We start from the raw sequence: 44,763 nt of genomic DNA, 5'->3' as shown, positions 1-44,763 counted from the left end.
AACGCTTGCCCCCTACGTATTACCGCGGCTGCTGGCACGTAGTTAGCCGGGGCTTTCTTCTCAGGTACCGTCACTCTTGGAGCAGTTACTCTCCAAGCCGTTCTTCCCTGGCAACAGAGCTTTACGACCCGAAGGCCTTCATCACTCACGCGGCGTTGCTCCGTCAGACTTGCGTCCATTGCGGAAGATTCCCTACTGCTGCCTCCCGTAGGAGTCTGGGCCGTGTCTCAGTCCCAGTGTGGCCGATCACCCTCTCAGGTCGGCTACGCATCGTCGCCTTGGTGAGCCGTTACCTCACCAACTAGCTAATGCGCCGTAGGTCCATCTGTAAGTGGCAGATTGCTCCGCCTTTCTCGAATCCCCCATGCGGGAGTCTCGCCTATCCGGTATTAGCTCACGTTTCCGTGGGTTATCCCAGTCTTACAGGCAGGTTACCTACGTATTACTCACCCGTCCGCCGCTAACCTTCAGGAGTGCAAGCACTCCATCAAGTTCGCTCGACTTGCATGTATTAGGCACGCCGCCAGCGTTCGTCCTGAGCCAGGATCAAACTCTCCATAAAAGTGTTTGACTTGCTCATTTGTATTGCTGACGAGAATGTTAATTCTCATTTATTGTGCTTCGTCATTTGTTCAGTTTTCAAGGAACTTTGTTGCTACTGTGATTCGACATATCGTGTCGAACAGTTATTTACTTTACCAGAACCAGTCTGGCTTGTCAACTCTTTTTTTGAAAACTTATTTCGAAGTTATTCAGCTCGAATCAACAAAAATAACTATACCATACAGGATGCATAAAAAGCAATGTTATAGTTTTTCCCATCTTCCCATATAGATATTATCTTCATAACGCGCGAATAAGACCTGCTGTTCTATAAGTGTGCGATGTCGAAATTTATTCACCGCGTCCATGCGATATTGCGTAAGGCAGGATTCGACATTGCCGCAAAATTAATATGATTAAAGCTGATCTAGGCCACATCTTCCGAACATCAATGACAGCAAACGCACTCTGTCACTCAGACGCTTGGTCATTTTCATAAAGAAAGTTCCAATGAGAGATCAAGTGAGCCGTTGCATCATATGCTGCTTGGACATTATCGTTGTCTACACTCACAGCCTCGAAGACGTTAAGGAGGAAAGGCAAGGCTTGATTATATATGTAGGAAAATGCAGAGAAACAAAGAAACCCTGCAGTCAGATGTACCGATCTAGGATCGGAGTCAGATTGCAGGGCTTCGTATTATTAAAACATGCTCATTGCTACGCCAATAAAGTAAGGGATGAGCCATATTCCCCAGACAACTAAACTGAATCGATGGAAGCTTTGTTTCGATTGCTCACTGCCTTTCCAATAAACAAACGCCGCCCATACTGCATGCAGCAACATAAGAACGAGCGCTGCTCCACCGGTTATAGCGTGCACGATGTTATTGGTCCCTTGAGCCGCAAGAGCGCTCATTAAAGACGTACCTACTGTATCACATATCAAACCTAGGCCAAAGAAGCTCAGATGCACTCCGTTAATTGTACCTTTGCGTTTCTCTCCCCATACTCCAATGGTGTAAAACACTAATGCTAAGTTGATAAAAATAACCGCTGTTGCTAGCATCGATAACCACTCCTCTGATGTAGTATTCTATAATGTTCGCTGCTTGATGAGGAATATTTCGCATTCCTTTGTGGAATGTTTGTTATTTATTTCACCAGCATCTTTATTGTAGAACGCTTGTATGAACGGAATATGAACGGCTGATTACATTGGGGAAATAAGATGGGCGTGACAGGATAGTTATAAATGGTGGGTATGGGATAGGATGGATCGAACAGGCATAAGCTGGGCTCGGGTTTACTAGAGCAGCTGAACTTTATCGATACTACGGAGTTGGATTGTGTAATCCCCTCTGAACTATGTTTGGGTATTCTCCCCTTCGCTCAGAAGACTGGGGAGGCTCAAGATGGAGTGCAGCCCGTAAAGGGGTATGGATGACGAGGATGAAGCAAGGGCTGGTTGATCTGGAGAATGCCAGAGGACAACCCCTGACTCGATGGGATAATGGTCAGATGCTATTAGCGCAGCACTCTAGCCGCCGCAACTTGCGCAGGCAGCAAAAAAACCTCTGTGAACACATAGCAGCGCCGCATTTGCGGCATGCTGCTCGATTCAACAGAGGTTTTTTATTAGTTACCTAGCGCCTCATTCAGCAGGCGGATCAGCTCGTTCTCGTCGGTGATGACAGGGATGCCCAGCTGCTCGGCCTTAGCGAGCTTGCTGCCCGCCTTCTCGCCAGCAACGACGAGGTCGGTTTTTTTCGAGACGCTGCCGGTCACTTTGGCACCAGCGGCCTCGAGCATGGCGGTGGCGTCATCGCGAGTAAGCTGATGCAGGGTGCCGGTCAGGACGACGACCTTGCCGAAGAAGAAGGAGTCCGTGTTCACCGGTACCTGCGCAGCCTCGATGTGCGGTGAGACACCTAGAGCAAGCATCCGTGAGATGCTGTCCTGGATGAGCGGATCCTGGAAGAAGGAAACGATAGACTCTGCTACGATTCCGCCGATATCCGGGAGTCCGATCAGCTCTTCAGCAGACGCGTTCATAATAGCGTCCAGGCTGCGGTAGTGTTCGGCAAGCGAGCGTGTTGTCGTCTTGCCGGTATTTGGGATGCCGAGCGCGAATAAGAACGCCGCGAGATCGCGCGTCTTGCTCTTCTCCAGCGCTTCGAGCAGATTGCTCGCCTTCTTCTCGCCGAAGCGGTTCAGCGTCACGAGCTGCTCGAAGGTGAGCGCGAACAGATCCGCTGGATCGCGAACCTCCAGCTCATCATACAGCTGCTCCGCCGTCATGACGCTGAACGTCTCGATATCCATCGCATCGCGCGAGGCGAAATGCGCGAGACGCGCCACGATCTGCGGCTTACAGCCGAGCTTATTGTTGCAGAACAGGTGCGCGCCGCGCATTTCGAGCTCAGAGCCGCAGGATGGGCAAGCCGTCGGATAGACGATCTCTTCGCCATCCGGTTCCTCCGGCACTTTGCCGAGGATCTCTGGGATGACATCATTGGAACGGCGAATGAATACTTGTGAGCCCAGCGCAAACTTGAGGTTCTTGCGCTCGATGTCGCCGATGTTGTTCAGGGTGCAATTCTGAACGGTAACACCTGCTAATTCCACGGCTTCCACGCGAGCAACAGGCGTAATCTTGCCCGTACGCCCTACTTCCCAGCTGACGGATTCGAGCACGGTCGTCGTTTCCTCCGCCTCGAACTTGAAGGCAACTGCCCAGCGAGGGAATTTGTCGGTATAGCCCAATACCTCGCGCGTGCGCATGTCCGTCACCTTAATGACGGCTCCATCGATCAAGAAGTCCAGCGAATTGCGCTTCTCCACTACATGCTGCAGCTCTGCTATGACTTCATCTATCGTCTTGTGGTAGGTGACGTATGGATTCACTTTGAAATGATTATCACGCAAAAACTGCATCATGTCCTCGTGATTGTTGAAATCCAATTGATCGGCATATCCAACATTATAGAAAAAGGCGTTCAGCTTTCTCGTGGCAGTTACCTTCGGATTCAGGTTCCGCAGGGCGCCTGCCGCGGCGTTGCGGGCATTTTTGAGCGGCTCCGAGGCAGTCTCATTGTATTTTTCCAGGACAGATAGGTTCATGATGCCTTCGCCCTGCACTTCGATCGTTCCCTCTGCAAATGGAATCGTCAGCGGCACGGAGCGGATCGTCTTCACCTGCGGCAATATGCCCTCGCCAATAACCCCATTCCCCCGAGTCGATGCCTGCACGAGCACTCCGTTGGTGTAAGTCAGGTTCAGCGTCAAGCCGTCAAACTTAAGCTCCACGACAAATGCCGGCTCAGGCAGCGGCTGCCCCCCCGGATTCTTGGCGTTGTAGTCATTCACGAGCTTTACGACGCGCTGGTGCCAGGCTTGAAGGTCTTCGACATTTTGCGCTTTATCCAAGCTCCATAAGCGGGCCAGGTGGCGGTGCGGTTCAAAGCCGTTCAGCAGTTCGCCGCCTACGCGTTGAGTCGGGGAATCATGCAGCAGGATTCCTGTCGTCTGCTCCAGCGCAACGAGCTCGTCGTAGAGTACGTCATACTCCTTGTCGCTTAGAAGCGGATTATCGAGTGTGTAGTAATAATGATTGTAGCGGTTCAGTTCCTTCACAAGCTCCAGCATGCGAGCCGGAGCTTGTGCGGATGGAGTCGGTTGATCTGCCATACGGCGGTCGGCCCCTTTCAAATGGATATCAATGGCTTGCAAAGTGTTGCGATGACGAGGATGTCGAGAATGTCGGTGATGTTAATGATGTTAATAATGTCAAATGCAACGTAGGTAACATCTGTGACGTATTCGACATCCGCGTCGAGGGTGACGAAGGCAATGTTATACCTTCGTCACCGGCGCGAATGCAGCGAGCAGTCGCTTCAGCCCGACCGGTGCCGGGAAAGCGATCTGCAGCTCCGTGTCCGTGCCTGTGCCTTTCACGGACACGATGACGCCGACGCCCCATTTGGCATGGGACACTTTGTCCCCTGCCTTGAAGGAGGCGTCTGCGGCGCCGGCCTGGCGCGCCTGGTCGAGCGGCGAGCTCACGCTGACGCGAGCCGCTCCGCCAGCAGGCTGGCCTGGGCGCGCGGCGGCTGTGCCGCCAGGGCCGCGGCCGCCGGGCATCGGGCCGCCGGGCTGAATCGAGCCCGGCGCTACGCCGCCCGCGCCGGCGTTGCCGAGGCCGCGTCCGCCGTATGAGGCGGACGACGCTTGGCGGCCGTAGCGGTCGTAGCCGCCGCCACCGTAGCGCGCAGCCCCGCCAGCTCGGCTCGGCGAGACGTCTTCCTTCAGCTCGTCAGGAATCTCGCTGAGGAAGCGTGAAGGCGGGTTCGCGCTCGTCCGGCCGAACAAGGTTCGCGTCCGCGCGCACGAGAGGAACAATTGCTGCTCCGCGCGCGTAATGCCCACATACGCGAGGCGCCGCTCCTCTTCCAGTTCCTCGTTGTCTTGGAAAGTGCGGCTGTGCGGGAACACGCCTTCTTCCATCCCGATAATGAAGACAACGGGGAACTCCAAGCCTTTCGCGCTGTGCATCGTCATGAGCACGACGGCGTCCTGCTGCTCTTCATCGTTCTTGTCCATCGAATCGATGTCAGCGATCAGCGCCAGATCGGTCAGGAACGAGACGAGCGTCTTATCATCATTGCGCTTCTCGAATTCCTGCGTTACCGACAGGAACTCGTCGATATTCTCGAGGCGAGCCTTGGATTCAAGCGTCGCTTCACGCTGCAGTTCCAGTTTGTACTCGGACAGCTCCAGCAGCTTCTCCGTCAATTCGGTGACAGAGAGATACTCCTGCATCCGATTCAGATTGTCCATCATCGCATGGAATTCCCGCAGCGTCGATTTCGTCTTAGGCGAGATGTCGAGCAGATCCATATCGGCAATAACCTTCATAATAGATATACCGCGTTCTGTTCCCGCTTCCGCTAGCTTCGCGATCGTCGTCGCCCCAATACCTCGCTTCGGCACGTTGACGATGCGCTCCAAACTGATGTCATCGTCCGGGTTGGAGATCAGGCGCAAATACGCAAGTACATCCTTAATCTCTTTGCGATCATAGAACTTCACGCCGCCGACGATCTGATATGGGATCTCGGACTTGATCAGAATTTCCTCGATTACCCGCGACTGGGCATTGGTCCGATATAGAATGGCATGATTGCTGTACGATTTGCCGCTCATCTGATTCTTCTTAATTTCTGTCGTGACGAAATATCCTTCATCATGCTCGGTATCTGCTTGAAATACCTTAATTGGATTACCTTCACCGCTGTCCGTCCACAGTTTCTTAGGCTTACGTCCTGTGTTCAGCTTGATTACCTCATTGGCAGCGTTCAAGATATTCGCAGTCGAACGATAGTTCTGCTCCAGCAGAATCGTCGTCGCATCTGGATAATCCTCTTCGAAGTTGAGAATATTCGTAATATCCGCACCGCGCCAACGGTAGATGGACTGATCACTATCACCGACGACACAGATGTTCTTGTGCTGGTCCGCCAGCATGTTGCACAGCATATACTGCGCACGGTTCGTATCCTGGTACTCGTCGACGTGAATATATTTGAATTTCTTCTGATAGAAGTCCAATACTTCCGGCACTTGCTTGAACAGTTCGATCGTTGTCATGATCAGATCGTCAAAATCGAGCGCGTTATTCGTTCTGAGGCGCTTCTGGTAAGCCTTATAAACCTTAGCTACCAGCCCTTCAAAATGGTCTCCAACCTTCTGCTCATAGCGCTGCGGGGAAACCAGTTCATTCTTGGCTGTACTAATTGTTGCTTGAATTGCCTTGGGCTCGAATTTCTTCGTATCAATGTTCAGATCCTTCATGCATCCGCGGATAACAGACAACTGATCGCTCGAATCGAGGATCGTGAAGTTGGAAGAGAAACCGATTCGTTCGATGTCACGACGCAATATACGCACGCACATGGAGTGGAAGGTGGATACCCATATCTCCTCCCCTTCAGGACCAACCAGCTTCGACACCCGCTCACGCATCTCACGTGAGGCTTTATTCGTAAAGGTGATCGCCAGGATGCTCCATGGCGCCGCCTTGCGGTTGGCAATAATGTACGCAATGCGATGCGTCAGCACGCGCGTCTTGCCGGAGCCTGCTCCGGCCATAATGAGCAGCGGTCCATCTGTCGCTTCCACCGCACGTCTCTGCTCGGGGTTAAGCCGCTTAATCGCCTCTTGTATATCAGGACCCGTCCATGTACGCACCTCTTTTTTATCCGCAGATTCTAAAAATTCAAACATTGCCGCAGCTCCCTTCTCCTCTATTTTATCCATGATCAAAATGATTCATATCTTATATTCAGCTTCGTCATCTATATTAGTTCGCTTGAATGTCCTTAACCGCTTGGACGGTCTCTAATGCCGCCTGTAAATCGCTATACACGACATTGCCTATCACGATGGTATCCGCTACCTGCGCCGCTGCTCGCGCTTGCTCCACGGTACATATGCCGCCGCCATAAAGCAGCCGCCCTTGCTGTACTGCCTCCCGAATCTGACGCACTACCTGCATATCTCCAAATGTACCGCTGTATTCCGTATATATAATAGGAAGTCGCATCAGCTTGTCCGCAAGCTCCGCGTACGCGGCCGCTTCCTTCGCTGTCAGCTCGGTATGTGCCTCGCTTACCTTGGCAGCAGTCGCTTCAGGATTCAAGATGATGTACCCTTCCGGGATCAACAGTTCCCATGGAATCATGTATCCATATTGGGCAATCGCCCGCATGTGCTGACCGACCAACCACTCAGTGCTCGTCGAATTCAGTACCATCGGAATGAGATACGCGTCGAATCCCGGCACCACTGCATCCAGATCCGACACTTCTTGCACGACGGATAGTTCATACCGCCGAATCCTCGACATCAAGTCCACCGTATTGCCATATGTGACACCGCTCGACCCGCCCACCATAATCGCATCTGTCCCTGACATACATACTGCTTCTAATGCTTCATCTGATATTTCTTTATCCGGATCTAATTTAAATACGTGCTGCCATTCACGCAGACGTATATCATGAATTGCTCCTGTTTCCTGTGCGGAAGCCGTCACTTCAGTTCCTCCACTCTTGTTCTCAAGGTGTTTGCGTATCCTGTATCGTAGTATTCAGCATCAATCTTCGACCTGTTTATTTCCCAAAAAAGGCCTAACATATTAAGTCTAAGTCAGCGAATGTGGGGTGTCAATGTGAGTTGGTTGGAATGCGAAGCAGATGATTGAATAGAATGTATGTTCTTGTTTTATTGTACTGGAAAAGGGATAAAAAAACATCCCCTCTCATGCATTAAGAGGAGATGTAAAACTGGAGTGCCCGTCGTTATAATATCCTTCTATTTACAGTTATCTCCTTGATTGATTGCAATACAAAAGGAGTTATGCTTCAGTAGACATTCTACTAATGGACAACTCCCCATCACTTGTTACTGAAATGGCATATCTATATTTTCTTACTATTAATCGGTAAGTATACTCATATCTCGCTACTATTCCATAGTTAATCATAGTATTCATCAACAATATAAATCGGCCTATTCCTAGATTCGTCCAATATTCTCCATAAATATTCACCGATAATGCCCAACATAATCATTATCATCCCTAGGAGAAATGTAACAATTGCAATTATTGAAGACCAACCAGGCGTTGATATGTTCCCCGTCAATGCACTCGAGATTACATATATCCCATAAATAAAACTAATAAATGCGACTACAAATCCTAATATTGACATGAATCTAATAGGTGAATATGAAAAACTTACAAACGAGTCGACAAATAATTTAATTTTTTTAGACAATGTCCATCGCGATTTTCCTATTTCTCTCTTTTGTCTAACATATGCAATTCTATCTTGGTCGTGCCCAAGCCAAAAGATCAAACTCATTAAATTTGTATTTTTTTCTTTAATATGATTGATTTCAGTTACAATCTGTTTATCCATGAATACAAAGTCAAAACCACCACTCGGATAGTCTTTTATTGCGTACTTTCTCATTAGCGAATAGTATGAGTTAGAAAACATTTTCTGCAGAAATGATTCATCTCGATCTGATCTTGTTGCCATTACAATTTTCTTGCCTTTTTTCCATTTTTCTTGCATTTCAACAAATAACTCAGGTGGATCCTGTAGATCTGAAGAGATAATTCCCACAGCGTCACCAGTAGCATATTTTAAGCCAGCTTGTGTTGCAGCTACGGATCCGAAATTTTTACTTAATTTCAAAACCTTAATTCTCTCGTCTTTCTCTTTTTCTTGCAATAATAATGATAAGGTATTATCCTTTGAGCCATCATCTACAAAAATGTATTCAAACTCATACTCAGGCAATAAGGTCGATAAGTTTTTCAACCTCGGTATTGTATAAGGAATATTCTCTTCATTAAAATAGAAACATACAACTATTGATATCTTCTGCCTTAAAATGTCCATATTAAACTACCCTCTTATCTACTTCTCTGCTATAAATGCAATTCATAAAACTCATATACTGCTCCCCCTGCACCAAACAAGCATTTAAATTTATAGAGGCTTTCATTCAAATATTTTCCTTGATTTTCATTGTTAGTACCAAAATCAAAATACCTTTTACCCGTACTTACTGCTCTCTTTATAGACTCATCTATTACTAAATCTAATGCGCCGAGTTCATTCCCCTTTTCCGACGAGGATATGTATTGAGCATGTGATAATGTATTCATATCGAATAAAATAATTCCTGCTACGACTTTATTATCATGTAATCCTATACAACAATTTATGTTATCTGGAAATAGCTCTATTAACTTTTCCATCTCTTCCAAGGTATGTACGGGCTGGGTATTATATTTATTTAATAACCCCTCCTCTAATACAGACCAAAATTCTTTAATATACTTATATCCAAAGTGAATTTCAACATTATTTCTAATAGCTTTTTTCAAGCTTGATTTTCTCCCTTTAACTAGGGGGGGTCTATTTTCTAAATCAATGGTAGCAGCTAAGTCGCATCTATATCTTTTTGCTCCTAAACGAAATAATGCATATAAATCATCAGATGATGGAATTTTATGATATATATTCGGAACCGCTTTATAAAGTATTTTATTGTACCCTTCACTTTTGTATACTTTCATAATTTCTTGTACTGCCTCTATCATCTTTTCGCCTTTTATTTTCCCACATTGAACAATGCCACCGTATGTAGAGCCTGGATGACTAACAATTTCAGTTTGCTCGGATGGATTTATAGCAGCTGGAAATAGGCCAATAATTTTTCCTTCCTCTTCTATTACTAAAGATCGATCAATAAATTTATCACTATGATATGAAAGAAATTTTCTGCTATGAAGAAAGGTAGCATTTGTTGATTGTTCTATAAAGTTATCCCATAACTCTTGATCTTCAGTTTGATATGCCCTGACTAACATTTTCCACCTCTTTTAACAAGTTCCCACTCTTCGTATGTTAACGCATATATCATATGATCTTCCCACACTCCGTTTATTTCCAAATATTTAAGTGCAAGACCTTCATATCTAAATTTGTTTTTAGTTATTAGAGTTTTTGAAGCTTCATTTGATGGCATTATTGCGGCTTGTAAACGGTGCAAATTACAAGTGGTAAATGCAAAATCAATAACCTGCTTCACAGCTTCTCCTGCCAATCCTTTTCCACTATGACTCTGGTCAATAAAGTATCCAAGATTTGCATTTTTCCACGATCCTAAAACAATATTTGTCAATGTTACTTTTCCAATAAGCAACTTTGAGTCATTTCCAAACACTCCAAAACTATAGATCAGATTATTATTCATACAATTTCTTTCATATTCAATAATGTTTCGTTGTGTGTCTACTGAGTAATAATCTAACGCTCTAACAGGTTCTACTGCTCGTAAAAATAATTTGTTCTTTACTCTTAAATTTAATAGTTCCAAAGCATCTGACTCTTCTAATGGTCGTAAAAAAATCCTCTCTGATTCTAAGTACATATTAATTTAACCTCACTTGTTATTAGACAAGATATATTTACTTAGTATATAAGTGAAAGGTACTGTAATTATAGTTGCAATAAGCGGTGCAATTTTCTCGTTGATTGACATCAGGTCTACAAAAAGAAATAATAATGAGATATTTACAGCAAATTGCACAACATAAACCACAGGGAATTTCAAGAATTTACTAATGGATAAATTAGATTTAAATACAATAATCGAGTTAAGTAGATATGAAACAATAATACCCATAATATAAGAAATAACAAATGAAATAGTGTATGAGAAAAACAATAAGAAAAATAAATATACTAAATAAGTAAATAGAGTATTAATTCCACCAATTATTAAAAAACCAATAAACTTTTTGTTAAATACCTTAGATAATTTTGATTTCATTTCAATCCTTTTCATCCTTCATAGCGGTTTAGAGCACTCACTACAATTTCAACTTCTTCTTGAGTCATTACTGGACTTATAGGAATACTTAATATCTCATTGTGGATCTTCTCAGAAATTTCAAACACTTCATCACTCCATTCCCTGTACGCTTCTTGTTTATGCGGAGGGATAGGGTAATGAATTAATGATTCAATACCTTGATCTTTTAGATGTCGTTGAAGATTCGAACGATTATAAGTCCTTACTACAAATAGATGCCATACATGTGATTCATCGCAATGTTCGATTGTCGGCAACTGAATGTACTTATTGCTAACATTTTGAATGTAGTATTCGGCAATTCTTCTTCTTCTAGTGTTTTCGGCGTCAAGATACTCCAACTTAACTTCTAATAACATCGCTTGAAGCTCATCTAAGCGACTATTCACGCCTTTATACAAATTTTTATACTTTTCGAATGACCCATAATTTCTCAGTGCGAATATCATCTGTGCTAATTTTTCGTCATTAGTTGTAATCGCACCTGCATCACCTAAGGCACCTAAATTCTTACCCGGATAAAAACTAAAAGCCGCGGCGTCGCCTAGATTTCCCGTCTTTTTACCTTCATATTCAGCACCATGAGCCTGGGCGCAATCCTCGATTATCTTTAGATTGTATTTCTTCGCTATGTAACTAATTTCTTTCATATTACAAACTTGTCCGTATAGATGTACTACCATAATTGCCTTTGTGTTCTTGGTAATCTTTTCTTCGATTTTGCTTGGATCAATATTATATGATAGTAAATCTGGCTCAACCAAAACTGGTATAGCACCTGCATTTGAAATTGATAAGATCGAAGCAATATACGTATTAGATGGGACTATGATTTCCGCCCCTTCTTCAAACCCATATGCTCTAATAATTAGTGTCAATGCATCTAAACCATTAGCAACACCTATACAAAACTTAGTACCACAGTATCCTGCAAATTTTTCTTCAAAACTTTCTACACCCTTACCTAGCATATATCTGCCTGACTCTAGAAACTCTTTGAATACTGATAAGAACTTCTCTTCATACTGCAAATTTATCTTTTTTAAATCTAAAAAAGAAATCATCTATTCCACCTACTTAACTATGAGTATATTTTCTTAAACTCAGCATAATCTCTTATATAATCTTGTTCATCATAGTAATGTGATGCAAGAACCAACAGAACACAGTCATCAGTGAAATCATACATTTCATGCCAATCATTTGGCTCTAATATCAGCATCTCGGAAGGACTATTAAGCTCAACGATCTTCTTTCTTTTCAAATTATCTAGAGTAACCTTACATTCTCCAGAAACAGCAATAAGGGCTTGCTTAGTCTTAAAATGAGCGTGTCCCCCTCTGCGTACTTCTTCTCTTGTTCCAAAGATGTAAAATACCCGTTTTATCTCAAAAGGAATCTGGTTATTTGCCTCAATAACAGCTAAATGACCTCTTTCCGGGTCGGAATGAAGATGAATATCAACTAATTTACTTCCCATGTAAACTCCCTTTCCTTTTATACATATTTACATACCACTCAACTGTTTTCTTGATCCCTGTTTCGAAGTTTTCATCAGCCTTCCATCCAAGTTCTGATTCAATTTTAGTAGCATCAATGGCATATCTGCGATCATGTCCAGGTCGGTCATTTACAAAATGTATTAATTCTTTATAACTCATATATCGATTTTCTTTATACTCTGGTGAGATTTCATCAAGTAGCTCACAAATAATATTTGCAATATATAAATTTTCTCTTTCATTTCGCCCACCAATATTATATGTTTCACCAACATTTCCATAATGATAAACGAGGTCAATTCCCTTACAGTGATCTATTACATACAACCAATCCCTAACGTTCTTCCCATCACCATAAATCGGTATGTGCTTTAGGTTAAGTGCACTACTAATAATAGTAGGTATCAATTTTTCTTGGTGTTGCTTAGGACCATAATTATTCGAGCAGTTTGTCGTCACCACATTTAAGCCGAACGTATGATAATAACTCCTTACTATCATATCCGAACTAGCCTTACTTGCGCTATACGGTGAGTTTGGAGCGTATGGAGTAACTTCCGAAAAAAGACCTGTATCACCAAGAGACCCGTAAACTTCATCTGTTGAAACATGATGAAAGCGAGAATCTGTGAATTCTGATTTCTTATTAAAAGGTCCATCCATCCAATGTCTATAGGCAGCATCTAACAGTATAAATGTACCTTTAATATTAGTCTCTACAAATGATTCTGGCGAATGAATTGAGTTGTCCACATGTGATTCTGCTGCAAAATGAATTACACCTTTTATATTGTATTGTATAAACAACTCATTAACCAACTTTTTATTACATATATCTCCTTCTACAAATTGATATCTCTCATGTTTATTTACATTTTCAAGATTATCATTGTTACCTGCATAAGTTAACTTATCTAAATTGACCACGTAATAGTCTGGGTGGTTTTGTAAGAACAGCGGAATAAAATTCGAACCAATAAAACCAGAACCACCAGTAATTAGTATTGCTTTATGATTACTAATGTCCATACAAACTTAACTCCCTTTCTCTTTGAATAGCAAGATTGCTATCATATTGATTTGCTAGATCAATTAAGTACTGCCCATACTCATTTTTCAATAAACCTCGACCTAACTCCCTTAATTGTTCCCTTGTAATATATCCTTTAAGAAATGCGATTTCCTCAATACAAGCTACTTTAAAACCTTGTCTCTTTTCTACTGTTTCAATAAAATGTGAAGCTTGCATTAAAGAATCATGCGTACCAGTGTCTAACCAAGCGAATCCACGTCCTAGTAACTCTACATTTAATTTTCCGAGTGCAAGATACTCTTTATTTATATCCGTTATTTCCAATTCTCCTCTAGAAGATGGGCGCACTTGCTTCGCGATATCTACTACTGAATTATCATAAAAATACAACCCAGTAACTGCAAATTGCGATTTTGGTTTTTCAGGTTTTTCTTCAATAGAAACAACCTTTAAGCTTGAGTCAAACTCTACAACACCAAATCGTTTTGGATCTTTGACTTTATATCCAAAAACAGTCGCACCTTCTTTTTGCATTGCAGCTTTCATTAATAGTTCTGAGAAGCCCTGACCATAATAAATATTGTCCCCTAGAATCAATGCGACCTTGTCGCCACCTATAAATTCTTCTCCAATGATAAAGGCTTGAGCTAATCCATCTGGAGACTTTTGAACGGCGTAACTTATGTTTAGACCTAGACTATTACCATTTCCGAATAGCTGATCAAATCTTGGCGTGTCTTCAGGTGTAGATATAATAAGAATATCCTTTATTCCCGCTAGCATTAATACAGATAGCGGATAATAAATCATCGGCTTATCATAAATAGGAAGTAATTGCTTGGAGATTGTTTTTGTTAATGGATAGAGTCTAGTACCACTACCGCCTGCTAATATTATTCCTTTCATGACGACCTCCATTTTCTTGGACTCCAACAATATACGATCGAGTACAAAATAGTAAGTATGATAAGAATTAATCCCAACATTAACCCCTTACCCTTATACTTAAACTCAATTTCATGTTCACCCTGCGGAACTTCTATACCTTGAACAATTCCATTAACGGTGTAATTATCTACTTCTTTCCCGTCTATATATGCCTTCCAACCAGGATAAGTGCTTTCAGAGAAAACGATAAAACTTTGTCCTTCAGAAGTAATAGTAGCTTTAACTTCTCCATTTTTGTATCGAATATCGCTTATTATTGCTTTGCTATAAGTTTTTGGAGAAATGTCAGTTACATAGGCTTGGTTAGTGTAATCAATATCATTTCTAATTTGATCTTCTTGAGAAACTACTTCATTTATTGAATACAACTTTTCTAAAGTATTCACATTTTCGTATAGAGTACTATATTCCCCTTTAAAGACTGGATTGTATTTAGCATCACGTATTGACTCATCAAATGCAACCTCTTCAATTAAGCTATACTCTACAGTGATAGGCAATTTATTAAAAGAAAACACTCTTAGAGATACATCACTTGGTACATTTTGTCCGGAATAAATATATTTTTCATAATAATCCCCCCCAAGATGCTGTATGGACATTTGCTGTTCGTTACTATCATAATTTTCACCATAGAGATCAACATATACAGGATCATTTAAGCGCTCTTTGGTTTTTAAAGTTAGCTTATAGATTTTGCCCGGTTGAATCGCTGCATTCGCGTGAACTAACGAAGGCTGATCACCATTCATTTCCAAGGTTGCAGACTCTATAGAGGCCACAGGAACTAAATTGTTAATATCTGACTTATTTATAACCTCTATCTCTTCTGATTTAGCGTTAGAAATTAAAATATATCGTGTGTTTAGAGAAGATATCAGATCATTTCTTACTAATAAATCAAAATAATTATTGTTAAATCCACGCTCATCAAAACCAAGTAATTCTTTGAAACTATTATTCATAAAAGTGGCATAACCATTAAGCGTTCCGACTTCCATTTCGAAATTAGTATTCGGTACTAATTCCATACTTGAAAGATCAGATGAAGAAGTAATTATTGGCCACACTCTGTCATCATTACCTTGCTCTGATAGGTATTTTGAAATTGGACCACTGGTTTCACTAACAACGATTTTTTCGTGGAACAAAGAAAAAGAACCTAAATCAAGTAATAAAAGCAGAGTAAGTAAAGCATAGCCTACTTTGTTCAAACCTTTTCTTCCGATGAAGTATAAGAGAGCAATACTTAATATCATTAAGAATATAGGAATCAAGACAGCATTATTATTGAAGCTGAATATTTCTGTATACTGATCAATATTCCTTCCCCGCAAATAAACTGAAGATTTAATGTCAGGATAATTTATCAATAAATAATTACTGAGTTTGGTTAGTATCAGGTGCAATGAGAAAATCAAACCTGATGAGATAAACAGAACCCATGCTAACGTCTTCTTAATCATTCTAATTTCCAACTTGTTATTCGATTCAAACCAACTATTGATTTGCACTGCGAATAATATGGCAATACTTAAATCAAAAAGGAATAAAGATCGTGTTGGAACTCTAAACATATTTAACAATGGTATATGATAAGTTATTTTGCTAATCATCGGTATAGATGACCCTAAAGCAAAAATAAAAGCAATCAGACCAATAATAGCCCAAACTCTAACTGTCCTATCGGATCTTATTTTTTTAAATGCAAAGAGTGCTATCACTAATGGCAAAACACCAATATACAAAGCATATTCAGTTAAATTTCCTTGACCGAAATATCCTTGATTGTATACATTAAATGGTTCTCCTGGTAAATGAACCCCTAAAATATTTGGGAATAAAAGTGTGAATAAATTTTCCAACGGCAAAGAGTAACTGGTAAAGTAATCATATGTAATTTCAGTTCTTCCTACTGAAGAGGATATCAACAATGTAGGATATAACTGAATAAATGTAAATCCTATTGTTATCAGTGAAAAATTAATGTTTGCAAGCAACCATTTTTTCCATGAACTAAATTTATTCAATGAAAATAACATATATATTAACAAGGCGAATGCAGTATATACTGAGATTTGGATAAAACCAGATAATATCTGCATTGAAAAAGCTAATGCCATAAAAACTATATATTTCCTTTTATCCAAAGCGATATAGCGGTCATAAAAATAAAAAATTAACGGCGTCCAAACAATGGCATTCTGAACTGTCACATGACCTAGTTTCGCATTAATAGTACCGCAAAACATGAAAACTAATCCACCTAAAAAAGCAGCCTTCCAATTCACACCTCTTTGCTCAAGATATAAGTATAAGAAGAAGCCTGCTAAAGTTAAATGAAACAGAAACATATAGTTATATGCAAAATTAAATGGTAATAATGCGAAAAACAGTATGTTCGGTAAATAAAATATGGAGTTTTGAATATCTGAATGAAATGGGATCCCTAAATTAATATATGAATTCCATAATGGAAACTCAAAATTAGAAATTGATTGTTCTAACAAGTGCCTAGTTGGAACATATGAAGCCAAACCATCACCGGGAGCCCATAGTCCATTTTGAAAGAAAAGTGGAAAATAAAAAATGAAAGGCAATATTAAGTAAAGTAAGAAAGTATATAAATTCCGATGTTTATTCTTTGCAATATTCACTTTAATCCATCTCACTTCCTTAAAAATAGATAAACATTGAATACATTTAATTAAATAGATTTCATGACAATTTTCTTTTCACTACTTTTCTGCAACTGATAAATTGATTACTAATCAAGTTCTAAACTCTTTAGTTAGTCAAACAATTTCTACACAAATAATTTAAATATGTTTTTTATAGTAGGATACTTGTATTTCATTAAGGTCATCCATATTATTACTTATTATTCTCCCTAGAATCTCCTCATCCCTGATGCCCGTTTTTTGGAATTCCCGAATGTAATTATCCATATAATTTTTAAGAACAATACCGACATTGACCTCTTCCCCACTAATTACTTTGGATATGAAATCAAATGACATTTTCGATAAGTTTTCTAAACTATGTGAACTCGTTACGTAATTCAAACATTCTAAGTTATCAAAGTCAGATTCTTTATTCCTTATCTTAATAATACTTTCCACAATATCGTCTACTTCAGTTTCACCATATCCAATCTTCATAACAAACTCATCTGGGAACTCACTAAATGTTCCAATATCAGTTGCAACAACCGGTTTACCTCTACCTAAGATCTTTACAAGACTTGCAGAATTCTCACCTTGTGTTGGATATCTAAGATTGAAACACATGTCCGAAGCAATAATATATTTGTCAAAGTCAGATAGCTCAACATATCCCGTACAAACTACATTTTCACAAAGGTTATTTTTCTCTACCATTTCCATTATGGAATAGGATTTAGATATTTCCCCCACAATATAATAGCGAAAATTATCTAATACTGATGGGAATTTAATCTTAATTTTTGCTAACGCTGTGATGACTTTATCAATTCTTTTGGTTTGATTAGCAAATCCCAAAGAGCTGATAACAAATAAGTCTTCCGGTATTTCTAGTTCTTTACGAGCTTGGTGCTGCTCATTTTGCAAACTATCCCCTTCTGATATATTTGGTGTTGGTATTGGAATAACTTCTACAGGAACATCAGGGGCTATCTCGCGTATTTTCTCCATAGAAAATTGTGAGTGGACTATTATTGCCGCTGCGGAATCCAGTATTTTTTGATTCATTGGATATTCCATAGATTTCGATTCCCAAGGCGGTCCTGATTCCCGACTAAGAAAGCTGTCAACCAACTTTATTCCTTCGTATCCATGCGCGTATAACATTTCATTTTTATATGAATCGACATCACCACGGCCGATTGTTTTTTCCGCATAAAAATGATGCAGAGAGTAATCGTGCAACACGACAACTCCTGGATAGCGTATCATAATCTCATATATATCTTTATGGCCCTCATAGTTGTTGCCCATCTGGTATAAGATCGAATCATATGTCATGGAATCATAGTTGGCTTCGAATTTTGAATATGGAAATATGTTGAATTGCTCAACTATTTCATGATTTGATGGCTTAAATCCATCCATTACATATACATCTATCTCAAAATATCTTGATAAATGCGGTAATAAATCCTCACTATAATCCGATATACCGGACTTTATCGGATTTAGAGGAGAGAAAAACGCTATTTTTTTCATAATACTCTCCTCTATCTAATAGTTTCCGTTAAGCGGTCAATTACATTGTCCCAAGTTATGTCAGCGACTTTTTGTCTTCCATTAAACCCTTGTTCTTCAGCTAATTTCTTATTGTTATAGAGCAGAGATATTTTTTGTCCAGCTGCATTAGAATTATCTACTATATAACCGTTTTCTCCTTCACTCACGAATTCTAGTACGCCGCCAGAATCAGACATCGTAATTACAGGCTTGGACGATAAGAATGCCTCTAAAGTAATATATCCGTAGTCTTCATCATAAGGTGCATAGAAGACAGCAAGACTATTGGCATAAAGCTTTAACAGCTCGTCATCTTCAACAAAACCTTTAAAAAAGACTCTATCATTCAGATTATATCTATCAACTAATGATCTTAGTTTAGCATCCTCTGGACCTTTCCCAACAATAACACACTTTACATTTTTTTCAGTATACTTCATCGACTCAATAACGACTTCATTTCGCTTTAAAGCATCTAATCTACCTACAGAAAGTATATAATCACCATACTCTTCGTTATAATATGAACCTACTAGCTTTGGAGGGTGATATAGCGCTTCTGAGTCAATTCCATTATACTTCTTAAGTCGATTTGCAGTATTTTTAGCATTTGTAAATATTTTCTTAGATTCCAACAAACATTGATTGTCATAACGATAAATAAATTCTCGAACAGCATGGTCCTCTGGCCTAGTTGTAAAATTACTATATGGCGTACCATAAAGATCGTAAACTTGTCTAAATTGATGTATCAACCATGTGACTTTATTAGGATGTTGAACACCGTAAGATGGAAATTTAGTTCCGATAACTAGATCAATTTTCTCCCCATTACTCTCGCTTAGATCGATAAATCTCCAATTCATCATACTTTGTATCAAACTATCATGAGGATACCATTTGTATGGAAGAGCAATTATATCAACATCATAATCTCTAGCTTTCAATTCACGATAAAGTGAATTAATATGAAGTTCCGCACCACCTTGAACAAATGGTACTTGTGCATGACAAATGGCGATTTTTTTTCTCATCATTTCACACCTTTTTAAATGCAACTACTCTTGAAAGAGGTAGTTCAATATTTTTAACCTTATCGCTAGCTAGAAGATATTCTCCAATATCTATTGAATGCAATAAACTAAAATCATTATCGGCTAGTTCTTCTACAATATCCTGTTCAGTCCAGAATACATCATAGATATTAAATTTATGCCAATCATTATGTCTTAATTGTGATTCCATCGTCTTATCCGGGAAGTCAGCAATAAAGATCCCATCGTCACTTAATAAACGATGTATCTTTTCATATATTTTCTTTCTGTCACAATAATTAAAGTGTCGAATAAAGCGAAAAGCAGTTACAACATCGAATTGTGAATCTGAATCGAATGCAAAAAAATTATCATTAACGTAAGTAACTCGGTTGCGTGACTTCATCTTTTTCGCTGAAACAGATATCATAAAAAGGGAGTTTTCTACAGCTGTAACATCACCATAATTAGCAAGTTCTCTTAATATCCTTCCATCACCCGATGCAATATCCAATAATTTTGAGTCATTCTGAATAGAACCAAAAGAATTAATATGCATCTTTATAGCTTCTCTCTCTAATATGTCAAACATTTTCATTGGATGTTCTGTAAACCTTGTGTCATCATACTCAGTAGCAATACGAACATCATCATAATATTCTTGCATACTAGAGATACCTGAAACTAGATACAATCCATTATTACCTAGCATGCCTGTCCAATCTTTTAGTGTTGGACTTATCATCTTGTTTTTCAGATCCGTATATACTTTTAAGTAACTATTCTTATCCTCTTCAAATCCGAATAGCTCTTCGCCTTTTTCAAGTACGTTTCTTTGATATGATTGGTAATTGTCATGTATCTCTGCTATTCCTTTAACGATATCATTTAGAGTTGGAGCAACTACAACACCAAATCCTTGATTGGTAATGACATCCGATAACCCAGAATAGCTGGTTACTATAGCGGGTATACCTAGTATAATTGCTTCTATTATTGAAAACGGAGTAGAATGATTGTTTTCACTAGAAGTAAAGGGCGCTATCATAGCATCTACATCACTATAGAATTCATACATATCCAGGTTTCCATTTAAGATCTGTATGTTACTGAGCTTCCTAGCGATAACTTCTTGATTTATTTCACTGATATCGCTGTCTCTCCAAGCTAACTTAAAATTAAAATGAGGTAGCTTACTTGCCACATCTAGCAGCATATAAACCCCTCTATTTTTCCATTCCTCAATTAGAAATGGCGCTGAAGCAAATCCAATTGTGAACTTATCGTCTAACTTTTTGGTAAAGTTTCTTCTCTCAAGTTGAATTTTCGGAAGAATTAGATGGCAAAACAAGCCTTTGTTTTCCAGTAATTTCTTAGTTGTTGATGAATGAACAAATAAAGTGAGATTGCCCACATCAATTGCATGTTGTAAATGAACAAAATATCCTTCATCGTAAATATTGATTGAAGGAATTCCAGTTAGGGTCAGAATAACATTTGCAGAACACTCACTCAAATTCTGTTCCAATAAATAGAATCCATCTAAACTATCACAAAATAAATGAATCGTATTGGGATTCAATTGAGAGAGAAGATTCTTGATATTTTCCCCACAATAATATACATCATTTTCTTTATCATAGTCACAATCAGTATCTCCCTCTAACTCAATTGAGGAAAATTGGACATTTAATTTAGTTTTGTTTCTAAAAAATTCAAAGTGATTCCTTGCTTCCTGTGTAATAGCATCCATACTCTTTCTGGATTTATATCCAATGCACATGATTAAGACATCTACTTCATTATTTAACAGCTTGTCGCACATACGCCTTTGCTTCAGCTCCCATATTAAAATTTGCAACACCTAAACATGGAACATCTGAGAGAATCCGTATAAATGTAACATCAACCATTCTATCTACTGTAATTGTCTCACCGCCGTATTGATCAGAAAGACCAATACTTACAAAGTAATTTCCTTCATTAAGATGCAAAGGAATCAGCATTTCACAAGAAATAGTTTCATTGTTTGATACGCTCTCTATATCACAATTTAAAAGCTTTGAATTCGTTCCAAATACCTCTACACCGTTAATTGTTTTGAATATTACACCGATAACAGGTAGTTTCACTGTATCAATCACATCAATTTCAACAGTTATTTTAATTGTTGAACTAGTCTTAAATACTACACTTTCTTCGTCACTTTCTGAATTTTTCAGACTATATTGAGTTATATGCGCGTTTCCATTGCCATAACGCATCTTATTATCATCTTGTTTTTTATGTGCTTGCATTTCCAGATTAGCAGTCAAGGCCATTTTCTGGTAGTAGTTTGCAACATCATTTGAGTTGCCTTCAAAAATTTTATTACCATCATAAATGATACAAACACGATCACAAAGTGTTCTGACAGCATTTAAATCATGAGTAACCAAAATTATAGTTTTCCCTTGCGCTTTAAAATCTTCGAATTTTGCATAACATTTTCGCTGAAACACTTCATCACCGACAGCTAAAGCTTCATCGATAATTAAAACATCTGGATCCACATGTATGGCGAGCGCAAATGCTAATCTGACATACATTCCACTAGAATAATTTTTCACTGGTTTTTCAAAAAAAGCACCAATACCAGCGAAATCCTGAATACTATCCATCTTTTTTTGTATTTCATTACTAGACATACCATACATGTGACTGTTGTATATTATATTTTCTCTACCTGTTAATTCAGGGTGAAATCCTGCACCAAGCTCTAGCAAAGCAGCAATTCTGCCTTTCACCTCGAATCCTCCTATAGTAGGATGTTTGGTTTGGGCAAGAATGCTAAGTAAAGTACTTTTACCAGATCCATTAAAGCCAATTATCCCAAAGGTTTCTCCCTTTTTTACATTAAAAGATATATCCTTTAATGCCCAATGTTCTGTATGCCTACTTACAGTTCCCATACTCGCAACTTCAATGAATTTATGCATCTGAGTAGGATATGACTTAAACTTTTTTGAGATGTTAACACACCTAACAGCAACATCAGAATCCATTTGATATTTTGGAACAGAAAATCGCAATAAAGCCAGATCTAGTTCAAGTGGAGAAGATCCATAATCTTTAAACCACGAAATCTGCTCATGGACCAAATCAAATATTAAATGAGTATATCGATTGACTTTTCGTGAATCGAAGTTAGCTTTTATCACTACACTCTCACCTGGTAAGATGTTGTATGGAAACTTCGTTCGAAAACCTTCTATTTTATCTCCGTCCTCTTGAACATATAAGCAGCCTAAAGTAACTGGATTGATCGTATCGAAAGCATTCCAGGTCTCTGAACCACAATTTTTTAATAATAATTCTATTGAATTTATACTGTCTTCAAAAAAAATGACATCTTGTTTTAACACTGTGATCTCTGCATTATATTGCTTCATGATCATTATTCCCATTTCTATTAACTAATTTAAATACATCCACTGTTCTTTCCTCTAGTTTTTCATCTATAGAAGAATTTCCGAGGGCCTTTAAATATAAGTAGTAACTTTTTTCATAGTTACCCCGAGAAAATTCAAATTCCCCTATATTCTCATAAATTCTAGATAAGTGAGTTGAATAATCCATCTTAATATTGTCCATAAGTGAATACAGCTCATTCGTTTTGTTTTGAAGTATGTCTCGCATTTCTTGCAGACTCCTTCTCTCTTCCTCCAGTTCAAGTCTGATAGAATCTAGTTCAGAACGTTCGATTTGTATTCTTTGATCTAATTCCTTAATGCTATAAACCTCATATATAGTCTCAGTAATTTGATCAATCATCTTTCGTTGAGAATCTTCGAGAACATTATATATCTTATGAACTTCCCTTACCGTATTCGTATTAAAATCATTTTGTTTGTTAAGTATCGGAGATAAGAGTTTGCGAAGCAGTCTTTTAACTGCGACTATATATTTCCCGAACACTTTCCTGTTCGAGAAAAACACAACATCGGTAATATTGGAGTTATACTCCATGTCATGTAGGGACTGTCCACTTACTTGGATGTCATTCAACTCTTGTGAAACACCGTAGAGAATACGTTCTTTAATTCTTTGTTTAACCAACTCACTATTGATCTGATTCATATTGCCCACCTTCCTTCTTTAGAGTAGATCAGCCAAGTCACGGCTTGATACTCTATAGAATAATACCCCAGCAATTAATGCTATAGAAGAAATCAATAAAATTGGAGTGAAATTCACAATGGTTTGGTCAAGTACATTTATCTGTAACGCTGTAGTAAAGTAGTATACTGGGTTGAATTGTATTATAGATGCGAATGATGGAGGAAGAATATCCACTACATAGACTACTGGGGTCATCCAAAACCACATTGTTATAAATATTGAAAAGAACTGGGTTAGATCTCTAAAGTAAACCGTCATTACTGAGAGAATCAGGCCTATACCTAAGCACAAACACTGCAGCATAAATAGCACATATACTAAGTATAAGTAACTCCAGTCTAGTGGTTTTCCAACAACTAGCATTATAATGATGAAGATAATATAATTAATAAATATTTCGATTAGCGATGATAATGCAATTGAGATTGGAACGAATATTTTCGGGAACTTGATTTTTTTTACAATATTTGAGTTCTCAAGAAATGAATTCTGTAACCTTATTAGGGTATTACTAAAAACAGTCCACGCTAGTATCCCGGCGCTCAAATAAATACTATAATCAAACTCCCCACTATAATCAGGAAGCCTTCCAGCCATAATCTGCGAGAATACTAAAGTGTAGATCAAAATAAACGCAAAAGGTGTCAAGAGATTCCACAAGAAACCTAAACTGGATCCCGCATATTTGTTTTTAAAATCTCTCTTCACCATATCCCACAATATAAACGAAATGTTCAATGTCTTACACCAACTTTTTGTATTTTTCCCTTTGTTCATCCAATACGAGCTTTAAACTCTCTTCAAGTGAATGATTAATGCTCCATGATACTGTATTAATAAGTTTTGTATTATCACCGTAATAAATTGGAATATCAATAGGCCTCATTCTTTCAGGGTCAATTGACACCTCAATCATAGCGCTTGACATTGAGATAAGCGATGTCAACACTGCATGAATTGAAATGGCTTGAGAAGAACATACGTTGTAGATTTCCCCTGATTTACCCTCTAGCATGAGTTTCTCATAAGCATTAATTACATCTCGAACATCAATGAAGTCACGTCGTGCTTCCAAATTACCAACTTTAATAATTGGTTCCATCATATTCAATTCTATTTTTGCAATTTGAGATGAAAAATCAGGTACTACAAACCCTTCTTTTTGACCAATACCTATATGATTAAACGGTCTTGCATGAATAATATCCATATCATATGCCTTATAATATTGTTTCGCTAGATATGAAACATTTAGTTTTGATAGTCCATATGGATTAAGTGGATTCGTTAGAGAATCTTCATTTATTGGAAATGACATATTTGGGTGATAGCCATATTCTTCTGATGATCCTATTGTAATTACACGTGCTTTAATATGACTATCCTTTACAGCATTCAAAAGGTTAATTGTACCTAACACATTCGACTCGAAAGCTTTATGTGGGTTTTCCCAAGATCTCTTCACATTACTCTCTGCAGCAAGATGAAATATAAAGTTAGGCTTTACTATAGTTAATACTGCGATTATTTCATCATAGTCATTCAAGTTAACTAGTTTCATCTCATCTGAAAATTGAGAGTAATCCATACTGATCTCAGTTCTCGAAGTACCTGTTACATAATAACCCTTAGTCTTCAAATATCGACCTAACTGTTTACCTACAAATCCCGTTATACCTGTGATTAGCACCGAACGCAATAAAGCCCACCTACTCTTTTTGTAAACATTTCAGATCATGATCAACCATCATCTTGACTAATTCCTCGAACCCTACTTCCAGTTCCCAGCCAAGCTTCTCTTTCGCTTTAGTACAATCACCAAGCAGCAAATCCACCTCTGCTGGACGCACAAATTTCGGATCGATGACTACATGATCTTCCCAATTCAATCCAACATGACTAAATGCAATTTCAACTAGTTCCTGGACTGTATGTGTCTCTCCAGTAGAGATAACATAATCATCAGGAGTATCTTGCTGAAGCATTAACCACATTGCTTTTACATAGTCACCTGCAAAGCCCCAATCACGTTTGGAATCCAGATTACCCATGCGAAGCTCAGATTGTAGACCAAGCTTGATACGTGCTACTGCATCAGTTACTTTACGAGTTACGAATTCAATGCCGCGACGTGGAGATTCATGATTAAACAGAATTCCAGAACAAGCAAACATATTGAAGCTTTCACGGTAGTTAACTGTAATCCAATGACCATATACTTTAGCTACACCATACGGGCTACGTGGATAGAAGGGAGTCGTCTCCTTCTGTGGAGTCTCTACTACTTTACCGAACATCTCGCTGCTAGAAGCTTGATAGAATCGTGCTTCAGGCTTCACAATACGAACAGCCTCCAACATATTTGTTACGCCTAATGCTGTAACCTGACCAGTCAGTGCAGGTTGCACCCAAGATGTCCCGACAAATGACTGCGCCGCCAAGTTATATACTTCATCTGGATTAGTAATCGTAACAGCCTGAATCAAAGAACTTAGATCATTCAAATCACCATCGATGAATTCAATCTGGTCTTTAATGTGTTCAATGTTCTCCATAATAGGTACACTCGTTCTTCTTTTAAGACCGAATACCTTATATCCTTTTCCTAACAATAGCTCTGCCAAATATGATCCATCTTGTCCTGTAATACCGGTAATCAGCGCGCGTTTTTCCACTTTATATTTCTCCTTCAAAATAAACTTATTATAGATAATGCTCTAATTTCTGAATGCGAAGTTCTTTAATAAGTGATTTTACTTCTTGGGCTTTGTCCTTTGTACATATTAATGTGACGTCATCCGTCTCAACTATGATAAGATTCTCAACGCCAAGTGTCGCGATTAATTTGCCGTTGCTTTCGATGATACAGCCTTTAGTATCGATGTTAAGTGTGTTCCCGTTTACAGCATTGCCATTCTCATCAAGCTCATTAATCCGTTCTAGAGCTGTCCAGCTTCCAACGTCATCCCATCCGAACAAACAAGGAATAACATAGATATCTTGTACTTTCTCCATAATTCCATAATCGATAGACTGATCCGGCATCTTAGGGAACTCCCGACGAATAACTTCATTTCTATCTTCGTCTTGGAAAGCGACTTTCATCGTTTCTAATAGATCATGAACCCGGGGCATATGTTCTTGAATATACCCTCTTATAACATCAGTTCTCCATACAAAGATACCGCTGTTCCAATAATAATTACCTGCTTCTAGATAAGAAGTTGCTGTATCAAGATCTGGCTTTTCGACAAATTTATCTACTTTGTGAACCTGGAGACCATTTACTGGTGTTATAATATTGGTACTTTCAATATAACCGTAACCTGTCTCAGGATATGTAGGCTCAATGCCCAGTGTGACCAGATTCTTGCCTTCCTGGCTCACTTCTGAAGCAGTTTCAAGTATGTTAAGGAATTCATCCTCATTCTTAATGATATGATCTGATGGCAGGACAACCATGGTGCTATCAGGATAACGATCCTCGATAATAATAGATGCAAGCCCAATACAAGGGGCTGTATTCCGTCCCACTGGTTCAATTATGATATTCTCAACTGGCAACGACGGAATTTGAGCTTTTATTAACTCGGCATATGATTCATTCGTTACTACAAATACCTGTTTAATAGGTATAAACTTTTGCAGGCGGCTGACACATTGCTGTATCATCGATTTGCTGCCTGAGATATTTAAAAACTGTTTGGGCAAGTTCGTCCGACTCTTCGGCCAAAAACGTTCTCCCTTACCACCAGCCATAATGACTGCCGTAATCGTCATATTAAAATACCTCCGTTGTTTAATATCCCAAATATCTATTATAATTTACTATATTTTCAATATACAATGTAACATTCGCCATATGATACCTAATTCCTACAAAAAGAGTTATAATTAATGAAGCTCGACACATATATCTATCATCGTAACAATAAATCATGCAAAATTCTACATATATATATTTGCAATAGTACTGTAATAAACACTAACATATGGAGGAAGCTGCAGTGGAATATATGTACGCTAAGGAACGAAAGCAGGATACCTTCTTACCTTCCATTGAATTGAATAAAAAAATAGAGAGCAAGCGAATGACTATTAATCTATTGTCCATCTTATTCGTAGCTCTTGAAGGTCTAGCACTCACCCTTATCTACTTTCTGTATTATGCTTGGCGGATTCACTTGGAGTTTAACGTGCCGCTCGAGCTTTTTGAGTTGGCTAATCCTCGTTTCTCCAATTATTTATACTTCTATTTAATCTTTACTGTGATTTATGGGTTCCTGACGTATAAATATCGATTGCACACCTTTATCGCAACTTCCGGTCTAATTGATGAGATCCTCAAATCTACCCGGGCTTTATCTTATGCTATTGTTCTAGCAGTTGGATTGGGCTTCTTGTTTAAGCTATCCGACTTGTCACGAATCGTCATTATCCTGTTCTGGTTCTCAGCGATTGGAACAAATGTGATCTTACGTTTCCTTAAACGTCAACTTTATCTGAGCTTGAATCAAAGTGGTATTCTTTCCCGCTCCGTAGTTATCATTGGCGCTGGAAAGGTAGGCACTTCCCTGATTGAAGAATTTCAGCAGCACAAGTGGCTTGGCTATCATGTTGTTGGATACATAGACGATTCTGTCGAAGAATCAATCGCTGGTGTTCCCTGTCTCGGGCCAACAGGAAAGGTTCGTGAAATATTCAACAGTAATCTAATGGCTGATGAAATTATAATCACCATTCCATCCGAAAGACCGCTAGTACAATCTATTATTGCTGACTTCCGCAAATCGCCGATTGAGATCAAAGTAATCCCAGATATGTTTAATCTAGTATTGGGGACGGTACAGGTCGGCAATATTAATTCACTGCCTACCGTATCACTTGTGCGTACACCGATGCGCGGATATGGCTTATGGTTAAAGCGATTGGTTGATTATACGCTAACGACAATTGCCTTTGTTCTAACACTGCCAATCACGTTAATTACAGCTATCTGTATCAAATGTGAATCAAAGGGGCCTATATTCTATAAACAAACGCGAGTGGGGAAGAATGGAAAGCTGTTCCACATGTACAAGTTCCGCTCAATGGTGCAAAATGCAGATCAGATGATTTCAAAGATGGCTCAGGAGAATGAGGTTGAAGGAATAGCATTCAAGATGAAGAATGACCCTCGCATCACAAGAGTAGGTCGCTTTATCCGCAAGTATTCAATCGATGAGCTCCCTCAGCTGCTCAACGTCCTTAAGGGGGATATGAGCCTTATTGGTCCGAGACCGCCGCTTGAGATGGAAGTTGAACATTACAGTGACTGGGAATGGCGACGGCTAGAGGTACTCCCTGGTATAACAGGCTTATGGCAGGTTAGCGGTCGCAGTGATCTATCCTTCCAGCAGTGGATGAATCTTGACGTGTATTATATCGAAAATTGGAGTTTAGCACTCGACATCAAGATCCTTTTAAAAACGGTACCTGTTGTGCTTAAGGGAGAAGGAGCTTATTAATGAACATTTGCATTGATGGCCAGCCTCTTGTTGGACCTTTAACAGGGATAGGCCGCTACACAGCTAAATTAATTGAGCACCTTCCACAACACTTGAACGTAACAGTAGGTCTGAATCAGATTGCCAAGAAGCGTGAAGTGTATCCAATCTCACGTGATCATTTCTGCATGTATAATAGTCGTTATCCATATAAGGTGATCAGGCGTCTGATGAGACCGAACATGTTGTACAGTCTCCCTTATGACTTTCAATCTTCGTCACCTTTTGACATCTTTCATGGAACAAACTTTACCTATATGCCGATAAAGCATAAGCGCCATATCATTAACATTCACGACTTAGCCTTTATGCGGTATCCTGAAACAACAAGTCAAAAAATTTACAATCACCATATGAAATGGGTACCCTATTGCGCAAAGAATGCTGATCATATCTTAGCTATATCTGAAGCTACAAAGTCGGATATTATGGAATTATTGAACATAGAATCCGATCGAATAACCGTTACACCTTTGGCGGCTGATGATCAATTCCAACCTTTAGAGAATGAATCTATCGATAAGGTTATTAAGAAACACGGGCTCCCAGATCGGTATATACTATACGTCGGTACAATAGAAGCCCGTAAGAATCTATTAACACTAGCTAGAGCCTTTCATATAATGCAGCAGCGTTATCATACTGATTATAAGCTTGTCATCGTTGGGGCAAAAGGCTGGCGGACATCTTCGTTATACGAATATATTGAGCAACACCATCTGAATGACGATATTCATTTTACAGGTTATATACCAGACGGGGATCTTCCTGCTATCTATAACAAGGCTGCTCTTCTGGCTATGCCTTCTTGGTACGAAGGATTCGGATTACCATTAGTAGAAGCGATGAAATGTGGAACACCTGTTATCGGATCTAATGTGTCCTCTATTCCTGAAATTATCGGGACACCTGATCTCTTATGCAGTCCTCACGAGCCTGATCAATGGGCGGATAAGATATTTGAGATTATTCACCATGAATCCTTGTATCAGAAGAGACAACAACAAGCTCTTGACAGAGCCTGCTTATATAGTTGGAATCATACTGCTGAGATTACAGCTGCTGTATATCAACAAGTGATGGATTCCAGAAAATAATATGTAGGAGTTATGACATGAACCTAGCCATAGTCCATGATTATATCAATCAGCACGGTGGTGCTGAGCGAGTATTGGAAGCGTTTATGGAGCGCTATCCAGAGTCACCAATCTATACGTTGATCTCCAATCTGGACAAGATGCCAGAATCGTTTAAGCATGCCGACATCCGAAACTCATTTGTGCAAAAGCTGCCGCTAGCCCAGAAACATTATAAGAAAATGCTATCACTGTTACCACTAGCAGTTGAGCAGTTTGATCTGCGTGAGTATGAGGTTGTCTTATCCACCTCAAGCGCATTTGCCAAAGGAGTAATAACGAATACATCCCAGACTCACGTCTGCTACTGCCATACCCCAATGCGATATGTTTGGGATCTGTACCATCAGTACATGGCAGAGCTTCGCAACCCAATATTTAAGTTTGTGCTGCCGCGAGTGCTGCACAAGATTCGGTTGTGGGATCAAGCAACAGCGCAGCGGGTGGATTATTTTATCGCTAATTCTAACAATGTCGCCAAACGGATCCACAAATATTACGGACGAGAATCGGTTGTCATTCACCCTCCGGTTTCTACAGAACAATTTACACGGTCCGATCAAATAGAGGATTACTTCTTAATCGTATCCCGTCTTATTCCATATAAGCGAATCGATCTGATCATTGAGGCATTCAATCAGTTAAAGTGGCCGCTAGTTATCATCGGAGATGGTTATGATCGTAAGCGTCTAGAAAGCTTGGCAGGCTCAACTATTACTTTTATGGGTTATCAATCCGATGAAGTAATTGCTCAATACTACTCACGCTGCCGCGCCTTCATTTTAGGAGGAGAAGAGGACTTTGGAATAACTCCTCTTGAAGCTCAAGCATCTGGCAGACCTGTTCTAGCATACGGTAAAGGCGGCGCGCTCGAAACTGTAATTCAAGGTGAAACTGGACTGTTCTTCGAAGAACCCACTGTCACATCTGTTGTACAACGCGTGCAAGATATCTCGAGTATCGAATTTGACTCTGTTCATATACAGCAACATGCGCACACCTTTAATAAGCAGCAATTTATTGAGCGTATAAACGAATTTGTGTTAAATGCACATCAGAAGAGGAGTGTAACATAAACATGTCACAGTATGGTTATAGCAGCAAGGCAAGTAAATCTGCTAAAAATTCTAAGAGTAGTACGCCGCAGCCCTTGGAAAGCAAGATTCTAGTCTGGATGATTGGTCTATTTCTAGTGTGGGCTCCCTACCAAGTCGCCTTATTTAATGGACTGGCGTGGAATTTTGATAAGCCTATTTTTATCGCGGTATTGATGACATCCGTAATCGCACTGGTATCTATTCCTTTCCTTAGGGAAGCATTCAAAGAAGTTAATACAAAGACAATTCTAGTCGCATTAAGCGTATTGATACCCGGAAGCTACTTACTGTCTTTAATAACTGCTGTCTCTAGTTCTTCAGCTACCAATATGTTATTAATCACATGTACGTACTTTATCTTCTATACGATTTCGGCATACTTGTTTGAAGATAAACGAGTAAATACAATTATGCAATGGATTATCATAGGTACAGCCTACAGCATCGTAGCATTTGGTCTGCTGCATTGGCTAAATAGCACGAAATGGCTTAGTGTCATACTGGGCTGGTTCATTCCATTTGGCCCGGATGGTAAGTTTAACGAAGCTGTATTACCTACAGTCGATGGCCAGCGTCTCACTTCTGTGTTCCAGTACGCAAATACATACGCAGCTTACTTAATGGCATTCTTGTTCACTGCCCTATTCATGACAGGTGTCGCGCGTAGATGGTGGGAGAAGGCTCTACATAGCTTTATGCTCGTTCCGATCATTTTATCTATATTCTTAACTCTATCACGCAGCGGTTTAGTGCTTCTGCCAGTTGTTTTCGTTATACTGCTCGTACTCTTAAAGCCGCATCGTCAGTTGATGTGGATCCTTCATCTAGCTGTAAGTGGAATGGTTACGCTGATAATTATGAATCCTGTTACAGAGCTCGGACTGGCTGTACAGGAAACATTCAGCTACTCACAATCCTTAAAGGGCTGGGCATTCATTCTAATTGGTTCCGCCATATCAGCGGCGATCTCATATGCATTGGAACGCTGGGTATCGCCATGGTTGGAAGCCAAGTTCAGTGGTCTAACTTCTAAGAACTGGGGTAGTTTCCTTTTTCCAATAGGTGGAATGATCTTAGGAGGATTGCTGCTGTTTGTATTCACGGGAACAAGTGCTAAGAATGTGCTTCCTGATAGCATCCAAGCTCGTCTTGAAACGATTAATCTTAACCAGCACAGTGTATTGGAACGGGTCACATTCTACAAGGATTCAGCCAAAGTTGTCGCTGATTACCCGCTGATTGGTGCTGGCGGCGGTGCATGGGCAGCTATGTACGAAGAGTATCAGAACAACCCTTATACTTCAAGACAAGCTCACAGCTTTTACATGCAGTATCTGGTTGAAGTCGGTATCATTGGATTCCTTATCTTTGCCATTTTCTTATTTACTATTTTTTATCAGTATATACGTACCTTTATACGAGCTACACAAGAGGAACGCGATAGCTACTTCCCATATTTCATCATAGCTGTGTCTATTCTTGTTCATAGTGTGATGGACTTTAATATGAGTTTTGTATATATAGCTATATTAGTATTTATATGCTTAGGCGCAATGACTGCATCTATTGATCATAAGCCTCTGAAGAAGATAAAGTGGCAGCCAAAGACACTCCGAACATCGCTTAGTGTTTTCATCGGTCTTCTAGCTGTTGTATTGCTGATCACATCCATAACGTTTATATCTGCTACTAATGGATACAAGCAAGCAACCGTCAATCTTCAAACTAGCAACGATTATAATGTGATTACAGCACCGCTTGATAAAGCACTAAGCATAAGACCGCATCACCCGGATTATGTAAGTTTAAAAGCTAACTTGCTGACCCAAATTTATAAGCAGACACAAGATGAATCCTACTATGATGCATCTTATAACTTACTGCAGGAAGCGCTGAAGTATGAACCGAACAGTATGAACCTGTACGTTCAACTAATCAATCTATACTCCACTAAAAATATTGAGAAAGAAATCTTAAGCGTCTACGAGCAGAACTTGAACCGTTATCCTTGGAACATCAAGTGGATTGAAGGTTACATGCGTTCAGCTTCACGTCTAGCCTACATGTCAGTTGGTGATCAAGCGGAAGTTGATAAGTATTCCAACGTCGTGATGGACTTGCTGAAATATATTGAAGATGGCATGGAGTACCTCAAGACTCTTCCAGAGGGGCAGCTGCAAGGTCGAGCATTTGAAATCACACCGAAAGTTGCTCTACATGTTGGACAGATCTACTACTTGAACGGTAAGACGCAAGAAGCGTACGACATTATGAAGCCGCGTCTGCAAGAGCAGCTTATTAACTTAGATGATACTTCTGATATGAGCAATATTGAGCTGCATCGTTGGTACATTGCCATGTCTGAGATCCTTGGCGCTAGGGATGAAGCTGCTTATAATAAGCTGATTTCATTCAACCCAGAAGAAGCGAAAGAAATTGAAAAGATTATCAATACACCAATTAAATAGTACGAGAAATACACAGAAGGGAAGCCCCTGTCGTCATGCGACTTGAGCTTCCCTCTTCTTATGTCAATCAAAAAGAACAGACCCTCACTCCTCCTAAAGAATGCGGGTCTGTCCCTATCAATAACGATGATTAGTTCGTTAACAATTGAGCTTCTTTTAGCTTCTCTGCCATATAGCGCAGCAGATCCTCTCTTAGCTCCGGCCGCTGCAATGCATAGTGAATTGTCGTTTCGATGAAGCCTAGCTTCTCTCCCACGTCATGCCGATGGCCTGTAAAATGATAAGCCAGAACTTGCTCCTCCATTCCCAGCTTAGCAAGGGCATCGGTTAATTGAATCTCACCGTTCACACCCGCCTCTTGCTGATCCAGCAATTCAAAGACACGCGGCGTCAAGATATAACGCCCCATAATCGCCCAGTTGGAAGGCGCTTGGTCAACAGGCGGCTTCTCTACCAAACGATCCGAGCGCATAATCCGTTCTGTTAACTGTTCTCCTGCAACTACACCATAACGATGGACTTCTTTCCAAGGTACAGGCTGAACTCCGACTACAGTGGATTCATAATCATCGTAGACATCCATCATCTGCCGCAGGCATGGAGTATCTGACTCTACCATATCATCCCCCAGCAGCACGGCAAACGGTTCGTTGCCGATGAACTTGCGGGCGCACCATATCGCATGTCCTAGCCCGCGAGGTTCTTTCTGACGAATATAGTGAATGTTCGCCATTTCAGAGGATCTGCGCACCTCTTCGAGCAGCGATATTTTTTCTTTCTCAAGCAGCGCATGCTCGAGCTCATAGTAATTATCGAAATGATCCTCTATCGCACGTTTGCCTTTACCTGTAACAATAATGATGTCCTCAATACCAGACGCTACAGCCTCTTCCACTATGTATTGTATGGTCGGCTTATCGACGATCGGAAGCATCTCTTTCGGCATAGCTTTCGTAGCCGGCAAGAATCGGGTACCGAGACCAGCAGCAGGAATAATCGCTTTACGAATCTTCATGGGTTCCTCCGCGTCATGTTATGTTATAAGCGCTTCAGCACTGCTTCAATTATACATGATACGAATCGCCCAAGCATGCTATTCCACTGCAAATACTTTACAACTATAAAAAAAGCGATTGCGCGGACTCATCATCCACGCAATCGCTTATCATAAGTTACTTCACCAGCTGCCCGCGCGTTACGCCGAGCTGGTTCGTTGCCTTCAGCTTGCGCCACACCTGCGTGCCGCTAATCTCGCCGCGCAGCGCGCGGGTATAGAGATCGAGGACCTCGGAGACTTGCTCTGCCGTCTCCTCGAGGAATTCCACGCGGTAGGTACCAACGCCCAGTTCAAGGAAATGCGACAAGTATTCCGCACCCGACTGTTCGATGGCGTTGTACACCGTGTTGCGGCAGCCCTCGTCCACGCGGACCGGATGGGACATGCCGATACGGTCACGCAAGGAAACGCGATGCTCCTCACACGGGCGGCCGCAGTTGGTAAAGTCCGTTCCTTCGCTTAAGAACGTACAATACACGCAATGTTCGGTATGGAACATCGGCAGATGCTGGTGGATGACGATCTCGAGCATCGTCGTATCCGAATTGCGCAGCATATCTACCATCTGCTGAATGTTCAGGTCATAGGAAGGCGTGATGCGATCCAATCCCGCTTCCGTGAACAGTTGAACGGCCTTGTGATTCGCTACATTCAGTGAGAAATCGCCGATCAACTGCGGGAAGGGCTCAACAGCGTCAGCGTTCGCGCCTGCTTCCGCTTGAGCCTGCTCCCACTCCGCCTTCGCCTGCATGTAAAACTGCAAGGCGCCCGTATTGCGAACGAGAACGGCATCCGGCTTCAGCTTCAGGATGTTCTTATGGTAGCCGTTCTCGTTCGGCATATGAATGCGCGGTGTTACCAGCGCAATCGGTTTGCCCGCCGCGCGGCACGCTTCGATCGCCGCCGGGAACTGCTTAATAAACTCGAAGTCGGCGTATATCATCGCCGCCTCGGTCTTCACCGCCTGCTGCACCTGCTCCAAGGTGCGGCACAGCGCGGTCAGTCGCGCAGCGCCATGTGGCACAGCCGTGTGTTCCACCACGGCGTCGCTAAACGCGTCCGCTGCGCGATGCTTCACGTACACCGGCGGCTTCGGCCGCTCGCCGGTCAACGCCTCAACCGCGCGGCGGCGAATCGCATTCAGCTCGCGCATCGGCACGATCACGTTGCCCTCCAGGGCAACGTCCAGCTGCTCGAGCTGATACAGCGTGCCGCCTAAGCGGCCGAGCTGCTCTTCCAGCAGCGCCTTATCCATCGGGCGCTTCTGCGCTTCCTCCAGCGCCAGCTCCGAATCCACCTGCACCGTCGTGCCCTTAGGCACATCGGTCCACCATGTACGGAGCGGCTCACCTACACGGCCCTCCACGCGCACATGCACCGGGAATACCCGATACGGCTTCTCCGTCTCAAATGTCGCGCGCATCCGCTTCTCTAGCGCGGGATCGCTCGTCTTCCAGATCCGATCGCCAACCTTCACGCGGCGCAAGTTCACATCATTGCGCCCCGGCACGATGTCCACGATCCAGCCTTCCTCGGCTTCGCCCTCCAGCTTCACGCCCTTGCGGCGCACGTCATACACGCGTCCGCCTTCTTCCTTCTGCGTCGGATCACCCGCATCGAAGCCGATGCCGTCGCCGCGCTTCAACGGCGCTTCCAGCTTGCACACGACGCCATCGCGCAACACCTGCTCCACGCGGCCCAGATACACGCCGCGGCTCTTCGGGAACGTGCCGTCTACGAGCTGCTTATTGTTCGTGCCCTTCAGGAAGCCGTGCGTAAAGCCCCGCGAGAAGCTCTGCTGCAGCTCGCGCACATCTTCCTTAGACGGGCCCGTCCACTTGCCATCGAAATAATCATCTATTGCCTTGCGATACTTGCTCACCACGTTCGCTACATACTCCGGCTGCTTCATGCGGCCTTCGATCTTGAACGAAGTCACGCCCGCCTCGATCAGCTCCGGCACGATGTCAATCGCCGCCAAGTCCTTCGGCGACAGCAGGTAAGTCACATCACCCATCGGGTGATGCTCGCCGTCGACCATCATGTCATACGGCAGGCGGCATGCCTGAGCGCACTCGCCGCGATTCGCCGAACGGCCGCCCCACATCTCGGACGTCAGACATTGTCCCGAGTACGATACGCACAGCGCGCCGTGGACAAATACCTCCATCGGCAGCTTCGCTTCCTCGCCTATTTTCTGAATCTGCTTCAGATTGTTCTCACGCCCAAGTACAACCCGCTCCATACCATACGGCTTCGTGAACTCCGCCGCTTCAGGAGAAGTAATCGTCATCTGCGTCGAGCCGTGAATCGGGAAGTCCGGCGAGATCTCGCGGATCATCTTCACCAAGCCCAAGTCCTGCACGATAACCGCATCTACCCCTGCCTCTACACACACCTCAATCAAGTGCTGCGCATCCTTCAGCTCATCCTCGAATACGAGAATGTTGAACGTCAGGAAGCCCTTCACTCCATAGCTGTGCAGATACGACATAATCTCAGGCAGCTCATCCATCCGAAAATTGTTCGCACGCGCACGCGCGTTAAATTTCTCAACGCCAAAAAATATCGCATCCGCGCCATTCGCCACCGCCGCACGCATACAATCCCAGTCGCCCGCAGGCGCCAACAACTCTATATCTTCACGTTGAATCGTCATCGTATCCATATTAACCTCCGTTAAAGTGCTCTCTCGAGAGCTCCAATAATACAGTTTACCCCATTCCATAGCGCTAATCTACCTCCTTGACTATGAAATGTTTCACAATTAACAACCACTCCCAAACTCGCACCAAAAAAAGAGAAATCCCTCGCGAGATTCCTCCTTTAACCAACCTGTTTCCTATATACGCTTTCTGATGCTCTTCTGCATTCATACCCGCACGACTACTTCACCAACTTGAACGACTCAATCGCCTTTAGGAACTGCTTCTCTACATTCTCGGAATAACTTGATTTAAAGTCACGGATACATATTGCGATTACATCTGATCCTGCCTCTACATAGGCAGCATGCCAGATACGCTCAAAATCGTCGCGGTCAAACTTATAATCGTACTTCAAGATCCGCACCTTATGGCCGTTGATCACTTTCGTTTCGTCCAGGACATTGTTGTAGACCATATCATGCTCCGCGAAGCCCTCTTCATCAATCAGCTTTACATCCAACAAACTCGTATCTTCATACTTGAATATACCCAGCAGATCGCCAAACGGAGGCTCGAATCCGTACAAACCTTCCTCCTGCTGTTCCATTGCATGCCAAGCCTTAGGAAGTTCGATAGATGCTGATAGATCCTTCAGTTCATGCTTCGTCACCGCATCCCACGATTCCATGTAACCGAAAGTGCCAAATGAATCTTTGAGCTTGGAGACGTCAATCTTGATTGACTTGAGAATCTGTTCTGCTGCATCACTTGTGCCATCCTCGGCATAGCTATCCGTTATAAACAAATTCAAGTTGTAGCCGCCATCAACGATGTACAGCACATACTGAGTATACTTGCCCTTGCCTTCATTCATAACCACGCGCTGCAGTATGCCCTCTTTGCCATCGGCAAGCTTATATGGCTTCTCCTCTATGAGCTTCACTACACCTGGTTGATAGGTACGAGCAGCATAATCATTGCGTGCCTTCACGACCTGTGCAGCAGTCAGGCCCTTAGCGTCCTGCATGCTAATCTGGAATTGAGACATCCCGTACTGCGACTGTGCATAGCCATACTCCGTATCCGTTGTCCAGGTTACCGGCAGCGTCACTGCAACACCGTAATCGTCATAAGCTACAGTTCGTTCGCTTTGCTGATTAGGGTCTTTCTGGTTGGCTGGCACTCCACTCAAGACATACGCCGGAAGGAAGCTGTTGAGCATGCCGTCAATCGCCGCAGCATCCACGCCATATGCGCTTAGCAAATAATTCATGCCATTCGCCTGATAGATTCGGTAAATGACCTCTTCATCTAATGTGCCGTCTTCCAAATATTCTGCCGCAGTCACTTGCGCATATGGATAGTTTCCAACTTTCCCCGTAATACCAGTGATAATCTCCATGGACTCGAACAGACCGTCATTGATGAGGTTTGCCATCAACTGATCCGTACTGTCCGCAGGCTCATCGATCATATAATCCTTTTCCAAAGTCACATACTGCTCTCCGCTGGTATCTGAAAATGTTGTCAGACCGACATCCTGATCATCCACGTATAACCACTCATCAGGAAGAAAGATCGACCATTTATCAGCACTGCTGCCCACTCGCGACAGATCTGCTTGCGCTTCCTTCGCATCCCAGCTCACAATCGTCTGACCGCCAGCGCCTAGTTTAATTGTTGCATTGATAGCTTCTGTGACAGGTCGAATCGGAACCATCAGATTGCCGTTTTTCACAACAGGTTCAGCAGGCATCATAATCGCTTTTCTATTCGATAACGCATACACTTCGCCGACTACCATCTCAATCTTTCGATTTCCTGCCGCAAGTATAAATTCCTCATTAGGTACTGTCCATTTTAACGTCATGCCAAATGCCGACTTCAACGTGCTGATCGATACCAATGTGCTGCCATTCACTTGAAACGGCTTCGCAATCTTGAGATTAGTTCCGTTTACAGCAGCCTGATCGCTGCCAACCTTATAGCGCAGCTCCTTCACCGTCGAAGCTGCCGCAGCTTCAACGCGTGTTGCACCAACAGTTGTCCAACTTACGCCTTCAAGCAGTAAAGCCAATGCTGCGATAACAGCCAGCCACTTTCGCCCTTTGAACATATGTATTTTCACCCTTATCTCATATTGAATGCCTTACACATATAATATCGGAATATTATGGGAATCCATATTGTTCTAGTTATCTACTTTTCCTAGCGTGACATTCACTGTAGATTTCTTTCCTTTTGAGAGCAGCGTAAGCTTCGCCGTATCTCCAGGCAGCTGTCCCTTTAGCGCTTCATTAACGTCGGCCAAGGTGCGCACTTCATGCCCATTAACCTCGAGCAGCGTGTCGCCCGCTTTAATTCCCGCTTTCTTCGCTTGTGGGCTTATGACATTCGTTATCTTCAACGAGCGATCCGTCGGCAGACCAACCGAGGCTGCCCAATTCTCTTCAACCGCAATCCCGATGGAAGGCCGTCTCAGTTCCCCATATTTCAGAAAATGATCCACTGCCCACCTTACCGTATCCGCAGGAATCGCAAAACCCATATTATCTATGTCTTCACCGTAATATTTAAGTGTATTAATTCCGATAACCTCGCCATCCATGTTAATTAACGGTCCTCCGCTGTTGCCTGGATTAATGGCCGCATCTGTCTGAATCAGTTTGTATCCATTGTCCACTACGCGATCCATGCCACTCACGATTCCTGCTGTTACGGAATTCTGCAGAGTAAAGGATACTGGCGTTCCAACGGCAACCACCGTCTCTCCTACTTCCGTCTTGCGAGATGCTGGAGCTAGCGTCGCGGGCTTCAAGCCTTTAGCATCGATTCGAATAAGCGCCAGATCGGTAAGCTCGTCCGAGTACGCTTTGGTTACAGAATAGGATTTACCGTCAGGAGTCACGACAAGCGGCTTCTGCATTCCATTAATAACGTGTGCATTGGTAACGATCCATCCTTCTTCTCGGATCACGACACCTGTTCCATGAACTATGGCATCGCGCGGATCTTTAACCAGGCTAATCATTTCCTTATCTTGACCGATGATCGCTACAACAGAAGGGCTTACTTTCTTCACCACAGATGGTATGGAATTCACATTCAACACATACTTCTTAGTGGCCGGATCATAAGCTCCACTATCTCCAACCGCTGCAGCTACTGCATTGGCTTCAATATAAGTCTTTCCATCTACTTGTACCGTAGGAAATGAAATCGACTCCGCATACACGGAGACAGGCGCACACAGCATCATAACTGCTGCTGTGATGGCTACTAATCTTAACCCCATGGATCGACCTACTAAATGACGTCCAGCATTGTCCTTTGAAGCCGCTTTTAACAATGGATGCACTCTCCTCTTAAACCATATTCTATCTTTTTATAACCTATTGTTAAGTTCTTGTCTATACAATAAAAGACTCCCTGATACCATCATCAAAGAGTCTTTCAGCACTTATGAATCTCCATTCATGAAGCAGAATGATTATGTATGAATTACGATCTTCTAGAAGCTATCGGGTTACCAGCCTTTAATCATGATGACATCAACAACCAGGAATGCGAGCAAGCTCACTGTGGCGAAGCCGAGCGCGAACAAATTTTTAGGACGTTGCTTAATCTGGCGAACGACAGCCCATGCCAATATTAACGTAATGGCAATAATAATCAGATCAAACCACTGAAACAAGCTCTGGCTTGTTGCTGCCCCCTCTGCTAGAAACATGATGCGACCTCCCTTAATAGACACATTTTACCTATCTTTTCCTATGTTATATTTAACCAGATTTTGATGCAAGTTAATTTTTGTAATTTTAACAGGATTGCCACACTTTTGTCACTTGTTAACCATCGCAATTAGCATCTGCATGACAATCTTCACTGCTAACGGCGAGTACACGCTGATTATAAGCAATATGCGGGACTCCCATCAAAAATACTGATAAACCATTTTGACTTCCAGTAATTTACATGGTGTTGGAAACGTGATACGATTAGATCAATTTCATATCTGATTAATCTTATCGGAATTAATTGTAAAGCGAGGGATGAGATTGGCTTATGATCCTATTTGGATGCAGAATCCGGGTAAACTGAACAAGACCGAGTTTATGAAAATGGAGAAAGACGGGCTGGACGTCATCCGCGACATTATTGAAACTTATGCAAATACAGGCTATGAGGGAATTCCTGACGATGACAAGTCCCGCTTCAAATGGGCGGGCGTATACGAGCAGAAGCCTAAGGACGGTTATTTTATGATGCGGATTCGGATTAATTCCGGCATTATGACAACCGCCCAGGCAAGAGCACTTGCCGAGATCGCCCATCTATACGGGCGCGATCTCATTGATGTGACGACGCGGCAGGCCATTCAGTACCATTGGCTGCGCGTCGAGAATTTGCCCGACATCTTCAAGCGGTTAGAAGATGTCGGGCTGTACTCCTACGAGGCGTGCGGTGATTGTCCGCGCACGATCGTAGGGAACCCGCTCGCAGGGATAGACCCGAACGAGCTGCTTGACACCACTGCGATTGTTAACGAGGTAAACGACTTCTTCCTATTGAACCGCGACTTCTCTAATCTGCCGCGGAAGTACAAGATGTCGATCTCATCCAACATCTATAATAATGCGCACGCGGAAATTAATGACTTGGCCTTCTCACCGGCAACTAAGGTTATCGATGGGCATGAAGTGATTGGATTCCATGTTCACGTGGGCGGCGGATTGTCTGCGAAGCCGTATCTCGCTAAACGGCTTGATGTATTTGCAAGGCCGGATGAAGTATTGAAGATTGCGGTAGGCGTTACGACCATCTTCCGCGACTACGGCTTTCGAGAGAAGCGACACCAGGCAAGACTGAAGTTCCTGGTTGCCGATTGGGGAGTCGAGCGATTCCTTGCCAAGCTGGAAGAGATCGTCGGGCCACTAGAGCGCGCCGGAGTTGATCGAATCGTCGGTTGGCAGGCCGCTTACTTTGATGGCGTTCATCCGCAGGCTCAATCTGGCTTGAATTATTTCGGCCTGAACGTGCCTGTTGGGCGTTTGGACGCCAACGAGCTGCTCGCTCTCGCTGATATCACAGAGAAGTACGGCGATGGCTTCCTGCGAACGACCATGTCTCAGAATATCTTAATCAGCGGTATTCCTGATCACGCTGTAGATGAAGTGCTGGCAGAACCCGTATTGCAGCGATTATCCCCTTTTCCGAAGCCATTCATGAGCCGAACGGTTTCCTGTACGGGCAACGAGTTCTGCAATCTCGCAGTCGTCGAGACGAAGGAACGCGCGCGTCTAGTTGCCGAGTACCTCGATGAACATGTGGATTTGGGCGAAAAGGTGCGCATTCATTTTATTGGATGTCCGAACGCTTGCGGTCAGAAGCATGTTGCAGATATTGGCCTGCAGGGCGCGCTGGTAAAGACGCCGAACGGTATGGTCGATGCTTTCGATATAGCGGTAGGCGGCATTCTCGGGCCTAATGCCCGCTTCAATACGACGCTCAAGGGACGTGTCAAAGCAGATGACCTGCCAGCCGTCTTAGAGCAGCTGCTACTATTCTATAAGCAAGAGCGGCTGCAAGACGAAACCTTCCATTCCTTCTTCCTACGCGTTGGCGCAGAGGCATTTCAACAGAAGCTGACCGCAATACTTACCTCTACTACTCTCGCCTCTTCCTAAATAATAAGGCTGCCTAGCCGCATGACGCGGGATTGGCAGCCCTTTTGTTATTCCAATATGAGTTCATGGTAGGAACGAATCATGACATCCGCCGCATCCGGCTTCTGCTCAAAATACCCTTCCTCATCAATAAATATATTAAGCGCACAGCCCGCGCTTCGCCCCATTTCCATATCGCCGACGGAGTCACCAATGACAACCACTTCATGCGGCGCAAGTCCAAGCTCTCGACAAGCCAGCTCTACCATATCCGGATATGGTTTGCCATGTGTGACACAATCATCGCCAACCACAGAGTTAAAATGATGCAGAATCCCCATCTTGCTTAGATGCTGCTTCGAGGGCTCTTTATCGTCTGCAGTTACAACACCGCGAATCAAGCCTGCCGCTTCACATCGTTCCAGAAAATCCGCCACTCCCGCAACAGGTCTAATCTGGGCAAGGTCGAGGTTCGTCTCATTGGCATGCTCGAACAAATTGTTCGCGCGGCGCATCGCCTCATTCCACGGAACGCCCGCACGGTATAAATAATACGTCGCAATTGAAATCATCTGCGTAGGCGAGCCCATAGCAAGCGGCCCGAACCGATCATGCGCCGTCACCCGACGCTGCTCATCCAGATGCACGCCCAATATATATCCAGGCTGGTCTGGAAGCTCCGCCCCCTCCGCGCGAAGCTCCCGTTCCAAGCTGTCCATCACCTGTTCCGCCCAGTTCCCCCACAAACTTATAAACTGCAGGATCGTTCCATCCTTGTCGAACAAAATACCGCGCACCTGCACACTTCGATCTCCAACGATAAGCTGAGTCATCTCCGATACCTACCTTCATCTCATATTCTCTCTCGCCCATCTAGGGCGCTCTATGGCTTCTCTACGACTTCTACGCGCAAGCCCATCTTCCTGCCCGACCTTCAAACTATTTGCTCTACTCTACAAAATGGTGATTCCCCCATAGCCCCATCTTGGTGCTATCCCGTTCACTCAGATATATACATCTCTGCTCCTTCTCGCTATTATCCCATATGCTCAGATATGTACCTCCCCGCTCCTTCTCGCTACTATCCCGTTCGCTCAGATCTGTATCTCCCCGCTCCTTCTCGCTGTTATCCCGTTCACTCAGATATGTGCCTCTCCGCTCCTTCTCGCTACTATACCATTCACTCAGATATGCGCCTCTCCGCTCCTTCTCGCTGCTATACCTTTCGCTCAGATATGTAC

Annotated in this window: 34 protein-coding genes and 1 rRNA gene; 5 read left to right on the top strand and 30 right to left on the bottom strand. The window is 42.2% G+C overall.

Features of this window, described 5'->3' with window-relative positions; translation table 11 throughout:
* From AC3WTP_RS02265 to AC3WTP_RS02155, 23 genes are all read right to left on the bottom strand, one after another.
* A 16S ribosomal RNA gene (locus AC3WTP_RS02265) occupies positions 1-562 on the bottom strand; the annotation flags it as partial.
* A 683-nt stretch (positions 563-1,245) separates the two neighbouring features.
* Entirely contained in the window at positions 1,246-1,611 is a 366-nt protein-coding gene (locus AC3WTP_RS02260) for an HsmA family protein (protein WP_492392941.1), read from the bottom strand.
* 569 nt (positions 1,612-2,180) lie between these two features.
* Positions 2,181-4,232: an NAD-dependent DNA ligase LigA gene (gene ligA, locus AC3WTP_RS02255; RefSeq protein WP_492392940.1), complete on the bottom strand. Its 2,052-nt coding sequence runs from the start codon at positions 4,230-4,232 to the stop codon at positions 2,181-2,183.
* Between the two features lie 165 nt (positions 4,233-4,397).
* Positions 4,398-6,827: a DNA helicase PcrA gene (gene pcrA, locus AC3WTP_RS02250; protein ID WP_492392939.1), complete on the bottom strand. Its 2,430-nt coding sequence runs from the start codon at positions 6,825-6,827 to the stop codon at positions 4,398-4,400.
* Positions 6,828-6,903: 76 nt separating this feature from the next.
* Positions 6,904-7,638, bottom strand: coding sequence for a heptaprenylglyceryl phosphate synthase (pcrB, locus tag AC3WTP_RS02245; protein WP_492392938.1), 735 nt, complete (start codon positions 7,636-7,638; stop codon positions 6,904-6,906).
* 442 nt (positions 7,639-8,080) lie between these two features.
* On the bottom strand, positions 8,081-9,016 hold the full coding sequence (locus tag AC3WTP_RS02240) for a glycosyltransferase family 2 protein (RefSeq protein WP_492392937.1): 936 nt from the start codon (positions 9,014-9,016) through the stop codon (positions 8,081-8,083).
* Between the two features lie 29 nt (positions 9,017-9,045).
* The gene (locus AC3WTP_RS02235; RefSeq protein WP_492392936.1) at positions 9,046-9,993 is read right to left on the bottom strand and encodes a GNAT family N-acetyltransferase; all 948 of its coding nucleotides are present in this window, start codon (positions 9,991-9,993) and stop codon (positions 9,046-9,048) included.
* Positions 9,987-10,556, bottom strand: a complete 570-nt coding sequence (locus AC3WTP_RS02230; RefSeq protein WP_492392935.1) for a GNAT family N-acetyltransferase — start codon at positions 10,554-10,556, stop codon at positions 9,987-9,989. The genes AC3WTP_RS02235 and AC3WTP_RS02230 overlap by 7 nt, the downstream gene beginning before the upstream one ends.
* A 12-nt stretch (positions 10,557-10,568) precedes the next feature.
* Complete coding sequence (locus AC3WTP_RS02225) at positions 10,569-10,958, bottom strand: GtrA family protein (RefSeq protein WP_492392934.1); 390 nt, start codon at positions 10,956-10,958, stop codon at positions 10,569-10,571.
* An 11-nt stretch (positions 10,959-10,969) separates the two neighbouring features.
* Positions 10,970-12,064: a DegT/DnrJ/EryC1/StrS family aminotransferase gene (locus AC3WTP_RS02220; RefSeq protein WP_492392933.1), complete on the bottom strand. Its 1,095-nt coding sequence runs from the start codon at positions 12,062-12,064 to the stop codon at positions 10,970-10,972.
* Positions 12,065-12,081: 17 nt separating this feature from the next.
* On the bottom strand, positions 12,082-12,480 hold the full coding sequence (locus tag AC3WTP_RS02215; RefSeq protein WP_492392932.1) for a sugar 3,4-ketoisomerase: 399 nt from the start codon (positions 12,478-12,480) through the stop codon (positions 12,082-12,084).
* Positions 12,470-13,531: a dTDP-glucose 4,6-dehydratase gene (gene rfbB / locus AC3WTP_RS02210; protein ID WP_492392931.1), complete on the bottom strand. Its 1,062-nt coding sequence runs from the start codon at positions 13,529-13,531 to the stop codon at positions 12,470-12,472. The genes AC3WTP_RS02215 and rfbB overlap by 11 nt, the downstream gene beginning before the upstream one ends.
* Entirely contained in the window at positions 13,521-14,441 is a 921-nt protein-coding gene (rfbA, locus tag AC3WTP_RS02205; RefSeq protein WP_492392930.1) for a glucose-1-phosphate thymidylyltransferase RfbA, read from the bottom strand. Before rfbA ends, rfbB begins: the two co-directional genes overlap by 11 nt.
* A complete protein-coding gene (locus AC3WTP_RS02200; RefSeq protein WP_492392929.1) occupies positions 14,438-17,140 on the bottom strand; it encodes a YfhO family protein in 2,703 nt (900 codons plus the stop codon). The genes rfbA and AC3WTP_RS02200 overlap by 4 nt, the downstream gene beginning before the upstream one ends.
* 162 nt (positions 17,141-17,302) lie before the next feature.
* Complete coding sequence (locus tag AC3WTP_RS02195; RefSeq protein WP_492392928.1) at positions 17,303-18,688, bottom strand: glycosyltransferase; 1,386 nt, start codon at positions 18,686-18,688, stop codon at positions 17,303-17,305.
* Positions 18,689-18,699: 11 nt separating this feature from the next.
* Positions 18,700-19,743: a glycosyltransferase family 4 protein gene (locus AC3WTP_RS02190; RefSeq protein ID WP_492392927.1), complete on the bottom strand. Its 1,044-nt coding sequence runs from the start codon at positions 19,741-19,743 to the stop codon at positions 18,700-18,702.
* Between the two features lie 4 nt (positions 19,744-19,747).
* Positions 19,748-21,496, bottom strand: coding sequence for a methyltransferase domain-containing protein (locus AC3WTP_RS02185; RefSeq protein ID WP_492392926.1), 1,749 nt, complete (start codon positions 21,494-21,496; stop codon positions 19,748-19,750).
* Between the two features lie 49 nt (positions 21,497-21,545).
* On the bottom strand, positions 21,546-23,174 hold the full coding sequence (locus AC3WTP_RS02180) for an ABC transporter ATP-binding protein (protein ID WP_492392925.1): 1,629 nt from the start codon (positions 23,172-23,174) through the stop codon (positions 21,546-21,548).
* Positions 23,161-23,862 (bottom strand): hypothetical protein, encoded by a 702-nt coding sequence (locus tag AC3WTP_RS02175; protein WP_492392924.1) that lies wholly within the window; start codon positions 23,860-23,862, stop codon positions 23,161-23,163. The genes AC3WTP_RS02180 and AC3WTP_RS02175 overlap by 14 nt, the downstream gene beginning before the upstream one ends.
* Positions 23,863-23,880: 18 nt before the next feature.
* Positions 23,881-24,615, bottom strand: a complete 735-nt coding sequence (locus AC3WTP_RS02170; RefSeq protein WP_492392968.1) for an ABC transporter permease — start codon at positions 24,613-24,615, stop codon at positions 23,881-23,883.
* Between the two features lie 31 nt (positions 24,616-24,646).
* Complete coding sequence (locus tag AC3WTP_RS02165; protein ID WP_492392967.1) at positions 24,647-25,594, bottom strand: GDP-mannose 4,6-dehydratase; 948 nt, start codon at positions 25,592-25,594, stop codon at positions 24,647-24,649.
* A gap of 19 nt (positions 25,595-25,613) precedes the next feature.
* Entirely contained in the window at positions 25,614-26,579 is a 966-nt protein-coding gene (gmd, locus tag AC3WTP_RS02160) for a GDP-mannose 4,6-dehydratase (RefSeq protein WP_492392923.1), read from the bottom strand.
* Positions 26,580-26,607: 28 nt separating this feature from the next.
* Positions 26,608-27,684: a mannose-1-phosphate guanylyltransferase gene (locus AC3WTP_RS02155; RefSeq protein ID WP_492392922.1), complete on the bottom strand. Its 1,077-nt coding sequence runs from the start codon at positions 27,682-27,684 to the stop codon at positions 26,608-26,610.
* A gap of 236 nt (positions 27,685-27,920) precedes the next feature.
* Here AC3WTP_RS02155 and AC3WTP_RS02150 point away from each other — a divergent pair, with 236 nt between their 5' ends.
* The 4 genes from AC3WTP_RS02150 to AC3WTP_RS02135 are packed head-to-tail and all read left to right on the top strand — an operon-like array spanning position 27,921 to position 34,151.
* Positions 27,921-29,411 (top strand): sugar transferase, encoded by a 1,491-nt coding sequence (locus AC3WTP_RS02150; protein ID WP_492392966.1) that lies wholly within the window; start codon positions 27,921-27,923, stop codon positions 29,409-29,411.
* On the top strand, positions 29,411-30,547 hold the full coding sequence (locus AC3WTP_RS02145; RefSeq protein ID WP_492392921.1) for a glycosyltransferase family 4 protein: 1,137 nt from the start codon (positions 29,411-29,413) through the stop codon (positions 30,545-30,547). Before AC3WTP_RS02150 ends, AC3WTP_RS02145 begins: the two co-directional genes overlap by 1 nt.
* 17 nt (positions 30,548-30,564) lie before the next feature.
* Complete coding sequence (locus AC3WTP_RS02140; protein ID WP_492392920.1) at positions 30,565-31,662, top strand: glycosyltransferase; 1,098 nt, start codon at positions 30,565-30,567, stop codon at positions 31,660-31,662.
* Positions 31,663-31,664: 2 nt separating this feature from the next.
* Positions 31,665-34,151: an O-antigen ligase family protein gene (locus AC3WTP_RS02135; RefSeq protein WP_492392919.1), complete on the top strand. Its 2,487-nt coding sequence runs from the start codon at positions 31,665-31,667 to the stop codon at positions 34,149-34,151.
* A 130-nt stretch (positions 34,152-34,281) separates the two neighbouring features.
* On the opposite strand, the gene galU is transcribed toward AC3WTP_RS02135, so the two are convergent.
* The 5 genes from galU to AC3WTP_RS02110 all read right to left on the bottom strand — a co-directional run bounded on the left by galU (position 34,282) and on the right by AC3WTP_RS02110 (position 41,586).
* Positions 34,282-35,166, bottom strand: a complete 885-nt coding sequence (galU, locus tag AC3WTP_RS02130) for a UTP--glucose-1-phosphate uridylyltransferase GalU (RefSeq protein WP_492392918.1) — start codon at positions 35,164-35,166, stop codon at positions 34,282-34,284.
* Between the two features lie 157 nt (positions 35,167-35,323).
* Positions 35,324-37,876 (bottom strand): U32 family peptidase, encoded by a 2,553-nt coding sequence (locus AC3WTP_RS02125; protein ID WP_492392965.1) that lies wholly within the window; start codon positions 37,874-37,876, stop codon positions 35,324-35,326.
* Between the two features lie 218 nt (positions 37,877-38,094).
* Positions 38,095-39,972, bottom strand: coding sequence for a stalk domain-containing protein (locus AC3WTP_RS02120; protein ID WP_492392917.1), 1,878 nt, complete (start codon positions 39,970-39,972; stop codon positions 38,095-38,097).
* A 75-nt stretch (positions 39,973-40,047) separates the two neighbouring features.
* Positions 40,048-41,205 carry a S1C family serine protease gene (locus AC3WTP_RS02115; protein ID WP_492392916.1) on the bottom strand — a complete coding sequence of 386 codons (1,158 nt, stop codon included), beginning with the start codon at positions 41,203-41,205 and terminating at the stop codon, positions 40,048-40,050.
* Between the two features lie 177 nt (positions 41,206-41,382).
* The gene (locus AC3WTP_RS02110; RefSeq protein ID WP_492392915.1) at positions 41,383-41,586 is read right to left on the bottom strand and encodes a DUF2759 family protein; all 204 of its coding nucleotides are present in this window, start codon (positions 41,584-41,586) and stop codon (positions 41,383-41,385) included.
* 328 nt (positions 41,587-41,914) lie between these two features.
* Between AC3WTP_RS02110 and AC3WTP_RS02105 the strand changes: the two genes are divergently transcribed.
* Positions 41,915-43,543 carry a nitrite/sulfite reductase gene (locus AC3WTP_RS02105; RefSeq protein ID WP_492392914.1) on the top strand — a complete coding sequence of 543 codons (1,629 nt, stop codon included), beginning with the start codon at positions 41,915-41,917 and terminating at the stop codon, positions 43,541-43,543.
* 47 nt (positions 43,544-43,590) lie between these two features.
* Here AC3WTP_RS02105 and AC3WTP_RS02100 read toward each other — a convergent pair whose 3' ends face one another.
* Together AC3WTP_RS02100 and AC3WTP_RS02095 are read right to left on the bottom strand one after the other, a co-directional pair.
* On the bottom strand, positions 43,591-44,355 hold the full coding sequence (locus AC3WTP_RS02100) for an HAD family hydrolase (protein ID WP_492392913.1): 765 nt from the start codon (positions 44,353-44,355) through the stop codon (positions 43,591-43,593).
* Between the two features lie 115 nt (positions 44,356-44,470).
* On the bottom strand, positions 44,471-44,763 hold a 293-nt coding region (locus AC3WTP_RS02095), incomplete at its 5' end, for a hypothetical protein (protein ID WP_492392912.1).

The sequence above is a fragment of the Paenibacillus sp. EB106-04-04-XG159 genome (assembly GCF_058791835.1).
The sequence above is the reverse complement of the archived record's forward strand: the minus strand, read 5'-3'. Positions and strand labels throughout refer to the sequence as shown.

What these genes read in the sequence shown, in the direction of transcription:
- AC3WTP_RS02260 (WP_492392941.1), bottom strand. Translation starts at nt 1,611, where the DNA reads ATGCTAGCAACAGCGGTTATTTTTATCAACTTAGCATTAGTGTTTTAC.
- ligA (WP_492392940.1), bottom strand. Translation starts at nt 4,232, where the DNA reads ATGGCAGATCAACCGACTCCATCCGCACAAGCTCCGGCTCGCATGCTG.
- pcrA (WP_492392939.1), bottom strand. Translation starts at nt 6,827, where the DNA reads ATGTTTGAATTTTTAGAATCTGCGGATAAAAAAGAGGTGCGTACATGG.
- AC3WTP_RS02240 (WP_492392937.1), bottom strand. Translation starts at nt 9,016, where the DNA reads ATGGACATTTTAAGGCAGAAGATATCAATAGTTGTATGTTTCTATTTT.
- AC3WTP_RS02235 (WP_492392936.1), bottom strand. Translation starts at nt 9,993, where the DNA reads ATGTTAGTCAGGGCATATCAAACTGAAGATCAAGAGTTATGGGATAAC.
- AC3WTP_RS02230 (WP_492392935.1), bottom strand. Translation starts at nt 10,556, where the DNA reads ATGTACTTAGAATCAGAGAGGATTTTTTTACGACCATTAGAAGAGTCA.
- AC3WTP_RS02225 (WP_492392934.1), bottom strand. Translation starts at nt 10,958, where the DNA reads ATGAAATCAAAATTATCTAAGGTATTTAACAAAAAGTTTATTGGTTTT.
- AC3WTP_RS02220 (WP_492392933.1), bottom strand. Translation starts at nt 12,064, where the DNA reads ATGATTTCTTTTTTAGATTTAAAAAAGATAAATTTGCAGTATGAAGAG.
- AC3WTP_RS02215 (WP_492392932.1), bottom strand. Translation starts at nt 12,480, where the DNA reads ATGGGAAGTAAATTAGTTGATATTCATCTTCATTCCGACCCGGAAAGA.
- rfbB (WP_492392931.1), bottom strand. Translation starts at nt 13,531, where the DNA reads ATGGACATTAGTAATCATAAAGCAATACTAATTACTGGTGGTTCTGGT.
- rfbA (WP_492392930.1), bottom strand. Translation starts at nt 14,441, where the DNA reads ATGAAAGGAATAATATTAGCAGGCGGTAGTGGTACTAGACTCTATCCA.
- AC3WTP_RS02195 (WP_492392928.1), bottom strand. Translation starts at nt 18,688, where the DNA reads ATGAAAAAAATAGCGTTTTTCTCTCCTCTAAATCCGATAAAGTCCGGT.
- AC3WTP_RS02190 (WP_492392927.1), bottom strand. Translation starts at nt 19,743, where the DNA reads ATGAGAAAAAAAATCGCCATTTGTCATGCACAAGTACCATTTGTTCAA.
- AC3WTP_RS02185 (WP_492392926.1), bottom strand. Translation starts at nt 21,496, where the DNA reads ATGGATGCTATTACACAGGAAGCAAGGAATCACTTTGAATTTTTTAGA.
- AC3WTP_RS02180 (WP_492392925.1), bottom strand. Translation starts at nt 23,174, where the DNA reads ATGAAGCAATATAATGCAGAGATCACAGTGTTAAAACAAGATGTCATT.
- AC3WTP_RS02175 (WP_492392924.1), bottom strand. Translation starts at nt 23,862, where the DNA reads ATGAATCAGATCAATAGTGAGTTGGTTAAACAAAGAATTAAAGAACGT.
- AC3WTP_RS02170 (WP_492392968.1), bottom strand. Translation starts at nt 24,615, where the DNA reads ATGGTGAAGAGAGATTTTAAAAACAAATATGCGGGATCCAGTTTAGGT.
- AC3WTP_RS02155 (WP_492392922.1), bottom strand. Translation starts at nt 27,684, where the DNA reads ATGACGATTACGGCAGTCATTATGGCTGGTGGTAAGGGAGAACGTTTT.
- AC3WTP_RS02150 (WP_492392966.1), top strand. Translation starts at nt 27,921, where the DNA reads ATGTACGCTAAGGAACGAAAGCAGGATACCTTCTTACCTTCCATTGAA.
- AC3WTP_RS02145 (WP_492392921.1), top strand. Translation starts at nt 29,411, where the DNA reads ATGAACATTTGCATTGATGGCCAGCCTCTTGTTGGACCTTTAACAGGG.
- AC3WTP_RS02140 (WP_492392920.1), top strand. Translation starts at nt 30,565, where the DNA reads ATGAACCTAGCCATAGTCCATGATTATATCAATCAGCACGGTGGTGCT.
- AC3WTP_RS02135 (WP_492392919.1), top strand. Translation starts at nt 31,665, where the DNA reads ATGTCACAGTATGGTTATAGCAGCAAGGCAAGTAAATCTGCTAAAAAT.
- galU (WP_492392918.1), bottom strand. Translation starts at nt 35,166, where the DNA reads ATGAAGATTCGTAAAGCGATTATTCCTGCTGCTGGTCTCGGTACCCGA.
- AC3WTP_RS02125 (WP_492392965.1), bottom strand. Translation starts at nt 37,876, where the DNA reads ATGGATACGATGACGATTCAACGTGAAGATATAGAGTTGTTGGCGCCT.
- AC3WTP_RS02120 (WP_492392917.1), bottom strand. Translation starts at nt 39,972, where the DNA reads ATGTTCAAAGGGCGAAAGTGGCTGGCTGTTATCGCAGCATTGGCTTTA.
- AC3WTP_RS02110 (WP_492392915.1), bottom strand. Translation starts at nt 41,586, where the DNA reads ATGTTTCTAGCAGAGGGGGCAGCAACAAGCCAGAGCTTGTTTCAGTGG.
- AC3WTP_RS02100 (WP_492392913.1), bottom strand. Translation starts at nt 44,355, where the DNA reads ATGACTCAGCTTATCGTTGGAGATCGAAGTGTGCAGGTGCGCGGTATT.